Here is a 57,671-nt window from a genome sequence, read left to right as displayed (position 1 = left end):
ACGGCTGAGTCGTCGTCGGCACGACGCGATCCGGCGAATAGTAGAAGAAGCTGTCGCCCCAGCTGATCTCCGGGGAACCGTCGCCGGGCGCGGGGCGCAGAGTCAGGACGTCGCCCAGACCCTCCACGAAGTCGATGATGTCGTCTATGGTCATAGCCTCCAGCGTTGCATTGAAGTGCATGTGGAGACCTGAGAGGGCAAAAGCAGAGGACGTGCGGTGCGCAGTCTCCAATCGCAGAATTTGCGAACCGTGGATGTCGCGCGGCGTACCGGATGCTCCGTGCAGCACGTGCGCGACCTCGAACGCGACGGTGTGCTGCCGCCCGCCACGCGCACAGCCGCCGGGTACCGGATCTATGCGGAGGTGCACCTGCTGTCCGCGCTGGCGTATCGCGAACTCGCGGCCGGGGCCGGTCCGGTGGACGCCAAACGGATCGTGCGCAGCGCTCACACGTGCCCGGCGACTGCGGTCGCGCTCCTCGACGCCGCTCACGCCCGGCTCCACGCCGAGCGAACCGAACTCGCGCTGGCCCAGTCGGCCGCCGCCGCGATCTCCACCGAGCCGATCGACGACGTGCGGGCGTCGGACTCGATGGGGGTGGCCGAACTCGCCGCCGCGATCGGCGTACGGCCCTCCACGCTGCGGCACTGGGACAGCGAGGGACTGGTCGTCCCCGACCGGGACGGTCCGACGGGAACCCGCCGGTACTCGCCCACCCACGTCCGCGACGCCCGGATCGTCCACCAGCTCCGCAGGGCCGGCTACCGCATCGCACCTCTGCGCGCCGTCATGACGCAGGTGCGGCACATACCCGGATCAGGTGATGTCGCCGCCGCGCTCGCTGCCCGCGACGAGGCCATCACGGCCCGCTCCCGTGCGCTTCTCGCCGCAACCCCGGCCCTCGCCGCGCTTCTCGCGCTCCGCCCGATCAGTCCGCGCGGGAGAACACCGCCACCAGAAAGTCGGATTCCTCGGTGAACGGACGCAGATCCCACGTCGAGAGCAGCAGATCCACCGCCAGACCGCTGGCCTGGGCGTCCGCGAGGAACTGCGGGAACTCGTAGCCCCGGTCGGCGCCGAACCCGACGATCGCTCGACCGGTCGGGGCGAGGTGCGCCGCGAATCCGGCGAGCACCGACTCGCGTGTCGACGGCGCCAGGAACGTCATCACGTTGCCCGCACACACGATCAGGTCGAAATCGGCTGCGACCCCGAGGGCCGGCAGATCGAGTTCGGCGAGATCACCCACCAGCCACGTCGGACCGGGGTGGTCTTCCTCCGCCACCGCGACGAGCACAGGATCGACGTCGACACCCACCACGACGTGTCCGGCGTCGTGCAGGTAGCCGCCCAGCCGCCCCAGTCCGCACCCTGCGTCGAGAACGCGACCACTCCGGCCGAGCATCGCGTCGACCAGCCGCGCCTCGCCGACGATGTCCTGCCCCTGCGCTTCCATCGCACGGAACCGCTCGACGTACCACATCGAATGGGCCGGATTCGCCGCGGTGATCTCCTCCCACTGGCTGGGGGTGCGCTCACTCGGGGTACGTGCACTCATCGTCGACTCCTCCTCGATCCGGCCCGCCACGAGCCACTGCCACCGTATGCGACCCAGGTCGCTCGCCCGAATCCAGTCGAGTCGTGGCCGGGTCAGTTCCGGTCGCGGCACACCGCGGAGGCAGGGTCGGGTGCGCAGATCTGCTGCCACGTGTAGAAGCCGGAGTTGACGACGACGTCGAGGTTGTCGCGCGTGATGTTCTGCACGGGAAGGAACACCGTCGGCACGGCCATGTACTGGTTGTCGATCGTGCCGTTGATCATCTCCTCGGGGACGCCTTCACCGTGCAGGATCGACGTGGTCAGGTGCGCGGCGACCTTCGCCTGGTCGGACAGGTTCTTGAAGATCGTGTTGTCGAGGGTCCCCTGTGCGATCAGTTGCAGCGCAGCGAGGTTGGCGTCCTGTCCCCCGGTCACCGGTATCCGCCCGGCCAGCCCGCGGTCGGCCAGTGCCGCGACGATCCCGCCGGCCAGGTCGTCGTTCATGGTGACGAACAGTGCGACGTCGTTGTTCTCGCGGGTCAGGCACTGGTCCGCGAAGGCCTGGCCTTCGGCGGGGTCCCAGTCGTCGATCGCGGTCTCGCAGACCACCCGGATCTTGCCACTGTCGGCCAGCGGCTGCAGGAACTCGTCCTGGCCGAGCCGGAATTGACGGGTTCCGTATTCACCGAGGTTTCCCTCGACCCGGGCGATCTTCAGACCGTCGCCGGGCATGGCAGCAATCAGGTCGGCGGCGCGGCTCCCCTGCCGTCGGCCGACCTCCAGCGGATCGAAGATCACCTGGACGTCGGCCGGTCCGCCGACCGCGTCGTGGTCGTAGAGCACCACCGGAACATGAGCCCGGGCGGCGGCGGTCAGGGCGCCTCCCGAGAATCGCGCGTCCGCCGAGATCAGCACGAACACCGACGCGCCGTCCGAGATGGCCGACTCGACCTGGTCCTGCTGGCGGGCGGGATCGCCCTTGGCGTTGCGAACGGTCACGGTGGCCTCCGGCGCGAACAACTCCAGGAAGTCGGTGAACAACGGTTCGTCCCGCTCCGTGAACCGGGTGGTCGTGGTGTTCGGCAGGAAGAAGTAGACCTTCTTCGCGCCGTCGTCCGCCGACGGTGCCGGAGCCGCGCACGCCCCGAGCGCCGCCGCGGCAACCGAGACCGCGACGCAGAATGCGCGCAGCCCTGCCCTCATCACGTTGCCTTCATGACGTTGCCTTCATCGACGAAGGACCTCCGGCCGATCGTGTTCAGTCCGGGCATACCCGCGGGCGGGGCCGGCTACGCGGATCATCGCGGCTTTCGGTGCCGTTCATCCGGGATCGGCGCACACTGAGTGCAGGGACGAGGAGGAAAGCGTGTTCCACCAGGACCGCGGTGCCGTATCCGGCGGAGTTCGTGACACGGCGCGGGCCGACGAGCATCTCCTGGACGAGTCCCTGCTCGTCGAACCCGACGTCCGGCGACGACCGTGGCGCGAATTCCTCGGGTCGACGCCCGGACGCCTGTCGCTCCTCGCCGTCGCCCTCGTGACGGTCGCACTCACAGCCGGAATCGTGACCTCCGTCGTGATCGACGCGCGGCAGCAGCGAATGGAAACCCTTCGCGCGCACACCGAACCGCTGGCAGACGCCGCGCAGCACCTGTTCAGTTCGCTGTCGGTCGCCGACGCCGCGGCGACGTCGTCGTTCATCGCCGGCGCCATCGAACCGCTTGCGGTGCGCGACCGGTACAACCAGGCGATCGCCGACGCGTCGAACGCACTCGTCACCGCCTCCTACGGCGTCACCTCCGGTGACGTGGACACGCTGCGCCTGCTCACCGAGATGTCGCGGCACCTCGCCGTCTACACGGACCTGGTGGCGACCGCACGGTCCAACGATGCCGCCGGAAATCCGGTGGGCGTGGCATATCTGGGAACCGCGTCGGGTCTGATGCAGGACACCATCCTGCCGCTGGCCGAACGCCTCTACAATGAGCAGTCCGGCGCGGTGGCCGACACGCAGTCCCACACCGCACGGCTGCCGGTCACCGCCATCCTCGTCGCGTCGGCCGGCGTCGTCGTTCTCGCCGCCGCGCACACCTACGTCGCGCATCTCAGCCGCCGGCGCATCAATCCCGGACTGGCGTGCGCGGCGGTCCTGCTCGCGGCACTGGTCGTGTGGATCGTGGTCGCGGGACTGTTGTCGACGTCGGCGAGCGAGCGTGCACGCACCGACGGCGCCGAACCCCTCGCCGCGGTCACGAAGGCGCGAATCCTCGCCCAGCAGGCCCGCGCCGACGAGACACTCGGACTGCTCCGGCCCGGTTTCGATCCGGCCGGCGCCGACTACACCCGGCACACGGACGCGCTCACCGCGATTCTGAACTCGGATGCGTCGCGGAACGCCGTCGTCGCGCCGGCGATCGACGAGGCGTCGGCGGCGTTCGAGGGATGGCGGAGTGCGCACCGGGAACTGCAGCAGAAGCTCACCGACGGGAACTACCAGGGTGCGGCCGACATCGCGGTCGGTCCGGGATCGACGGCATCGACGGCCACGTTCCGAGCCCTCGACGAAGCGCTCGACGACGCCATCACCACCCTGCGCACCGAGGAACTCGACGCGATGCGCGAGTCGTACCGCACGATGGCGGCGCTCGCGGTGGCCGGCATCGTGCTCGCCGTGACCGCTGCGGTCGCCGTGATCGCGGGCATCGAGCCCAGAGTCGGTGAGTACCACTGATGATGCGCTTCCACCACCGGCGGGGACCGGGATCCGCCCGGCTGCTCGGCACCCTTGTGTTCGGGGCAGTCCTGCTCGCCGGCTGCGGGGCACCCGACGCTCCGACTCCGGCGTTCTCCGGGGATTTCACGGAGTTTCCGTTGTCGGTCGGTGCCCAGATCATCGCCCCGTCCGACACGCCGCCGGCGGAGCCGTCGACCTGCGAGCCGCAGCCCAGCCTCCGCCCGGGACCGCCGCCATCCGACGGCGCCCTCGGGAAGATCCGGGCCCGCGGCGCGGTGGTGGTCGCCGTCGACCAGAACACCAACCTGTTCAGCTTCCGTGACCCGACCACCGGCACCCTCACCGGCTACGCCGTCGATCTCGCCCGGGAAGTCGCCCGTGACCTCCTCGGCGATCCCGGCAAGGTCGAATTCCGGCCGCTCGGTGCCGACGACGGCGCCGCGCTGCTCTCGGACGGTGACGTGGACATGATCGTGCGCCCGACGGCACTCACCTGCGACGGCACTCGGGGCGTGGAGTTCTCGACGGTGTATCTCGACACGGCCCGACGGCTCGTGGTGCGCACCGGATCCGGCATCTCCGGTCCGGAAGACCTGGCCCGCCGGCGCGTCTGCACCCATCACGACCCGGCGGCGATCTCGGCGCTGATGCGGATCGCACCCAAGGCCACGATCCTTGCGGTCCCCGACTGGGACGACTGTCTCATGGCGATTCAGCAGCGGCAGGTCGACGCGGTCGCAGGCGCCGCCGTCCTCGCCGGACTCGTCGCGCAGGATCCGAATCTGCAGATCGTCGGTCCCGGGTCCGACTCCGCCCGGTACGCCATCGGCGTCGCGCCCGGGAACGACGATCTCGTCCGGTCCGTCAACGGCACACTCGAACGGCTGCGCGCGGACGGAACCTGGACGGCCCTCTACGACCGCTGGCTGTCGCCGCTCGGCCCGGCCCCCGCACCGCCCGTCGCGGAGTACCGGGACTGACCGGACGTGCTCAGCCTGCGCGGCCCGGATCGTCGTCGGCGACGGTCGCGGGCAGACCCGTCCCGAGCGGATCGAGCAGGGCCGTCGTGCGGGCACCCCACCGCTCATGCGCGGACTGCCGGGTCATCCCCGCAGCCTTGCCGATGGTCGCCCACGTCGCTCCCTGAAAGCGCAGGCCGAGAACGGTTTCGACGCCGTCGAGCCCGGCGGCGAGCTGGATGCGCAGACTCAGCAGATGCCAGGCCAGGGTGCGCTGCGCGGGAATGTCGGTGCCCTGCTCCGCCTCCCATTCCGGTGTGCCGGGAAGCGGCCCGGTGCCGATGATGCCGTCGGCGTACCGACTCGCTTCGGCCGCGGCAGCCGTGATCACGGCCCGGGCGGCCACGGCGACGTCCGCTCCGACGGCGCGTTCGACCAGTTCCATGAGATCCTCCCATCCTGTCAGGTACAGCCTGACGGAATTCGCGGGTCGTTGTCAAGGATTGCCTGACACGCCTGGGTCAGCTGAGCCCTTCCGATGCCGCCACGGAGGGCACCGGACCCCGGGTGTAGACGTCGAGACGAAAGTCCTCGTCGCGGTACGACCCGGCGCGGACCAGGCCGTCGGTCGCCGCGATCCCCTCGTGCACCGCGCGGCCCGTCTGCGGGTATTCCGGTACCGGGTGCTGCCAGTGCACCGCGACGAGGGTGCCGCCCTCCTCCAGGGATCCGACGGCCCGTTTCAGAGTGGAAGCCAGGTCGTCGGGGGTGAGGTAGTACAGCACCTCACTGAGCACCACGAGATCGAATGTCCCCGGCGGCCAGGGATCGAGGAGCGACACGAGGCCGAGTTCCACCCGGGCCGCCACACCCCGCTCTTCGAGGCGATGCCGGGCCCGCTCGAGTGCACGGGGAACCACGTCCGTCGCGACGACCCGGTCGCACCGATCCGCCAGCTGCGCCGTCAGCACCCCGATCGAGCACCCGGGTTCGAACGCCCGCCGATACCGCGGCCGCGGCAGCGCGGCGAGCGTGATCGCATACTTGCGGCGTTCGTACCAGCGTTCGCCGAAGCCCCACGGGTCCGCCGATTCCGCGTACATCGTCTCGAAGTAGGCGGGATCCATCGCGCTCACCAGAACACCCGTTCCGTCGTCCGCATCAGCCTCGCGAGCACCCACGGCGGCAGGATCGCGGCATCGCGTGGGTCTTCCGAGAGGGGGAGGATCTGGGTGCGGAATTCGTCGACGGCGCGGCGTTTGCGGGTCAGGGCATCGGGGGCCGGTGCGAGGATCCGCATCCGAAGCCAGGGCACCACGGCGTCGGCCGGCCGGGCCCAGTGCCACATCCAGACCGGATACTCCACCAACCGGTGGCCGGTGATCGAGCATGCTTGTGCCGCAGCCCTTCCCGCGGCTTCGTGGTCGGGGTGGCCGTCTCCCCGCCAGGTGGCGAGGACCCACACTCGTTCCCCCGGCAGGCAGGCCGCGGTGAGCACGTCGACGAGGCGAGCGGTGAGTTCCTGCTCGTGTGCGTCGATCCCGCCGTCGGGAAGTCCGAGGCGGACCGGTTCACCGACACCCAACAGTGCTGTCGCCCTGATTGATTCGGCGGTCCGCGCAGTGGTCAATGCGACGGGTGACAACGTGGGTGATCCCGGGTGGGAGGCCGCGCCGTCCGTCACCGCGACGACCGCGACGGGAATTCCGTGGCCGGCGGCGGTGGCCACGAGCGCGCCCACCCCGAGCACTTCGTCGTCGGGATGCGGGGCGACCACGACCATGCGGTCGCACTCCGTGAGCGGTATCGACGGAAAAGCGATGTCGCCCAGCCACAACTGCCACTCGCCCTCGGGTGTGCCCCGGCCGGCCACCGGCATGTCCCGGAATCGGGTGCCGTTGTCCATGCTCAGTCCTCCCCTGCGACGAGGTCGCCGAGTGCCGCGAGATCACGCTCGGCATGCGATTGCCGGATGTAGACGAGCAGGTCCGCGACATTGCGGGCATGCTCGGCGTTCATCGCGAGCGGTGCGGCGCCCAGCGCGCGGCCCACCCTGTCGATCACCTCGCTCGCCGTCCGCTCGATCAGGCAACGCACGCGGAACGCGCGAACCTGCGCCGACCTGTGATCGTCGGGACTCGCGTCCACCTCCCCGGCCGCCGATGCGAGCGACCAGCGGGCCGCGCTGACGGCGACGTCGACAGCGCCGAGATGCGCAAGCTGGTGGCTGTCGGCCCGGCCGTTCCGCGCCCGTGCCCGCAGCGGTTCCGCGACGGCGAGTGCGCCGCCGAACCAGCACGCCGCCACCCCGATCCCGCCGTGCCAGAATCCGGGACGTTCGAGATACGCCGTCGCCGCACCGACCGGCCGCGCGGGGACGTCGTCGAATGTCACGGACTCGGTGTCGGTCGCCGCCATGCCCGGGTTCCGCCAGCCGCCGGTCCCGGGCTCGACCCCCGGTTCGCGGAGGTAAACCGCGAACAGCCGGGGTTGCCCGGCGACCCGGGCCGTCACCAGCGCATGCGTGCACATCGACGCGCCCGAGCACCACGCCTTCGTTCCCCGGAGCCGCCACCCGACCGAATTTTCGGAGGCGTCCAGCACGGGATGCGGCGGTTCACTGGCCCACACCCCCCACATCTCGTCCCGGCCGGCGCGGGTCCCGTCGAGTTCGGCGAGGATCGCGTCCGCGTCGGCGTGGGCCTCGAGGAGCCGCCCCATCGACAGGTCGCGCCGGCACCATCGGGTCAGGTGCGCCCACCGGTCGGCCGTTGCGCCGGCCCCCGGCAGCGGCAGTTCCGCGTCCCCCGCCCGGATGATCGCCGTCACCGCCGCCGCAGTGGGACCGCTGCTCACCCCGGTACTCATCGGTCGTGCAGTGCTTCGAGGTAGGAGGCGAAACCGTGGGGTGCCCGGGCGTCGGCGCGGGCCGACGTCTCGACGGGGGCGTCGATGCTCCACACCACGTTCGCGCCCCGCCCGATCATCCGCTGCACGAGGTCGACGTCTTCGTGCGCGGGCAGTGCGGAGAATCCTCCGACGGTGCGGTACAGGTCCGCGGAGAATCCGAGGGACGCGCCGTGGACGTGCCCGTGCGCGGAACCCGACCGGTAGGCGCCTGCGTAGCGCGACCGCACCCGGTCGGGCCTTCCGGACCAGTCGGTGACGGTCACGGTGCCCGCCACCAACTGCGCGCCCCGCCTCGCGTGCTGCAGATGCGACGACAGCCAGTGCGCCGGAACGTGCGAGTCCGCGTCCGTCGTCGCGAACCATTCGTGCGGGCGCACGGGAACCGAGTCGAAACCCGCGCGCCGGGCCGCCCCGACGTTCCGTGCGTCCAGCACCACGACCTCGGCATTCGCTGCGCGGACCACGGTGTCGCTGCCGTCACCGCAGCGATCGAGCACCACCACCGTCCTGACCGGCACCGCCACGGCCCGCGCGGCCGCACTCAAACCCGACAGGCACCGCGGCAGCAGCGCTTCCTCGTCGTGGGCGGGCACGACCACCGTGATGTGCTCGACGCGCATGACGTCCCTCCTGATCGCTCGATGTCACGGGTTCAGCAAGTACCCAGTCCGTCTCCGGTGGAACCACGGCCCCGCCGCACGCCGGGGTGTGGTGTTGCATCGGAGCGATACCCTGGATTGGGTATAGGGATTGCGTATTGGGATTGGGGATCGGGCGACGGGGGATGTTGCGGAAAGGACACACTGTGGGGCATCAACGATTCCGGGACGCATCGCGCGTAGCGGGCGTGTGACCGTCCGGGGCTGCACTCCGAGCTGTCGATGCACGAGCCGGCCGATCCAGCCGATCCAGCCGAACGAACCCGCACAGCGCTGGCCGCCGTCGTGGCCCGGTTCTCAGCGGCGTGGGGGTCCGGGTCGCCACCTGACCTGACGTCGTACCTACCCCGTGAGCCTGCCGATCGGCGGGCGATCCTCATCGAACTGATCAAGATCGACCTCGAATACCGGTGGCTTCACTACCACTTCCCGAAACGACTCACCGAGTACCGCGCAGAATTCGCCGAGCTGCAGCAAGGGCCGCTACCCGCCGACCTGGTCTACGAGGAATTCCACGCGGTACGCCGCTGCACCCACACCGCCGAGGCCACCACCGACGTCGCCACCATCGCCGGTGGACCCGAACGCCCGGAATTTTCGAGCGACTACCGCAGCACCCTGATCGCCCGCCCGGAGGCCCAGGTCGTGCTCGACGCCATCGACGTCGGCGATCACGTCGACGACTTCGACCTCCTGATGAAGATCGGGGCCGGCGCCTTCGCCCAGGTATACCTCGCCCGGCAGCAATCGATGCAGCGATTGGTCGCGGTCAAGATCTCCCACAACCACGGCATCGAGCCGCAGACCCTCGCCCAGCTGGACCACGACTGCATCGTGCGCATCTACGACCAGCGGCTCATCGCCGACGGCGAGCTGAAGCTTCTCTACATGCAATACCTCCCGGGCGGAACGCTGCTCGACGTGGTGCGCCGGCTGCGCGCCACTCCTCCGGAGGACCGGAGTGGGCAACTGCTCCTCGACGCGGTCGACGGAGTGCTGGCCGACAAGGGCGAGGTTCGGCCTGCCGAATCAGCCGTTCGAACACGGACCGCCTCGCTGACGTGGCCGGAGACCGTCGCGTGGCTGGGCCGCCGACTCGCGGACGCGCTTCACCACGCGTCCGACCGTGGCGTGTTGCACCGTGACATCAAACCGGCGAACGTGCTGCTGAGCGCCGAGGGAATTCCGAAGCTGGCCGACTTCAACGTCAGCTCCAGCACACGCATCAAGGGCACCAGCCCCCTCGCCTACTTCGGCGGGTCATTGGCGTACATGTCGCCCGAGCAACTCGAGGCCTGCCACCCGGATCTGCCGGTGACCGCCGCCGACCTCGACACCCGGAGCGACATCTACGCCCTGGGGGTCCTGCTGTGGGAGTTGCTCACCGGACGCCGGCCGTTCGCGGACGACCCGCGTGCCGGCGAGTCGGAGACTTCGTTGGCCCGCATGCTCGAATTGCGGCGCAGACCCGTCGAGCCGCGGTTCCTGACGGAGCTTCCACCGGACTGTCCCATGGCGTTGCGCCGAGTGCTTCTCACGTGCCTGTCACCCGATCGCGAAGACCGGTACCCGAGCGGATCGGAGTTGGCCCAGCAGTTCGACCTGTGCCTCGAGGAGAGGGCCCGCGACCTCGTCTATCCGCCCCCGGCGAGCTGGCGCGCACGACTGTCGCGACTACCCACGCCCGTCCTGTGGTCGTCGTCGCTGGTCGGTATCGGCCTGGCCACGATCTACCTGACCGTGCACAGTCGGGCGCTGCTCGACGAGCGCCTGTCGGACGCCACCTACGCGCAGCTCTTCCGGGGCACCGTCCTGTTCAACCTGGTCGCGTGGCCGCTGGCCGTCGTCATCTACGCGTACATGTCACGGGATCTTCTCGCCGTTCCGCGCGGACTGCGGAAGGGCAGACGCTACGACGACGCCGTCCTCGCGCGGGTGCGGGCGCGGACACTGTTCTGGGGCGATCTGTGTGCGCTGAACACCTTCCTGTTCGCGGTCTGCGCCACCGTGGCGGGGGTGATGCTGCTTCGCTGGTTCACGGACCTGCCCTCCCGGCTGATGGTCCACGCGGGAACGACCGTGCTGGTGGCGGGCACCATCTCCGTTGCCTACACGTTCTTCCTGTCCACGTTCTACGTCGTGCGCTGCGTCTATCCCATCTATCTACGGCACGGCCGCACGACGCCGCACGATTCCGCCGTTCTCCGCGCGCTCCGCCGCAGAACCACCGTCTATCTCGCGGTGACGGCATCGGTGCCGCTGGTCGGGGTGCTCGCCGGATTCACCGCCCTGGAACCTGCGGAGCTTCCGCTCGTCCGCGATTCGGTCCTGGGGTTGTGCGCCGCGTCCGGGCTCGCGTTCGTCGCCGTCTACTGGTTGTTCCGGAAACTGGACGCAGACGTGCGCGCGCTGGAACGGGTCGTCGGATAATGGGCGGGTGAGCTCGCGCAGTTCCGCCGCAGAGTGGGCACTCGATCAGGTCCGCGCCGTGCGTGACGATCCGGCCGCCCGGCTCGCGTTGATCGCCCGGACCTATCACGGTCCCGTCGGCAACGCACCCCGGCACCTGCCGTTCCGCCGGGCGGCCCTGTCGTTCATGCGCTGGCAGCTCGGCCGGGGCGTGCTGGCTCCGCTCGATGCCGCGCCGCCCGGCAGCCCGTGGTGGCGCGCGGTCAACGAGCGGCTGCTGCGCGACGGCTGCGAGGCAGTCGCCCGGAGCGGGGGCCGGGGCGGGGCGCATTCGTCGCACACCATCGATCTGTGGATGAGCTTCGTCGCCGATCCCACCGCACGGACGTGGTACCGGGCTCACAATGCGAGCATCGCCTCCGCCTACCTGGACCATCGCGACCTCGCCGACGCCGAGAGCCGACCCGAGCGCTTCTTCCTCAACGTCGTGCTGCTCCGCGTCCTCTACGCCCACGCCCTGGTCGCTGCGCCGCGTCTGGCACTCGGGCGGCTCGCCGCGCTCGGCCCGCTGCTCGGTGATCCGCGCCTCTCGATGACCGGGATCTTCCTCTCCCTCTCCCGAGTTCTTCCCGACCGGTATCCCCTCGGGGACGACGTCGCGGCCTACGTCGCCGCGGAGCACAACCTCGGTGAGATGCTCGACTACGGCCTCATCGGACCGCGGCTGCAGCGACTCTACGAATGGTCGGCACGCGAACTCGACGAACCGCGCCTCCTCGACTGCATCCGCGACGGCAGTCCGACGTACTCCTGGTCGCACGCCGATCACGAGGTGTGGCACCCGGCGCGTCCCGCCGTCACGATTCGTGCGATCCGCCGCTTCCTGCCCGCGGACGGCTGATTCGCGGTCTCGAGGCGTGGGTAACCTCCCCGCATGAATGTCCCGGACAGCCCCACCGGTCCGCGGTACCGGAAGATACTTCTCACCGTGGACGGTGAGGAGCGCACCCTGGACGTGGACACCCGCACGACACTGCTTGACGCGCTACGCGACCACCTCGGGGTGACGGCACCGAAGAAGGGCTGCGACCACGGCCAGTGCGGTTCGTGCACCGTGATCCTCGACGGCAGGCGTGCCACCTCCTGCCTCACGTTCGCCGTCGCCCACGACGGTGACCGCGTCACCACCGCGCACGGGCTCGCCGACGGCGAGGTGCTGCATTCCGTCCAGCAGGCGTTCGTCGAGCAGGACGGGCTGCAGTGCGGCTACTGCACCCCCGGCCAAATCTGTTCGGCGATCGGCATGCTCGACGAATTCCTGTCGCTGCACCCGAGCGCCGTCACCGAGAATCTCAGCGCTCCACCGGTGCTGACCGACGACGAGATCCGCGAACGCATGAGCGGCAACCTGTGCCGGTGCGGCGCCTACACGAACATCCTCGCGGCGATCAGGCAGGCGGCGGAAGCGTGATTCCCTTCGACTACGAGCAGGCCACCGATGTGGACGATGCCGTGGCCACGGTCACGGCAGATCCGCGGGCGTGCTTCCTCGCCGGCGGCACCAACCTCGTCGACGACATGAAGCTCGGGGTGGCCGAGCCGCGGCTACTCGTGGACGTGAGCCGACTCCCCCTCGGCGGCGTCGACGCCCTCCCGGACGGCGGACTCCGGATCGGAGCCGCGGTCCGCAACAGCGACCTCGCCGCCCACGACGTGGTCCGGTCCCGGTACCCGATGTTGTCCCGCGCACTGCTCTCCGGTGCGTCCGGGCAGCTGCGTAACCTCGCGACCACCGCGGGAAACCTGCTGCAACGCACCCGGTGTGTGTACTTCCAGGACGTCACGACGCCGTGCAACAAACGGGAACCCGGCACCGGATGCTCCGCGATCGGCGGCTACGTCCGCTACCACGCCATTCTCGGCGCCTCCGAACACTGCGTCGCCGTGCACCCCTCGGACATGGCCGTCGCGATGACGGCGCTCGACGCTGTCGTCGTCGTCCGCGACGCCGACGGGGAGCGGCGCATCCCCCTGAGCGAGTTCTACCGGCTCCCCGGCGACCGCCCCGACCTCGACACCGTCCTCGCGCACGGTGATCTCGTCACCGCCGTGGAACTGCCCCCGCCGCCGGCCGGGAACCGGTCGGCCTACCGGAAGGTGCGCGACCGCGCGTCCTTCGCCTTCGCGGTGGTGTCCGTGGCCGCCGAACTGACGGTGGCGGACGGGTCGATCGGCTCGGCGCGGATCGCGCTCGGCGGTGTGGCACACCGGCCGTGGCGTGCGGCCCTCGCCGAGGGCGTGCTCGTCGGCGCGTCCCCGGGCGACGACGTGTTCGCCGAGGCCGCGGATGCCGAACTGGCAGCGGCCCGCCCCCTGCCGGGCAACGAGTTCAAGGTCGCCCTGACCCGGCGGGTGCTGGTGGCGGTACTCGGATCCCTCGCCGAGGAGGCGCACCGATGACTCTCGTCGAACCGCGGGTGATCGGAACGCCCGCCGAGCGCGTCGACGCCCACGACAAGGTGACCGGTGCGGCGCGGTACGCATTCGAACATGCGGTGGACGACCCGACGTACCTGTTCCCGGTGCTGTCGACGATCGGACGTGGCCGCGTCGCGGCGATGTACACCGCGGACGCGGCGGCCCTGGACGGGGTCGTCGCGGTCCTCACGGTGTTCGATGCGCCCCGCCTCGGCGACATCTCGGACGCCGAACTCGCGATCCTGCAGCACCCCGACGTCCACTTCCGCGGGCAATTCCTCGGCGCGGTGGTCGCGGATTCGCCGGAAGTCGCCCGCCATGCCGCCGGCCTGGTGCGCGTCGACTACGAGGCGGCACGCCACGACACCGACTTCGGTTCCGGCCGAGACGATCTGTATGCCCCGGAGGAAGTGAACGCCGGGTTCCCGACCGACACCGAGGACGGCGACGTGGACGGTGCACTCGCCGCCGCGGCCGTCACGGTCGATCAGGTGTACTCCACCGCGATGGAACACAACAATCCGATGGAACCGCACGCCACCATCGCCCGGTGGACCTCGGGCGGCGCCGGACCGGTTCTGACGCTGCACGATTCGACGCAGGGCGTGCATTCCGTCCGCGCCACACTGGCACCGCTGTTCGGACTCGAGGTCGAACAGGTGCGGGTGATCGCGCCGTACGTGGGCGGTGGGTTCGGTTCCAAGGGGCTGCCGCACGCGCACAACGTGCTCGCCGTGATGGCGGCGCAGCGGACGGCGGGTCGGCCGGTCAAGTTCGCGCTCACCCGGCAGCAGATGTTCGCGCTCTCCGCGTATCGCGCGCCGACCGTGCAGCACATCCGGCTCGGCGCGGACGCCGACGGGCGGCTGACCGCGCTGTCCCACGAGGTGATCACCCAGTCCGCGAAGATCAAGGAGTTCGCCGAGCAGGCGGCGGTCCCGTCGCGGATGATGTATTCCACCGCCGCCCGGTACACCACCCACCGTCTCGCGTCCCTCGACGTGCCCGCACCCTCCTGGATGCGGGCCCCCGGCGAGACCCCGGGCATGTTCGCGGCCGAGGTGGCGATGGACGAACTCGCCGACGCCTGCGGAATCGACCCGATCGAACTGAGGATCCGCAACGAACCCGAGGTGGACCCGAGCACGGGTCGCCCGTGGTCCGGTCGACGTCTCACCGACTGCCTGCGGGAGGGCGCCCGGATGTTCGGGTGGTCCGACCGGGACGCGCCCGCGCGGCCGGGCTCGGACCCGGAGTGGCTGGTGGGGACGGGGGTCGCGGCCGCCACGTATCCCGCCAACACGGCACCGGGATCGGTGGCCCGCATCGTGTATCAGTCCGACGGCAGGTACACCGTGCAGATCGGATCGGTGGACATCGGCACCGGCGCGTGGACCGCACTGACGCAGATCGCCGCCGACGCACTGGGCTGCCCCCTCGACGCGATCGACCTGCACATCGGGGACACCGATTACCCGTCGGCGACCGTGGCCGGCGGCTCCACCGGAACCAGCTCCTGGGGCGGCGCGATCGTCGCAGCGGCCCGCGCGTTCCGGGACGAGCACGGCACGTCCCCGCGGCCGGGAGCGGAGTCGAGCGCCGGGACCCCCGAGAATCCCGACGCCGGGACGGTCGCGTTGCATTCGTTCGGCGCCCACTTCGTGGAGGCCCACGTCCACCGTGTCACCTGCGAGATCCGCGTCGAGCGCATGCTCGGGGTGTTCTCGATCGGACGGGTGATCAATGCCCGCACCGTCCGGTCCCAACTGCTCGGCGGCATGACGATGGGCGTGTCGATGGCACTGCACGAGAGCAGCGTGAACGACCCCCGGTTCGGCCACGTCGTGACCCAGGATCTCGCCTCGTATCACGTCAGCACCCACGCCGACATCCGGTATCTGGAGGCGGTGTGCCTGGACGACGTCGACGGGCACGCCAACGCGATGGGGTCGAAGGGCGCCGGCGAGATCGGCATCGTCGGGGCGGCGGCCGCGGTGGCGAACGCCGTTCATCACGCCACCGGGATCCGGGTTCGGAAGGTGCCGATCCACCTGGACGATCTGCTGCCCGGCTGATCGGCCCTTCGTCAGCGCACTCCCCACGCCTCCGCGAGGGAGGTGCGGAGGTAACTCTTCATCGCCCGGAGCTTCTGGACGTCGGTGGGCTTCGGCTCGAGTCCGTCGAAGACGAGTTCCAGGAACCGCCGCCGGGTGACACCGAATCGCTCCAGCAGTTCCGCCGCGCCGGCCCCACCGAACGGTGCCCACTGGATGGCGAAGCTGATCATCCACCGCGCATCCGCGCTCACGGAATGCATCTGCGCGAGGAGATCGCATCGACGAAGCGCCAGGCGCAGCCATTCGGTGCCGAACGCTTCCTCCGGGTCGTCCGCGGTGCGGGTCTCCACGCTACTCACCGCGGCAGGGGTGCTCGGACCGAGAACACGGGCAACTGCTCCGCCGTCGACGCCGGCCGGAACTCCACGCGTACCGGGCAGTCGGAGGGGGCGGGAACCTCACCGTCGATCCAGGTGTAAACCCACGGGCCCTCGTCGAGTTCGACGATCGCGATCGTGCAGGGCACGAGGCCGCGGTCCCGGCCGGCCGCCTCGCGCTGCACCACCTTCGACGACACGATCGACCCGATGCCACAGGACGGGACCCGCTCGAGTTCCGAACCCTGGCAGGACGAGCACGTCGCCATCAACGGCGCGAGCAGGGTCGTGCAGTTCAGACACCGCTGGATCATCAGTTCACATTTTTGGGCCAGCCCCTGCAACCGCGTCACTCCCCCCGCGGTCACGACCCCACCTCCGGGGCGACCAGTGACCCTGTTCGGGGGTCGGGCTTTCGGTGGATTCGGGGTTCAGTGGACATCGGGGGCCTCGGTCTGGAGCCGGATGGGGGGACGTGTAGAAGCATCCCGTCCGCGGCGCGGAAACACAGCGGCTGAACGGCCCGGGGACATACCTGTTTCGCCCGGAGAGGTGCCCCGTCAGGGGTGCGGGTCCTGCGCATGTTCGACGATCCAGGCCGCGATCTGGGTGCGCGAGTTGAACCCCAGTTTCGCGAGAATGTGCTCGACGTGCCCCTGCGCGGTGCGCTGCGAGATGACCAGGCGGGCGGCGATCGCCTTGTTGGTCAGTCCGTCGGCGACGAGTTCGGCGACCTGCCATTCGCGCCGGGTCAGGTTGGTCGTGCCGTTCGCCGCCGCGGCCGCGTCGGGGCGTCGTTCATCGAGCGCGTAGGCGACCGCGTCGTCGAAGGACGTGTGCATCCCGTGGTGGAACGCGGCGTCGAAGGCGCGGTCCCCGATCACCGCACGGGCCTGCTGCTCGCATTCCGCGTGGTGGACGAGCAGGTTGGGATAGACCGTGCTCGGGTTGCCGACGGCCTGCGCGAGGGCCTCCGCCGCGCCCATCAGTTCGGCGGCGCGCTGCGGCCGATCGGCGCCGACGGCAACCCAGGCCAGTACCTCCAGCGCGCCGCAGGCGCTGATCTGGTCGTCGACGAGATGCGACAACCGCAGCCCCCGCTTCACGTAGTCGTCGGCGAGCGCGAGGTGCCCGCGTTGCCACGCCGCCATCCCCGCCGCCCACAGCGACCAGCCTCGGTAGACGGACTCGCCGTGCGCCTCGGTGAGCGCGAAGATCTCGGATCCGCACATCTTGGCCACGGCCCCGTCGCCCTGCATGCCGCTGACCAGGGCCACCCCGAGCAGACCCCACGTCAACTGCAGCAGGTTGCCCCGGACGCGGAACTCGGCGAGCGCCTCCTCGAAGCACACCCGGGCGCGCGGTAGGTCGCCGGCGAACATGGCGCAGCAGCCGGCGGCATGGACCACCAGGGCGCGCATCAGCGGGTCACCGTGCCGGTCGGCGAGGGCCGCCCCCTCGTCGACCAGCGCCTTCGCGGCCTCCCGGTCGCCGTGCATCCCGGCGAGCACACTGTCGACGTACAGTGCCTCGATCCTCTCCTTGCCGGCGCCGCCCTCGTGCCGCCCCAGGAGCTGGCCGAGCCAGCGGCGCCCCTCGCGGAGCTGCCCCCGCGCCCGCCAGTACGGGTACAGCGCCGCGGCGATCCGCAGTCCCTCCTCCGCCTCGCCCGGCTCGGTCAGACAGAAGTGGAGCGCGGCGCGCACGTTCAGCTTCTCCGCGTCGAGCCGGTTGATCCACATCACCTGCCGGGGGCCGATCCACTCGGCCTCGCACTGCACCACCAACCGCTCGTACCAGTCGCGGTGCCGACGGCGGAGCATCACGTACTCGCCGGTCTCCTGCAGTTTCTCGCGGCCGTAGTCCCGCACCGTCTCGAGCAGGTGGTACCGCACCGCCTGCCCCGACTCCTCCCGGACCAGGATCGACTTGTCGATCAGCGAAGCGACCACGTCGAGGACGTTCTCCACCGGCAGGTCGCCGGCGCAGATTCCCTCCACCGCGTCCAGTTCGAAGCCGCCTGCGAACACCGACAGCCTCGCCCACAGCTCCCGTTCCTCCTCGGTGCACAGCTCGTGACTCCAGTCGACGCACAACCGCAGGGTCTGCTGCCGGCTCGGCGCCCCCCGCGACCCGACCGTCAGTAACCGGTAGCGGTCCGTCAACCGGTGCAGGATCTGTTCGGCCGACATCACCCGCAGCCGCACCGCCGCCAACTCGATCGCCAACGGCAGCCCGTCCAGCTGCCGGCAGATCCGGGCGACGGCCAGATGGTTGTCCTCGGTGAGTTCGAACTCGGGCACCGCCGTGGCCGCCCGCTCGACGAACAATGTCACCGCCTCGTACTGCGGCAGGCCCTGCAGCGACGACCGGTCCGGTTCCGGCACCGTCAGCGGCGGCACCCGCAGGACCGCCTCACCGCCGATGCCCAGCGGTTCGCGGCTCGTCGCGAGGATCCGCAGTTCGGGGCAACTCCGCAACAACGTCTCCGACAGTGCGGCGGCCGCGGCGACCACGTGCTCGCAGTTGTCGAGCACCAGCAGCAGTTGCCGGGTGGCGAGGTACTCGGTCAGCAGCGCCTCCGGATCCCCCGTGCGCTGCTCGCGAAGTCGCAGTGCCGACGAGATCGCGTCGACGAGGGTGGTGTCGTCGTCCAACTCCCCCAGCTCGACCAGCCACACACCGTCGTCGAATGCGCGATTGGCGTCGGCCGCCACCCGCAACGCGAGTCGTGTCTTGCCCACGCCTCCGATGCCGGCGAGTGTCACCAGTCGTGCGACGGACAGGAGGCGTCGCGCCTCGGTCACCTCGCGGCGACGGCCGACGAAACTCGTCAATTCGTGGGGCAGGTTACCCACGGTGCCCTTGACTGCCGGCGGCATCACACCGTCACTCTCGACTCAACGGCCCCCCTGCGCACACGGTACTCCCGGTGCGCGACGGGAACGACGCTTTCGGCCGCGGGTCCGCGAGTGTCGGGACCCCAGACTGTCACCGCGTCCAGCGGGTGGGTGCCCAGCGGCCGGTGTAGGAGCGAATGCGGTTCGCGCGGCGGGGCGGCCGCCGGGTGCCGGCCTCGGTCAGGCTGTGCGGAATCATGGCGATCCTGGCGCCGTCGACCACGTAGGAGGCTCCGGTGACGAACATTCCGGCGGGCGCGGTCAGGTACGACGCGACGGCGGCGACCTCATGATCGTCGCGGCCGGGCGTGTCGAAGTCCGGTCCGGTCGCCGGAACCACGACCGAGTTGACCGTGATCGAATACCGCGCCAATTCGGCGGCCAGCAGACCGGTGAGGCCGCCGAGCCCGGAGGACGCGGTGGTGACGTTGACGATCCGGCCGCCCCCGCCGCTCGCGATCATGTAGCGCACGGCACGCTGGATGCACTCGACGGCGGTGCTGCCGGGACAACTGACCAGAACACCGATTCCGCCCAGTTCCCGGGCGAACTCGTCGACGGCCGCCGCGGAGTCGGGCAGTTCGGCCAGATCCATCCGCTGCACGGCCGCGCGGACCGATCTGGTCCGGATGTCGGCGGCGGTGGTTTCGGCGCTGTCCCGGTCCGTGGCATAGGCGAGGCCGACGTGAAAACCGTCGTCCGCGAGGGCCAGCGCGACGGCCCTGCCCATCGGTGAGTCCGATCCCGTCACGACTGCGGTGCGTGTACTGGGGTGCATGATTCCGGATACCCCCTGGTAGATCTGCTCAAACGCTCAACTTTTCGGACTGTGCACGGGCAGAACACAATCCGTCGGCCCCGATCAGCAGGTGGACGGCGCCGGCTCGCCCCGGAAGCGGGCGTCGAGATAGTCCAGGGCGGTCGGCAGTCCCAGCACGGCGGTGGTCAGGTGATCGGGACTCGGGAAGAGGTCGGACTGCACCTTCGCCCCGGCCGCGCAGTACCGGGCGATCGTCGCCTCGATCGAGTCGACCGGGATGAGGACGTCTGTCGGGCTGTGCCATTCGAAGATCGGTGCCGTCGGCACGCCCGGGTACAGCTCGACGCTGTTCTCGTTCAGCACCTCCCAGGCCTGCGGGCTGCTCATGAGATCGGTCGTCCGGGCGACCTCCGTGGCACTGTGGCCGGCGCCGGCCGCGAGGATTCCGTTGGTGCACGCGTTGGCCATCGCATTACGCATCGCCAGGCCGCGGTCGTTGAGTTGCTCGCTGATCGGCAGCCGGTCCGGGTATTCACGTTCGAGTCCGAGCGCCGCCGCCATCGCGAGACCGAACGCCGGGTGCGGTTGCATGCCCAGCCCGTTCGCCATTTTGCCGATGTTCATCGGCACTCCGCCCTCGGCGACGCCGACGATGTTCAGTTCGGGCGCGTACGTCGGCGCGAGGGCCGCGGCCCAGGCCGACGCCATCCCGCCGCCGGAGTACCCGGCCAGCGCGACCGGGCTCTCCGCCACGTTCAGCTCCGGCACCCGCTGCACGGCGCGGACGCCGTCGAGGGTGATGGTTCCCCCCAGCCTCGCGGCGCCGTACGCGCTGTTCGGGCCGAGGTGATCGGGTAGTGCGACCGTCCAGCCCCGCTGCAGCGCGAGGTTCAGCGCGGGCGCTTCCTTGATCTGGAGGTCGGGATCGTTCGAATACAGGGTCCGCGACGGTGCACATCGCGGCCCGAGTGCGTTGATGATGTGCTGATAGGACAGCAGCGGGCCGTTCGCGGTCCGGTTGCGGGGTACCAGCACGGTCGTCACCGACGAGATCGGGTGGTCCTCCGAATTGGTGGTGCGGTATTTCACCTGCCACACGTCGGTGTCGGGGAACGCGAGCAGCGGCGGCATCGGCCGGGTCGCGATCGGGTCGCCGTCCGCGAACCCGCTCAGATCCCGCGGCTGCATGTAGAACGGTTCGGTTTCGGACGCCGGGTAGATCGGGGCAGCGGCCGCGACGCCGGCGTCGGTGACCGCGGCGCAGGCGACGAATGCGACACACAGGGCACTCGCGGACAGACTCGTGATCCGAGTGCGCTTCATGCCGCCTCCTAGGTTGCGTAGAGATCGATTGTTACCGAGTTCGCAGGAGATATCGGGATCCGGGCCCGCCCGTTACGTCAATGAGATACGGGGCGGGCCCTCCGCAACCGGAAGGGGGTCAGTGCGTCCGCAGATAGTCCTCCAGAACCGGCCCCACCACGGCCAGGACCTCGGGTTCGATCATCTGATTGTGTTCGCATTCGATCTTGACTTCCCGGATGTCTCCGGTGACGGAACTCCGCCATTCCTCGGGTGAATGCTCGTCCGTGGACGCCGATCCGGCGGCGGTGAAGAACAGCAGATCGCCGTCGAACACCTGGGGCCTGAAGGTGCTCATGATCCGTGAGGAGTTCGTGAATCCGGCACTGATCCGCTCGAGGTGCTGCGGGGTCAGACCGGTCTTCTGCCCGAACGCGTCGTCCAGCAACTCGACGGCCCGCTCGTAGGTGAGTTCCTCGCCGGAGACGGACTCGAGGTCGAGCCCGAGACCGTGCAGCAGCTCCGGCACCGTGAGGGTGCCCGGTCCCTGGTCTGCCTCGTTCGCCACGTAGCTGTCCATGACGGCCAGCGTCGCCACGGTCTCGCCCTCGCGCCGCAGTTCGACGGCCATCGCATGCGCGATGACACCGCCGAGCGACCACCCCAGCAGGTGGTAGGGCCCGTGGCTCTGCACCTTGCGCATCTCCAGCACGTACCGGTGCGCGAGCTGCTCGATCGAGTCGAACGTCGGGCCGCCGCCGATGACCGGCAACTGCAGGCCGAACACCGGACGGTCCTGCGAGAGGTGCTGCAGCAGACCCGCATACCCCCACGACAGACCGATCCCGGGATGGATGCAGAACAGCGGCGGCTCGTCGCCCGTCGGTCGCAGCGGGATGACCGTGCCGAGCGCCTCGTCGACCGGCGACCCGGCCGCATCGTCCGCCTCCACCCGCAGAGCCAGGCCCGCGGGGGTCGGGTCCAGGAACATCGACTGCAACGGAATCTGCCGTCCGAGACGGTCCTGCAACACGGTGATCACCCGGGTGGCGACGATCGAGTTGCCGCCGAGGTCGAAGAAGCTGTCGGCGGTGCCGACCCGGTCGACGCCCAGTACCTCGGCGAAGGCCTCGACGATGATCCGCTCGGTCGCCGTGGTCGGAGCCCGGAACGCGGCGCCGGTGGTGCCGAACTCGGGCGCGGGCAACGCCTTGCGGTCGAGTTTGCCGACCGGCGTCATCGGGATCTGGTCGAGGATCACCACCGCGGACGGCACCATGTGGGCGGGCAGGCGGTCCGCCGCGTGGGTGCGCAGCTCGGCCGGCTCGAGATCGTGCCCGTCGGCTGCCCGCACGTAGGACGCGAGGAGCGTGTCGCCGGACGGCCCCGTGTGGCCGATGGTGGCCGCGAACGCGACCGCCGGATGGCGGGCGAGGACGGCGTCGATCTCACCGAGTTCGATGCGGAATCCGCGGACCTTCACCTGGAAGTCGGTGCGGCCGATGTACTCGATGGTGTGGTCGCCGCGCCAGCGCACTACGTCACCGGTGCGGTACATCCTGCGGCCGGGCTCCCCATATGGGCAGGCGACGAAGCGTTCCGACGTCAGCGCCGACCTGTTGTGGTACCCGCGTGCCAGTCCCGGTCCGGTGATGTAAAGCTCGCCGGGAACGCCGGCCGGGACAGGCTGCAGGCGCTCGTCGAGGACCAGCGAACCGAACCCCAGCGCGGGTGCGCCGATGTTCACGACCCCGCCCGGACGCATCGGGGCGCTGACGCTCGCCTGGATCGTCGTCTCCGTGGGCCCGTACCCGTTGTGCATGTTGCGGTGCGCACCCCAGATCTCCACCAGCTCCGGCGGGCAGGCCTCGCCGGCCACCGCGAGCACCCGGAGCGACTCGAGCCCCACGTCCTCGATCGACGACAGCGCGGTGGGTGTGATGAACGCGTGCGTGACCGCGTTGCGCCGGAACAGATCCGCCAGCTCGGTGCCACCGAAGACGGTGGGCGGCACGATCACGACCCGGGCCGATGCGCCGAACGCCATCATCAGCTCGAAGATCGACGCATCGAAACTGGGGGACGCGAGGTGCGACACCCGGGAGTCGTGCGTGACCTGGAACCGCTCGTGCTCCTCCGCGGTGAGGTTGGCCATGCCGCGGTGAGTGACGATGACGCCCTTCGGCTTTCCGGTCGATCCCGACGTGTAGATCAGGTACGCCGGGTGCGCGAGATGCAGCGGGGTGGTGCGGTCGGCGTCGGTGACCGGCGCCGAGGACACACCCGCGACCTGCTCGGCGAACGCGGGGTCGTCGAGCACCAGCCACGGCACCGTGTCGGGCAGGTTGTCGCGGCGGTCGGCGACGGTCAGACCCACCGATGCCCGGCAGTCGGTGAGCATGTAGTCGATGCGGTCCCGCGGGTAGGTGGGGTCGACGGGCACGAACGCGGCACCCGACTTGGCCACCGACCAGATCGACACCACTTCCTCGATGGACCGGGGCATGCCGATGGCCACGAAGGTTTCCGGTCCGACACCGTGGTCACACAGGACCCGCGCCAGCCGGTTGGACCACTCGTCGAGTTCGCGGTACGTGACCTGCCGCTCCTCGTACGACAGCGCCACCGAATCGGGGTCGAGGGCCGCGGCCGCCGTCAGCAGGTCCGGCCACACCTCGGGGCGCACGTCGGGCTTGCCGCGGGCGGGCACCATCTCGTCGATCTCCGCGTCGTCGAGCAGCGGGAGGGTGCCGATCGACCGGTCCGGGTCGGCGACGACGGCCGTGAGGATCCGGACGAAGCGGTCCGCGATGGAGCGGGCCGTGCCGGAGTCGAAGAGCGAGACCGCGAAGTCGAGTCCGCCGGCGATGCCCGCGGGCGCGCCGTCCTCGTCGAACCGCTCGGCCAGGATCACCTCCAGGTCTTCCTTCACCACCTTGGTTTCGAGGTCCACGTTCTCGACCCGCAGGTCGGGCAGTTCCAAAGTCGGGTTCTCGTTGTTCTGGAATTCGAGGGCCACCTGGAACAGCGGTGAATACGACGTGGACCGGGTGGGGTTGAGTTCCTCGACGAGCCGCTCGAACGGCAGGTCCGAGTGCGCGAACGCGGCGAGATCGGTCTCCCGGATCCGCTGGACCAGTTCGGTGAACGTCGTGGCCGGATCGATCCGGTTCCGCAGGACCAGCGTGTTGACGAACATGCCGACCATGTCGTCGAGTGCGGCCTCACCGCGCCCGGCAACGGGGGTGCCGATGACCACGTCGTCGGTGCTGCCGAGCCGTGCCAGCAACACGGCGAGCGCGGCGTGGACGGCCATGAACATGGTCGCGTTGTTGGCCCGGGCCAGCGCCGTCAGCCGCTGGTGGAGGTCGGCGTCGATCGCGAACTCGACCCGATCCCCCTCGAACGTCTGCTGGATGGGACGGGGCCGGTCGGTCGGCAGCTGGATGACGTCCGGCAACCCCGCAAGGGTCTCCGACCAGAACCGCAACTGCCGGTTGATCATCGACTCGGGATCGTTTTCCGAGCCGAGTCCGGCGTGCTGCCACAGCGTGTAGTCCGCGTACTGGACGTCCAGCGGATTCCACTGCGGGCCGTCGCCGCCGAGCCGGGACGTGTAGGCCACCATCACGTCGCGGGCGAGCGGCGCCAGGGAGAAACCGTCCGCGCAGATGTGGTGCACCACGATCGTCAGCACGTGATGGTCGGGCGCGGTCCGGAACAGGGCCGCCCGGACCGGGACGTCGGTGCTGACGTCGAATCCGCGCGACACCAGATCCATGATGTGCCGCGGCAGTTCGTCCGCTGCCACCGCGACCGTCTCGACGTCCGGTCGGGCGTCGGCGGCGGCCAGGATCCGCTGGGTCGGTTCGCCGTCGACCGTCGGGAAGACGGTGCGCAGCGTCTCGTGGCGCTCGAGGACGTCGGCCATGGCCAGCCGCAGGGCGTCCTCGTCCAGGGTTCCGGTCAACCGGACGGCCAACGGGATGTTGTAGGCGGGTGAGGACGTGTCGAACTGGTTGAGGAACCACATCCGCTTCTGCGCCAGCGACAGTGGAATCGCCTCGGGGCGCTCGACCGGTGCGAGTGCCGGGCGGGCGCCGCCCCTCACGCTGTCGCCGACCCGTTCTGCCAGCGACCGGACGTCGGGGGCTTCGAACAGGGCGCGGACACCGATGTCGGTGTCGAGCGCGTCCCGCAACCGTGCCGTGACGCGGGTGGCGACCAGCGAGTTGCCGCCGAGATCGAAGAAGTTGTCGTCGATGCCGATCCGCTCGATGCCGAGGACGTCCGCGAAGATCTCCACGATCGTGCGTTCGAGGTCGTTGGTCGGCGGCTGGAACTCCGTGGTGGTGACGTGGAATTCGGGTGCGGGCAGCGCCGACCGGTCCAGTTTGCCCACCGGAGTCAACGGGATCTCGTCCAGGAACATGATGCTCGTCGGCACCATGTGCGCCGGGAGCCGGGTCGACAGGTGCGCGGTCAACTCGCCGGCATCGACGCCGTCCGCCGGGTTGGGCAGCAGGTAGGTCACCAGGACCGTGTCGCCGGACGGGCCGGGAACACCGAGGGTCGCCGCGAAGCTGACCCCGGGGAACGCGGCGATCTCGTTGTCGATCTCGCCGAGTTCGATGCGGAACCCGCGGATCTTCACCTGGAAGTCGCTGCGGCCCACGTATTCGACGGTGTGATCGGTGCGCCACCGGACGATGTCACCGGTGCGGTACATCCGCTCCCCCGCCTCCCCGAACGGGTTGGCGACGAACCGCTGACTGCTCAGTTCCGGACGCCGGTGGTAGCCGCGGGCGAGACCCGCGCCGGTGATGTACAGCTCGCCGGGAACGCCGACGGGCACCGGCTGGAGCCGTGAATCGAGGACGAGTTCACCGACGCCGCGGATCGGGCCGCCGAGGGTGATGGGATCTCCCACCGTCATCGGGTCGCTGATGTTCGCCATCACCGTGGTCTCGGTGGGGCCGTACGCGTTCGACAGTTGCCGGCCGGGCGCCCAGCGGGTGACCAGTTCCGGCGGGCACGCCTCGCCGCCGAACACGACGTGCTGGAACTCGTCGAGCCCCGCCGGGTCCACCGTGGACAGCGCCGCGGTGGTGACGAACGCGTGGGTGACGTGCTCCGACCTGATCAGCTCTGCCAGTTCCGCCCCGCCGTACACGGTGGGCGGCGCGATCACCATGGTGGCGCCGACCCCGAACGCCTGCAGATACTCGAACACCGACCCGTCGAAGCTGGGCGTCGAGAAGTGCAGGGTGCGCGACGTCTGCGCGGCGGCGAACCGCTGGCGCTGGTCCTCGGCGAAGTTGTCGAGGCCCTCGTGGGTGACCACGACGCCCTTCGGCTTGCCCGTCGAACCCGACGTGTAGACGATGTAGGCGGCGTTGTCGAGGCTGATCGGCGACCGCCGATCCGAATCGGCCACCGGCAGAGCCGGTTTCGCCTGGCACGCCTTCTCGAACTTGGGTGAGTCGAGCTGCAGCCACGGCACCGAGTCGGGCAGCGACTTCTCGTACGCGGCCATGGTGAGCCCGATCGTGGCGCCCGAATCGGTGAGCATGTGCTCGATGCGGTCCATCGGGTAGTTCGGGTCCACGGGAACGAACGCGGCGCCCGTCTTGGCCACCGCCCACACGGCGAGAACCGACTCGATCGATCGCGGGATGCCGAGCGCGACGAACGTCTCCGGACCGGCGCCGCGAGAGATGAGAACCCGGGCGAGCTGGTTGGACCGCTCGTTGAGTTCCCGGTAGGACACGTTGCGGCCCTCGAACGTGAGCGCCGTGCGGTTGGGATCCAGCGCCGCGGCGTCCTCGAAGATCTGCGGCAGTGTGCGGACGGAGAACCCGGGGCGGCCGCGGACCGGGGCGAACTCGGCGAGTTCGGCCTCGGTGAGCAGCTGCATGTGGGCCAGCGGAATCTCGGGCCGGTCCGCGAGCGCGTCGAGCACCCGCTGCAGCCGATCCGCGATCTCGTCGATCTCGCTCACCTCGAACACCTCGGGAAGGTATTCGAACTTGAAGTTCAGCCGCGCGTCACCGGACGCGACGACGGCGAGGGGGTAGTGCGCGGAGTCCTTGCCGTCGATCCCGGTGACGAACATGCCGGCGATGTCCGTCTGCTCCGTCAGTCCCGCCTCGTCGACCGGGTACGACTCGAAGACGGTCAGCGTGTCGAAGGCGCCGCCGCCGCCGACCGCCGACTGGATGTCGGTGAGACCGACGTAGTGGTGATCGAGCAACGCCGCCTGCTCACCCTGCACCCGTTCGAGCAACTCCCCCAGCGTCTCCCAGGGGTCGAGGACCACGCGCACCGGCAGGGTGTTGATGAACAGACCCACCATCGACTCGATCCCCGCGATCTGCGGCGGCCGGCCCGACACCGTCCCACCGAATACCACGTCGGACCGGCCGACCAGGCCGCCCAGCACGATTCCCCACGCCGTCTGGACGACGGTGTTGAGGGTGAGGCCCCGTTCCCGGCTCAGGTCCCGCAGGCGGGTGGTCTGCTCCTCCGACAGGGTGAACGCGGTTTCCTCCGCGACGACGGAGTGCGCCTCGCCCCGCTCCAACGGGGCAAGCAGGGTCGGCTCCTCGGCGCCGTCGAGCGCGGTGCGCCAGGCGTCGAGGGAGTCGGTGGTGTCGTGCCGCTTCATCCACGACAGGTAGTCGCGGTAGGAGTGCACCCGGGGCAGCAGACTTGCGTCGGCGTCCGTGGCGTAGAGCGTCAGCAGGTCGCGGATCACGAGCGGAGTCGACCAGCCGTCGAGCAGGATGTGGTGGTTGGTCAGGACCAGCCGATAGTCCTGGTCGGTCAGCCGGACCAGGGCGAGGCGCAGCAGCGGCGCGTTCGCCATGTCGAATTTCACCGACCGGTCCCGCGCCATGACGGCGTCGTATTCGCGGGCGGTCGCGTCGGCGTCGAGGGCCGAGAGGTCGAACTCCGACCACGGCAGCGTGACGTGCTGCTGGATGATCTGGGCGGAAGCGCCGGCACTGTCGTGGACGAAGGCGGCCCGCAGGTTGGGGTGCCGGTCCAGCAGTGCCTGCCCGGCCCGGCGGAGCCGGTCGGGGTTCACGTCCCCGCGCAGCTTCAGCGCCAGCTGCACGAGATACGGGTCGACGGTGGCGTCGGAGAACTGGGCGTGGAACAGCAGCCCCGATTGCAGCGGGGACAGCGACCAGATGTCCGACAGCGCCGGGAACCGGGCCTCGAGCCGGTCGATCGCGTCCTGGTCGAGCGTGACCAGGTCCAGGTCGGACGGGGTGACACCGCCTGCGTCGGGCCGCGCGACGTGGGTGGTCAGCGCGGTGAGCGCCTGCACCCACAGGTCGGCGAGGGTGCGCACCTCGGACGGGGTGAGGACCCCGGTCGGGAATGCCCACGTGGCCCGCAGCCGGTTGCCGTCGGGTCCGGTCCCGGTGACGGCGTTGATGTCGAGCGCCGACGCCACCGGGATGTCGGAGGCGGGGATGTCGTCGAGTTTGGTGTCCGTCACCGGAACCCAGCCGTGACCATGGACGTCCGTGGACGTCGCGCCGCCCAGCCGGCCCAGGTAGTTGAACGTGACCTGCGGCTTCGCGAGCGCCCGCAGCTGATCGGCGCTGTCGGGGTCCAGGTAGCGGAGCATGCCGTAGCCGATGCCGTGGTCGGGGATGGCGAGCAGTTGTTCCTTGATCGCCTTGATCGCGGCACCGGCGGCCGCGCCCCCGGCGAACGCGTCGTCGAGGTCGACGCCGGACAGGTCCAGGCGCACCGGGAACATGGCCGTGAACCAGCCGACGGTGCGGCCCAGATCGGCGCCCGGCAGAACCTGGTCCTCCCGGCCGTGGCCCTCGAGGCTGACCAGCGACTCGCGGGTGAAGTCGCCGTGACCGCGCCGCCACTGCGCCAGCGCCAGCGCCAGCGCGGTGAGCAGGCCGTCGTTGACGCCGCCGTGGAACGCCTCGGGAACACGGGTCAGCAGCGAATCGGTGACCTCGGCGGGCACCTCGACGGTGATCTTCTCGACGGTCCCCGCCACGTCGATCTCGGTGTCGAGGGGCCGCGATCCGATGAGCGGGTCGTCGGCCTCGAGCACCCGCCGCCACAATTCGATCTCGCTGCCGCGCTCGCGGGTCGCGTCGACGAGTCCGTGCGACCAGCGCCGCATCGACGTGCCGACCGGCTCCAGCGTCGGTTCCTGACCGGCGGAGACCTGCGCCCAGGCGGTCGCCAGGTCGGGGACGAGGATCCGCCACGACACACCGTCGACCACCAGGTGGTGGGCCACGACCAGCAACCGGCCGCCCTCGACGCCGGCGTCGAACCACACCATCTGCACCATCACCCCGGCCTCGGGGTCCAGTCGCCCTGCGGCCGAATCGAGTTCGCGTGTGGCGGTCTCCGCGAACGCGGACCCCACCACCGACGGGACCTCGACCCGGTGCAGCACGTCGTCCACGGCGACCGCTCCGGGGGCCTGCACCTCGATCCGCCACTGCGGTGCGGCGCCGAGCAGGCGCGCCCGCAGCATGTCGTGGTGATCGACGACGGCCGCGATCGTGCGCTTCAGCAGGTCCTCGTCGGCCGCTGCGGGCAGGGAGAGCAGCGCGGTCTGGGTGTAGCGGCGGAAGTCGCCGCCGCGTTCGAGCAGCCACGCGGTGATCGGGGTGAGCGGCATCTCACCGATCCCGCCGCCGGGCAGTTCGTCGAGCACCACCACGTCGGCGGCACCGGCCCACGATGCGACCTCGGCGAGGGAGGCGACGGTCTTGGCCTCGAACACGTCCCGCGGGGTGAGGACCACCCCGGCCGCTTTCGCCCGGGCCACCAGCTGGATCGACATGATGCTGTCGCCGCCGAGCGCGAAGAACGAGTCCTCCACACCGACGGAGTCGAGTCCGAGGACCTCCGCGAACAGTCCGGCGAGGACGGTTTCCATCTCCGTGGCCGGGGCGCGTCCCGCCGAGACCCGGGCCCCGAAGTCGGGCTCCGGCAACGCGCGACGGTCCAGTTTGCCGTTGCTCGTCAGCGGCAGGGCGTCCAGCACCACGAGGGTCGCGGGCACCATGTACGAGGTGAGCTGGGTGCCCACGAATTCGAGGGCGGAGGAGACCTCGACGGTGGCACCGGATTCCGGAACCACGTACCCGATCAGCCGGTGCCCGCCGTGCCCGTCGTCGCGGGTGAGGACGACGGCCTGGGCGATGCCCCGGTAACGGAGCAACGCCGATTCGATCTCACCGAGTTCGATGCGGAAACCGCGGATCTTCACCTGGAAGTCGCTGCGGCCCAGGTACTCCAGCTGACCGTCGGTGTTCCACCGCGCGAGGTCGCCGGTGCGGTACATCCGGGCGCCCGGCCGGAGCGGGTCGGCCACGAACCGGGTGGAACTGAGCGCGGCCCGGCCGAGGTAGCCGCGGGTCACCTGATCACCGGAGACGTACATCTCCCCGATCGTGCCCGGGGGAACCGGGTGCAGGCGGCGGTCGAGGACGTGCACGTGCAGGCCCGCGATTCCGCGGCCGATCACGCTGGCCGAAGCGGATTCCGCGAAGGCGCGGTCCAGGGCGAGGTAGCTGACGTGGACCGTGGTCTCGGTGATGCCGTACATGTTCACGAGGGTCGGGGCGGTGTCGTCGTGCCGCGAGTACCACCGGCCGAGCTGACCGAGGTCGAGCGCCTCACCACCGAAGATCACGTACCGCAATGCCAGTGCCGCGGCGTTCACGTCGATCTCCGAGACGATGCGGTCGGTCTCGGCGAGCTGGTAGAACGCCGTCGGGGTCTGGTTGAGGACGGTGACCTGCTCGTTGCGGAGCAGTTCGTGGAACATCTCCGGCGACCGCGCCGTGTAGAAGTCGACGACGACGAGTCGCCCGCCGAACAGCAGGGGCCCCCACAGCTCCCACACGGAGAAGTCGAACGCGTACGAGTGGAACATCGTCCACACGTCGTTCTCCTCGAACCCGTAGAGCGGCTGGGTGTTCGCGAACAGCGTCAGCACGTTCCGGTGCGAGACGACCACACCCTTCGGGCGGCCCGTCGAACCGGAGGTGTAGATGACGTACGCCACCGAGGAAGCCTCGAGCGGGGCCACCCGGTCGGCGTCGGAGATCGCCGCCGGCGACTGCTGCGCCAGGTCCGCGGTGGTCTCGGGATCGTCGAGGAGCACCGCCGGGGTCTCCGAATCCGGCAGGGCGGAGACATCCCCCGTCGTGGTGATGACGCAGTTCGGTGCCGCGTCCTCGAACACGAACGCCAGCCGGTCCGCCGGGTACGTGATGTCGACGGGCAGGTAGCCGCCGCCGGACTTGATCACCGCGAGCAGGGCGATGATCAGGTCGCAGGTGCGTGGGAGTGCCACGGCCACCAGCGTTTCCGGGCCCACCCCCTGGGAGATGAGCAGGCGGGCCAGCCGGTTCGAGCGGGCGTCGAGTTCGGCGTAGGTCAGTGCCACGTCCTCCGACGTCACCGCGGTGGCGTCCGGGAACCGGGCCACGCTCTGCGCGAACCGGTCCGCGAGGGTGTCGCGGCCCGCGTCGACGCCGGCGGTGTTCCATTCGAGCGCCATCGCCGACCGCTCCGCGGCGTCGGTGATCACGATGTCGCCGACCGGAGCCTGCGGGTCGGCGGTGACGGCGCCGAGGATCCGCAGGAACCGGTCCGCGAACGTGCGGACGGTGCCGGCGTCGAACAGATCGGTGGCGAAGATGAACGACGCGGTGATGCCCGACGCCACCCCGTCCGCGTCGAACCCTTCCTCGACGCTGAGCTGCAGATCGAACTTGGCGACCTCGAGGTCGAAATCGACGGCGGCCGCGGTGAGTTCCGGAAGCTCCAGCCGCGGGGTCTCGTTGTTCCGGAACTCGAGCATCACCTGGAACAGCGGCGAGTGCGCGGTGGAACGCTCCGGCGCGAGGACGTCGACGAGCCGCTCGAACGGCAGGTCCGAGTGGTGGAACGCGGCGAGGTCCGTGGCCCGCACCTGATCGACGAGGGCGCCGAAACCCTCCGCAGGGTCGACGGCGCTACGCAGCACCAGGGTGTTGACGAACATGCCGACCATGTCGTCGAGGGCGGCGTCGCCGCGTCCCGCGATCGGGGTGCCGACCGCGATGTCCTCGGTGGACGTCAACGCCGACAGCAGCACCGACAGGGCGGCGTGCACGGCCATGAACATGGTGGAGTTGTGCTTGCGCGCCAGCGCCGACAGTGCCCGGTGCACGTCCGCGGGAACCGTGAAATCGACCTGAGCGCCGCGGAACGACTGCTGGACGGGCCGCGCCCGGTCCGCCGGCAACTGCAGCAGCTCGGGCAGATCCGCCAGCTGATCCGTCCAGTACCGGAGCTGCTGGGAGATCAGCGATTCGCCGTCGCTCTCGCTGCCCAGCGTTTCGAGCTGCCACAGGGTGTAATCGGCGTACTGCACCGACAGCGGGTTCCACTGCGGCGCACTGCCCGCGATGCGGGCCGCGTACGCCGTCATAACGTCGCGGGCCAGCGGGGTCAGCGAGAAGCCGTCGGCGCAGATGTGGTGGACCACGATGACCAGCACGTGGTCGTCGGGGGCGAGCGCGAACAGCGCCGACCGCATCGGCACGTCGGCCGTCACGTCGAAACCGGCGGTCGCGAGAGCGGCGATGTGTTCGCGCAGTTCGTCCTCGGACACCCCGGTGATCTCGAGGTTCGGTGTCCACTGCCCGGGCGAGAGCACCACCTGGGTCGGTTCCCCGTCGTGGGACGGGAACACCGTCCGCAGCGATTCGTGGCGGACGAACACGTCCGTCACCGCCGCGCGCAGCGATTCCACGTCCAGGTGTCCGGTGAGCCGCACGGCCAGGGGAATGTTGTAGGCCGCGGAGGAGGTGTCGAACTGGTTGAGGAACCACATCCGCTTCTGCGCCAGCGACACCGGGACGTGGTCGGGCCGCGGCATCGGTCCGAGCGGAATCCGCGCGTGGTCGCCGTCGTGGGCCGGGGCGAACGCCGTCGACTCGATCAGGCGCGCCAGGAGGTGGATCGTCGGCGCCTCGAACAGGGTGCGGACGCCGATGTCGGTGTCCAGTTCCGCGGTCAGGCGCGCGGCCACCCGGGTCGCGATGAGCGAGTTGCCGCCGATGTCGAAGAAGTTGTCGTCGATGCCGACGCGTTCGATGCCGAGGACGGTGGTGACGACGTCGGCGATGGTGTGTTCGAGCACCGTCGACGGCGGCCGGAAGTCGTCGGTCGTGGGCAGGAACTGCGGTTCGGGCAGCGCCGCCCGGTCGAGCTTGCCGACCGGGGTGAGCGGGATGTCGTCGAGGATCATGATGCTGGACGGCACCATGTGCGCGGGCAGCAGGTTCCCGGTCCACTCCTTGAGCTCCGGCGGCTCGAGCACCGTGCCCGACTCCGGCAGCACATACGACACGAGGACGGTGTCGCCGGCAGGCCCGGGGCGGCCGAGGGTGACGGCGAACGCGACGGCCGGGTGCCCGGCGAGCGCGCTGTCGATGTCGCCGAGTTCGATGCGGAACCCGCGGATCTTCACCTGGAAGTCGGTGCGGCCCAGGTACTCGACGGTGTGATCGGACCGCCACCGTGCCAGGTCGCCGGTGCGGTACATCCGGTCACCGGGCTCGCCGTACGGGTTGGCGACGAAACGTTCGCTGGTCAGGCCGAGGCGGGCGTGGTACCCGCGGGCCAGGCCCTCGCCGGTGATGTACAGCTCGCCGGCCACCCCGACGGACACCGGTTGCAGCCGGGCGTCGAGAATCACCTCGGCGACGCCGCGGACGGGGGCGCCGATGGTGACCGTCTCGCCCACCTCGAGGGGGTCGCTGATGTTGGCCATGATGGTGGTCTCGGTGGGACCGTAACCGTTGAACAGCTTGCGGCCCGGCGCCCACCGGGTCACGAGTTCCGGTGGGACGGCCTCGCCGCCGGCCACCACGTTCTGGAACACCTCGAGACCCTCGGGGTCGACGGAGGCCAGCGCCGCCGGGGTGATGAATCCGTGGGTGATGCCCTCGCTGCGGATCACGTCCGCGAGTTCCTCACCGCCGTACACGGTCGGCGGCACGATCACCATGGTCGCGCCGACGGCGAACGGCAGCAGGTAGTCGAGGATCGAGGCGTCGAAACTCGGCGACGAGAAGTGCATGGTCCGCGACGACGGCCCCGTGGAGTAGCGGGCGCGCTGCTCCTCCGCGAAGTTGTCGAGGCCGCGGTGGCTGACCACCACGCCCTTCGGGGTGCCGGTGGACCCGGACGTGTAGATGACGTACGCCGGGTGGGCGAACCGCAGCGGAACGACGCGCTCGTCGTCGGTGACCGGCACGGCCGGCAACTCCCGCGCGGCCGAGTCGGTCTCGGTGTCGTCGAGGGTCAGCCAGGTGACCGTCGCGGGCAGTCGGTCGCGATCGGCGCCGACCCGCACACCGAACGTGGCGCCGGAATCCGTGAGCATGTGCTCGACGCGCTCGCGCGGGTAGTTCGGGTCGACCGGAACGAACGCGGCGCCCGTCTTGGTGATCGACCAGACCGCGAGCACCGATTCGATGGACCGGGAAATACCCAGTGCCACGACGTCTTCCGGCCCGACTCCGCGGCCGATGAGCAGGCGCGCGAGCTGGTTCGAACGTTCGTCGAGTTCCCGGTACGACATCCGCTGGTCGCCGAACACGAGGGCGGTCGCGTCGCCCGCCGCGGCGGCGGTCTCGGTGAACATCTGCGGCAGTGTCCGCTCCGAGCGACCGGGCCTGCCCCGCACCGGGACGAGTTCGGTCTCCTCCTCGTCGGTGAGCAGCCGCAGTTGCGCGAGCCGCATCCCGGGCCGTTCGGCGAGCGCGATCAGCGCACGGACCATCCGGTCGCCGATGCGCTCGACGGCCGCCCGGTCGAACAGTTCCGGGAAGTACTCGAGCTTCAGCTGCAGATGCTCGTGTGCCGAGGCGATCAGCGCGAGGGGGTAGTGCGCGGCGTTGGCGCTGTCGTGTACGTCGAGGACGTGCATGCCGGCGATGTCGGTCTGCTCGGTCAGTCCCTCCCGGTCGACGGGGTAGGACTCGAAGACGGTCAGCGTGTCGAAGCCCGCGCCTGCGCCCGCCACCGACTGGATGTCGGTGAGACCGACGTAGTGGTGATCGAGCAACGCCGCCTGCTCACCCTGCACTCTTTCGAGCAGCTCCCCCAGCGTCTCTCGCGGATCGAGGGTGACCCGCACGGGCAGGGTGTTGATGAACAGACCCACCATCGACTCGATGCCCGCGATCTGCGGCGGCCGGCCCGACACCGTCCCGCCGAACACCACGTCGGACCGGCCGATCATGCCGCCCAGCACGATTCCCCACGCGGTGCGGATCAGGGTGCTGAGGGTCAGGCCGTGCTCGCGTGCGAGCACGCTCAGCTGATCGGTGCGGTCCACGTCGAGTTCGACGAGCAGTTCGCTCGCCTGCGCGTCGCTCGCGACCGCGGCGTCGGCCGGCGCGAGCAGCGTCGGCTCCTCCACCCCGGCGAGGGCCCGCTGCCAGACCCCGAGGGAGTCCTCGGTGCTGCGATGCGACATCCAGGCGAGGTAGTCCCGGTACGGGTGCACCCGCGGCAGCGCCGTGGCGTCGCCCTCCGTGGCGTACAGGGTCAGGAGGTCGCGGATGAGCAGCGGCATCGACCAGCCGTCGAGCAGGATGTGGTGATTCGTGACGATCAGCCGCTGCTCGTCCGCGCCGACGTGGATCAGCATGAACCGCAGCAGCGGCGGGGTGGCCATGTCGAATCCACGGAACCGGTCCGTGTCGACGAGTCGGGTGATCTCCGCCTCGCGGGCCTCCTCGTCGAGGTCGGACAGGTCGATCTCCGTCCACGGCAGTTCCGCGTACCGGTGGACAGCCTGGACCGGGGTGCCGCCCTCGTCGTAGACGAACGACGCCCTCAGGTTCGCGTGCCGGTCGAGGAGAGCCTGTCCGGCGACCCGCAGGCGGGACGCGACGGCGCCGCTCAGTTCGAGCGTCATCTGCACGGTGTACGAGTCGATCGACTCGTCCGCCAGCAGAGCGTGGAAGAGCAGTCCCGACTGCAGCGGCGACAGCGACCAGATGTCGGCCAGCGCCGGGAAGCGCGACTCGATGCGGTCGATGGCGTCCTGGTCCAGGGTCACCAGTTCGAGGTCGGACGGGGTCACACCGCCGGCGTCGGGGCGGGCCGCATAGGTCGTGAGCGCCGTCAGCGCCTGCACCCACAGTTCGGCGAGTTCCCGCACGTCGGCGACGGTGAGGACTCCCGCCGCGTAGGCCCAGGTGGCCCGGAGCTGGGGCCGGTCCTCCACCTCGGTGGTGACGGCGTTGACGTCGATGGCCGACGTCACCGGGGTGTCGAGGTCCTGGGCGCGGTCCATGTCGACCTCGCCGGTCGGCGTCCACCCCGCCCGGGTCGCCGCCTCCGACAGGTCGGCGGCGAAACGCCCGAGGTAGTTGAAACTGATCTGCGGCAGCGAACGGGCCGCGAGAAGCGGTGCCGTGTCCTCGTTGAGGTAGCGCAGCATGCCGTACCCCATGCCGTGGTCCGGGATCGCGAGCAACTGTTCCTTGATCGCCTTGATCGCGGAGCCGGCGGCCTTGCCGCCGTCGAAGGCATCGCCGAGATCGATGCCCGACAGGTCCAGACGCACCGGGAACATCGCCGTGAACCAGCCGACCGTGCGACCCAGATCGGCGCCGGGCACCACCTGGTCCTCACGACCGTGGCCTTCGAGGCTGACCAGCGTCCCGTCGACAGGCCTACCCTGCAGGGTGTGGCCGCGGGTGCGCCGCCACTGGGTGACCGCCATCGCGAGTGCGGTGAGCAGTCCGTCGTTCACGCTGCCGTGGATCGCCTCCGGCAGGGCCGTGAGCACGGCCTCGCTCACGTCCGCGGGGAGTTGCACGGTGACGCGGCCGACCGTGGCGTTCACGTCGACGTCGGGGTCGAGCGGGCGGCTGCCGACCAGCGGGTCCTCGCAGTCGAGGATGCGTTGCCACAGGTCGAGTTCGCCCGCCCGGTCCGCCGCCTCGTCGACCAGTCCGTGCGCCCACCGGCGCATGGACGTGCCGACCTGGTCGAGGACCGGTTCCTGGCCCGCCGAGATCTGCGCCCACGCGGTCGCGAGGTCGGGCACGAGGATGCGCCACGACACGCCGTCGACGACGAGGTGGTGCGCCACCACCAGCAGGCGGCCGCCGGCCTCCCCGGCGTCGAACCACACCACCTGCACCATCACCCCGGCGGCGGGATCGAGCCGGTCCAGCGCGGCGTCGAGGTCCGCGATGACGGCAGCCGCGAACGCGGGGGTTCCCGGGGCCGCGGACACCGCGACCCGGCGGATCCGGTCGTACGCCTCGACGGATCCGATCGGCCGGACCGCGAGATGCGATTCCTCCGCGGAGACCATCAACTGCGCGCGGAGCATGTCGTGCCGGTCGAGGACGGCCTGGAACGTGCCGATGAGCGGTTCGAGGTCGCGGAGGTTCGGCGGCGCCGTCAGCAGCGCCGACTGCGACATCCGGTTGAACTCGCCGCCGCGCTCGAGCAGCCACTTCGTGATCGGGGTGGTCGGCATGTCGCCGACCCCGCCGCCGGGCAGTTCGTCGAGCACCACGATGTCGGAGGCGCCCACCCAGGATGCGACCGCGGCGAGGCCGGCAACGGTCTTGGCCTCGAACACGTCCCGCGGGGTGAGCACCACCCCGGCGGCCTTCGCGCGGGCCACCAACTGGATCGACATGATGCTGTCGCCGCCGAGCGCGAAGAACGAGTCCTCCACCCCGGCGGATTCGAGTCCGAGGACCTCCGCGAACAGTCCGGCCAGCACCGCTTCCATCTCCGAGACCGGGGCGCGGCCCGTCGACACCCGGGCACCGAAATCGGGCTCGGGCAGCGCGCGGCGGTCCAGCTTGCCCGCCGGGGTCAGCGGCAACTCGTCGAGGACGATCAGAGCGGACGGCACCATGTACGGGGCGAGGAATCCGCCGACGAAGTCGAGGACCGCCTCCGGATCCAGTTCCGCACCTGCCGTGGGAACGAGGTAGCCGACGAGGCGGTTGGCGCCGGTGCTGCCCTGATGGGCCGACACCACCGACCGGGCGACGCCCGGATACCGGGTGAGGGCCGTCTCGATCTCGCCGAGCTCGATGCGGAAGCCGCGGATCTTCACCTGGAAGTCGCTGCGGCCCAGGTACTCCAGCTGGCCGGCGCCGTTCCACCGGGCCAGGTCACCGGTCCGGTACATGCGGGCGCCGAGGCCGCCGTACGGGTTGGCGACGAACCGCTCCGCGGTGGTGCCCGCCCGGTCCTTGTATCCGCGGGCCAGACCCGAGCCGGTGACGTACAGTTCGCCGGTCACCCCGCTCGGCACCGGATGCAGGCGGGAATCGAGCACCATCTCCCCGGTTCCCATCGGCGGGCGGCCGATGGTGACTCCCTCGCCGGGCAGCATCGGTCCCGTCACGCTCGACACCACGGTCGCCTCGGTGGGGCCGTAGGCGTTGAACATGCGCCTGCCGCCGGTCACCCACTGCGCCACCAGTTCCGGCGGGCACACGTCGCCGCCGGTGGCGACGCACTCGAGCAGGTCGAGGCCCGCGGGGTCCACGGACGCCATCGCGGCCGGGGTGATGAAGGCGTGCGTGACCCGGCCCTCGCGCAACACGTCGGCGAGTTCGGTGCCGCCGATGACGGACGCCGGGGCGATCACCATGGTCGCGCCGGACCCGACCGCGAGCAGCAGTTCGAGGATGGACGCGTCGAAGCTCGGTGACGAGAAGTGCAGCGTGCGCGACCGCGGGGTGACCCCGAACCGCACGCGTTCGTCGGTGGCGAAGTTCGCGAGACCGCGGTGCGTGACGACGACGCCCTTCGGGGTGCCGGTGGACCCGGACGTGTAAATCAGGTAGGCCGGGTTCTCCAGTGCGAGCGGGTGGGTGCGGTCCGCGTCGGTGACGACGGCGGCGGAGTGGGCGCTGACCTCTTCGTCGAAACCGGGTGCGTCGACCACCACGTAGGACGTGCATTCCGGCAGCGTGGGACGGAATTCGGCGACGGTGAGCGCGAGGGCGGCGCCGGAGTCGCTGAGCATGTGGACGATCCGGTCGGTCGGATAGTTCGGGTCGACCGGGACGAACGCGGCACCGGTCTTGGCCACCGCCCACAACGACAGCACCGACTCGGGCGAGCGTGCCATCGCCAGCGCGACCACCGACTCCGGGCCGATACCGCGCCCGATCAGCAGCCGGGCGAGACGGTTCGACCGCTCGTCGAGTTCCCGGTACTGCACTTCCCGGCCCTCGTACGACAGGGCCGCCGCCTTGGGATCGACGGACGCCGCGGCCGCGAGCAGTTCGGGCAGCGTCCGCGGTTCCGCGTCCGGCCCGTCCATCACCGGGGTGAGGGCCGCGCGTTCCGACGCCACCATCAGGTCGATGTCACCTACCGCCATTCCCGGTTCGGACGTGACCGCGTCGAAGATCCGCTGCAGGTAGTCGGCGAATCCGGCGATCGTGGACGCGTCGAACAGACTCGCCGCGTACGTGAAGGCCGCGGAAATACCCGCGGGCTCCCCCGACACCCCGAATTCCTCGGTGAGGGTGAGCTGCAGGTCGAAGTTCGAGATGTCCGTGGCCAGGTCGAGGCCGGTGACGGTCAGTCCGGGCAGCTCCAGCCGCGGCCGCTCGTTGTTGCGGAATTCGAGCACCACCTGGAACAGCGGCGAATGCGACGTGGCACGTTCGGGTGAGATCGCGTCGACCAGCCGCTCGAACGGCAGATCGGCGTGGTGGAAGGCGTTCAGGTCGGTGTCGCGGACCGTGGACAGCAGTTCGGTGAACGTGCCGGACGGTTCGACCGGGGTGCGCAGCACCAGGGTGTTGACGAACATGCCGACCATGTCGTCGAGTGCGGCGTCGCCGCGGCCGGCGATGGGTGTGCCCACCGCGACATCGTCGGTGTCGCCGAGCCGGGCCAGCAGCACGGCCAGCGCGGCGTGCACGGCCATGAACACGCTCGAATTGTGTTCGCGGGCAGTCGCGATCAGCCGGCTGTGGATCTGCGGGTCGATGCTGAACGAGTGGATCCCGCCGCGCATCGACTGCTGCGTCGGGCGGGGATGGTCCGTGGGCAGCGCCAAGAGTTCCGGAAGCCCGGCGAGGGTGTGCGTCCAGTAGTCGAGTTGGGCGGCGAGCAGGCTGTCCGGGTCGTCGGCATTGCCGAGCACCCGGTGCTGCCACAAGGCGAAGTCGGCGTACTGCACGGGCAGGGCCGTCCAGTCCGGGGCCTGTCCCCCGGTGCGGGCCGCGTAGGCGGTCATCACGTCCCGGGCGAGCGGGGCCATGGAGAAGCCGTCCGCGCTGATGTGGTGGACGACGATGACGAGCACGTGCTCGCCGGGATCGGTGCGGAACAGGGCGGCGCGCACCGGCACCGACACGGTGACGTCGAATCCGGCGCCCGCGAGACGCGAGATGTGCTCGGGCAGTTCCTCTTCCGTCGTATCGACCGGCGACAGGTCCGGCACCACGTCCTCGGTCGGCAGAATCACCTGGAGCGGTTCGCCCTCCACCATCGGGAACCGGGTGCGCAGCGACTCGTGCCGGTCCATCACGTCGGCGACGGCGTCCTGCATCGCGTCCTCGTCGAGGTCGCCGGTCAACCGCACCGCGAGCGCGATGTTGTAGGCCGGGGAATCGAGGTCGAACTGGTTGATGAACCACATCCGCTTCTGGGCCAGCGACACCGGCAGACGGTCGGGGCGGACCCCGGCGACCAGGGGCGGACGTTCCGCGTTGTGGACGGCCTCCGATTCGATCCGGGCCGCGAGTGCGGCGACGGTCGGGGCGTCGAAGATCTCGCGGACACCGATCCGGCTGCCCAGCGCGGCGTTGACCCGCGCCACCAGCCGGGTCGCCACCAGCGAGTTGCCGCCGAGGTCGAAGAAGCTGTCATACACGCCGATTCGGGGTGCGTCGAGCAGATCCGCGAAGATCGAGGCGAGAATCTCCTCGATCGGGTTGCGCGGGGTCACGAATTCCGCGGACGGGCTGAGGAACTCCGGCTCTGGCAGAGCGCCCCGGTCCAGCTTGCCGGTGGCGCCGAGCGGGAACCGGTCCAGCACGATGATGCGGGTCGGCACCATGTACGCGGGCAACGCCTCGGCCGCCGCGTCGCGCACGACGGCGGTGTCGATGTCGGCCCCGGCCACGGGGATCACGTACCCGACGAGGCTCTCGCCGGTGGCCTCGCTACGGTGCACCGTCACGACCGCCTGCGCCACCGACGGGTGCGCCAGCACCGCCGCCTCGACCTCGCCGAGTTCGATGCGCTGGCCGCGGAGCTTGACCTGGAAGTCGCGGCGGCCGATGTATTCGATGTTGCCGTCGGCGCGCCACCGGACGACGTCGCCGGTGCGGTACATCCGCTGTCCCGGTGCCCCGAACGGGTTCGCCACGAACCGGTCCGACGTCAGATCGCTGCGGCCCACGTAACCGCGGGCCAACTGCACACCGGCGAGATACAGCTCGCCGTGCACTCCGACCGGCACCGGGTGCAGGCGGGAGTCGAGGACGTAGACCTGGGTGTTCCACACGGGGGCGCCGATCGGCACCGAGGCCCGGTCGCCCTCGGTGCACTCCCAGTAGGTGACGTCGACCGCGGCCTCCGTCGGCCCGTACAGGTTGTGCAGTGCCGCGGAACCGAATTCCCGGAAACTGTCGGCGGTGGCGGGCGGGAGGGCCTCACCGCTGCAGAACACCTGGCGCAGCGAACCGCACAGGTCCGGTTCGGCGCCGGCCGTGAACACCGCCAGCATCGACGGCACGAAGTGCATGGTGGTGACCTGGTGATCGGCGATGATGTGGGACAGGTAGGTGGGGTCGCGGTGACCGTCCGGTGCGGCGAGGACGAGCCGCGCTCCGACCTCGAGGGGCCAGAACAGTTCCCACACCGAGACGTCGAACGTCACAGGCGTCTTCTGCAGCACCACGTCCGTGTGGTCCAGCCGGTACGTGTCCTGCATCCACAGCAACCGGTTCGCGATCGCCCGGTGGCTGACGGCGACGCCCTTCGGCCTGCCCGTCGATCCGGACGTGTAGATGACGTACGCGGTCGAGTCGGGGTGGATCCGACCGCCCCGCTCGGCGTCGGTGATCGGGGTGCTCGCGCGGCGCGACAGGTTGAGGGTGTCGATCTCGATCACCGGGGCGGCCGAACCGTCGACCCCCTCGCACCGGTCGCGGGAGGCGGTGAGAACGCACGCGGGTTCGGCACTCTCGATCACGTACGCGATCCGCGAGGCCGGGTGGTCGGGGTCGAGCGGAACGTACGCCGCTCCGGTCTTCTCCACCGCATAGATGGCGATCATCAATTCGAGCGAACGGCGCAGGGCCACGGCGACCCGGGATTCGGGCCCGACTCCCCGGGCGAGGAGTTCGCGTGCCAACCGGTTGGCGCGGGCATCGAATTCCGCGTACAGCAGTTCTTCCTCGGCGAACACGATGGCCACGGCATCGGGCGTCCGCGCCACCTGCGCCTCGAACAGGTCGACGAGGGTCGCCGACGCGGGAACCGCGACGTCGGTGTCGATCCACTGCTCGAGCATCCGCTGGGTCTCGGCCGCGCCGATCAGGTCGATGTCGCCGACCTTCACGTTCGACCGGGCGGTGATCGTCTCCAGCAGGGTGACGAACCGTTCGGCCAGGGCCGTCATCGTCGGCGGGTCGAACAACTCGGAGGCATAGGAGAACTGGACGTCGATGGCGCCCGGGGCCCCGGAGTCCTCGGTGTGCTCGGTGAGAATGACCTGCAGATCGAACTTGGCGGCGCCGGTCTCGAGCGCCTCGACCTCCACGTCCAGCCCGGGCAGTTCGAGCCGGGTGTTCGCGAACCCCTGCAGCACGAGCATCACCTGGAACAGCGGCGAATGCGCCTCGGAGCGAGTCGGTTTCAGTTCGTCGACGAGCCGCTCGTACGGGAGATCGGTGTTGCTGAACGCCTCGAGATCGACGGAACGGGTGTGCGAGAGGATCTCGGGGAAGCTGCGGTCCGGGTCGACGGTGGTGCGCAGCACCACCGTGTTGACGAACATTCCGACGACGTCGTCGAGTTGCCGTTCGCCGCGACCGGAGACCGGCGAGCCGATCGACACGTCGGACGATCCGCTCGACCGGGACAGCAGGACCGCGAGCGCCGCGTGCACCACCATGAACAGGCTGGCGTCGTGGGCGCCCGCGATCTCGAGCAGCGCGGCGTGGATGCGGGCCGGGATCGTGAAGTCGGCGGTGGCGCCGATCATCGACTGCCGGGCCGGGCGGGGACGGTCGGTCGGCAGGTCCATGACCTCCGGCGCGCCGTCGAGGGTGCGCGCCCAGAACGCCAGCTGCCGGGTGAGGAGGCTGGTGGGGTCGTCGGGGGAACCGAGCAGTTCACGCTGCCACACCGCGAAATCGGCGTACTGCACCTCGAGTGGCGCCCACTGCGGGGCGTCGCCGGCGGCGCGGGCGTGATAGGCCACCATCACGTCACGGGTCAGCGGGGTCATCGACAGACCGTCGGCGGCGATGTGGTGGACCACGAACACGAGCACGTGATCGTCGGTCGCGGTCCGGTAGAGCTCCGCCCGGATCGGCGGCTCGACGGTGACGTCGAAACCGGCGGCGGCGTCGGTGATCAGGCGGGACTCGAGCTCGTTCTCGGCGACCTCGATCGCGTCGAGCCGAGGGGTCACCTCGGCGACGGGCAGAACCACCTGGATGGGACCGTTGGGGGTGTTCGGGAACACCGTCCGCAGCGACTCGTGCCGAGTGAGGACGTCACTGACCGCGGTCCGCAACGCGTCCACGTCCAGCGTGCCGCGCAACCGGATGGCGACGGGAATGTTGTAGGCGGGCGACGCCGTGTCGAGCTGGTTGATGAACCACATGCGCTGCTGCGCGAGGGACACCTGCACCGGGCCGGAACCGGCCCGCGGTGCGAGGACGGGGCGGGCGGAGACGCGGGGACCGAGGGCGTCGACGCGGGCGCTGAGCAACGCGACGCTGGGCGCCTCGAACAGATCCAGCACCCCGATCTCCGTGCTCAAGGCAGTGTTGACCCGGGACACCACGCGGGTCGCGACGAGGGAGTCGCCGCCCAGGTCGAAGAAGCTGTCGTCGACGCCGATGCGCTCGACGCCCAGGAGGGTCGCGAACACCTCCGAGATCTGCATCTCGGTCGGGGTGACCGGCGCCCGGTAGACGGTGGACGTGGCCTCGAACTGAGGCTCCGGCAACGCCTTCCGGTCGAGCTTGCCCGCGGGGGTCAACGGGACCTCGAGGAGCACCATGACCCGGGCGGGCACCATGTGCGCGGGCAGCGCGGCCGCCGCGTGCTCGAGGATGTCACCGACGGCGATCTGCGCCCCGTTCTCCGGCAGCACGTATGTCACCAGGGCCGTGTCGCCGGACGGTGCGGTCCGTCCGATCGTGGTCGCGAACGCCACACTCGGGTGCGAGCGGACGACGGCGTCGATCTCACCGAGTTCGATGCGGAACCCGCGGATCTTCACCTGGAAGTCGGTGCGGCCCAGGTATTCCAGCTGACCGGCGGCGTTCCACCGGGCCAGGTCGCCGGTCCGGTACATCCGCTCGCCGGGCTCGCCGTGGGGGTCGGCGACGAATCGTTCCGCCGTCGGAATCGACCGGTTGTGGTACCCACGTGCCACACCGTCGCCGGTGATGTACAGCTCGCCCGGAACCCCGGTCGGGACGGGATGCAACCGTGAATCGAGCACCAGCAGACCACAACCGCGGGACGGGCGGCCGATCGTCACCGGCTCGCCGACCGTCAACGGTCCGGCGACGCTCGCGACGACGGTGGCCTCCGTCGGACCGTACGCGTTGAACATGACCCGACCGGGCGCCCATTGTTCCACCAGCGCAGGAGGACAGCTCTCGCCGCCGGTGACGACACACCGGATGTGGTCGAGTCCGGTGGGATCGACGGATGCCAGGGCGGCTGGGGTGACGAACGCATGGGTCACCCGTTCACGACGCAACAGGTCCGCGAGTTCGGTGCCGCCGTACACGGTCGACGGGGCCACGACCATTGTGGCGCCTGCCCCCACGGCGAGAAGCAGTTCCAGGATGGACGCGTCGAAACTGGGCGACGAGAAGTGCAGGGTGCGCGATCCCCTGGTGACGTCGAACCGCTGTCGCTCGTCCTCGGCGAAATTCGCGAGACCGACGTGGGTGACGACGACGCCCTTGGGGGTGCCGGTGGAACCGGAGGTGTAGATCAGGTACGCCGGATCCGCGGTCCGCAGCGGCCGGAGACGGTCGGCGTCGGTCAGGGCGCCGGGCGTGTGCTTCGCCAGATCCCGCCGGAACGACCTGTCGTCCATCACGAGCCACGGGGTGATGTCCGGCAGCGACGACCGATGGGCCGCGACGGTGAGACCGACGACGGAACCGGAGTCGGTGAGCATGTGCTCGATGCGGTCGGCCGGGTAGTTCGGGTCGACCGGCACGAACGCGGCACCGGATTTCGCGACCGCCCACGTGGCCAGCACCGACTCGATCGAACGGGCGATCGCCAGCGCCACAACCGAACCCGGCCCCACGCCGTGACCGATCAGCAGGCGGGCGAGACGGTCCGATTCCGCGTCGAGTTCCGGATAGGTCAGGGTGCGGCCCTCGAAGACGAGGGCGTCTCCGTCGCCGCCCGCCTCGACGGCCCGGCGGAGCAGGTCGGGAAGGGTGCGCGCCTCCACCGGGGGTTCGTCCCGGACCGGCGCGAGCGCCGCATATTCGGACTGCTCGAGGAGGTCGATGTCCCCGATAGGTGCGCCGGGATCCGCCGTCACCGACTGCAGGATGCGGACGAATCGTGCGGCGAGCGCCTCCGCGCTGTCACGGTCCCACACGTCCGTGGCGAATCGAAGCCGGCCGTTGATGCCACCCGTCTCCGATTCGGTGAGGGTGAAGACGAGATCGAGTCCCAGGGCGCGGTGTTCGCGCTGGATCGGGCTGACCGTGATGTTCCCGGACGAATCGTGCGGGTGCCCACCGTCGGTGAATTCGAGCATCACCTGGAACAGCGGTCCGTGCGACGGATCCGGTTCGGTGACGAGGGCGGCGACGAGATCGTCGAACGGCAGCGCCGCCCGCGCGAACGCGGCCCGGTCGGCGTCCCGGACCCGGCTCAGGTGATCGGTGAACGAGGACGCGCCCTCCACCTGCGACCGCAGGACCGCCTTGTTGAAGAAGGCGCCGGCGTCCGGGTCGTCGGAGTCGATCGGGTCGCGCCCGACGATCGGTGTTCCGATCACGACGTCGTCGGTGTCACCCAGCCGACCCAGCAGGATGGCCAGCGCGGCGTGCAGGGTGGTGAAGATCCCGGTGCCCGCATCCTCCGCCAGCAGTGCCGCGCGGCGTTGTACCTGCGCGTCGACGGCGAATCCGACCACCTCGCCGGTGCCGGCCCGCTCGGCGGGACGCGGCCGGTCCAGCGGCAGCGCCGTCACCTCCGGCAGGCCCGCGAGTTCCCGGGTCCAGAAGTCGAGCTGGGACTGACGCTCGAGGAACCGGGCGCCGAGGCGGGCGCTCTCGGGGTGGATGTCCGCGGTCCGCGTCTGCGGATCCGCGGTGACGAACTCCTCGATCAGCTCCACGAACCTGCGGTGGTGGGCGCGCAGCTCCTCGGACCCGTACCGATTGGGGTTGCCGCGGAAGTCGAGCAGGGTCTGGCCGTCACCGCCCTGATAGATGTTGACCAGCAGATCGTCGACCGGACCGGACGTGACGATGTGGTACTCGCCGGTGACGGAGCCCAGCGTGAACGCCTGGTGGAACAGCATCACGTTCACCATCGGCCCGGCAAGGCCCTCCGCGGTGCCGGCGAGTCCGGCGTCGCGGCGGATGTCCTCGAGGCTGCACCGTTGGTGGCGGAGCGCGCCCATCAGTTCCAGCTGCACTCGCTGCACGAGTTCGGCCACGGTGTCCTCGCGGCGGACCGTGATCCGCAGCGGGGCAACGTTGACGAGCATGCCGCCGGACCGCTGCAACGGCGCAGTGGTGCGGGCCGACACCGGCAGGTTGATGAGCACGTCCCGCCTGCCCGTCATCCGGGACAGGTAGCAGGCGAAGCCGGCGACGAGGACGGCCGCCGACGTGGCGCCGACCCGCTGGTCCGATTCGCCGAGGAAGGCCAGGGCGTCGTCCGAGATCCTGGCGCTCTCGAGCCGGCTCTGCGCCGCCGCGGGCGCGTCGTGGGTGGCCAGCGTCGATCCGCGCTCGATACCGACAATGCGCTCCGCCCAGTACTTCCGGTCGTTCTCGAAGCGGCTCGACGCCCGGTACCGCTGGTCCAGTTCGTACAGCTCGCGCAGATCCAGCGCGCGATTGGGATCGGGTTCGGTGCCCTCGACCGCCGCCGTGTACAGCGCCGCGATCCGATTCACCATGGTCATGCCGCTGTACCCGTCGAGCGCGACGTGATGAATCCTGGTGTACCACAAGTAGTGCTGCTCACCGACCTGCAGGACGTTCATCTCGACGAGACGGTCGCGGGTCAGCCGGAGCGGTGTCGCGTAGTCCTCGTCGATCCACGCCTGCGCCGCCACCATCGGTTCCGGTTCGTCGCGGAAGTCGAGGAACCCGATCGACGGGTCGATCGTGAAATCGACAGCCTGGTACGGCTCCCCGTCGACGTCGAGCAATCGCAGGAACGGCGACTGGAATTCCTGCCCGGCCCGCACTGCCGCCTCGCTCAACAGGTCCAGGTCGATCTCGCCACGCAACTCGACGTACTGCGCGATGAACTTGGGAACCGTGGGGCTCAACTGCTGCGCGAACCACATGCTCCGTTGCACCGAGGAGAGCGGGAAGGCTCCTTCGGGAACGCTCACACCGTCGGCGCCGTCATTCGGCTGCGGCGAATTCACACTCGTCATCTCGTTCCCCCAGCGGGTAGAAGACCTTGGATGCGCAAGTCTTGCGCGTGAGACGGACCAACCGACGCCGGTCTCCCACGCTGTACTGATCGTGCTGTACGTGTGGGCTCGGCGTGCGTCGATTCGTGATGTTCGTTTCGGAATCACCGTCGATCCGCGACGGCAGCCCGGTCCGGACCGGTCGAGCAGTGTGCGCCCTCCGCTCCCCCGCCTCGGTGCGAGGCTCAGCGGAAGCGTTCGGCCTCACGTGCGAGGTGCACGAGGTCTGCGCACAGGGACTCCACCTCATGGGCCGCCGCACCTTCGGCAACGGCTGTCGCCACGTCCTCGGCGGCACATCGAACCTGGAAGATTCGGTCGACCATGGCGGACGCTTCCTCCGAGGTGAGGACCACCGCGTCGGCGGGGATGCTCGTGCCCTTGACCTGGCTGCGCTGCTCGTACGCGCGCTGCCGGCAGGACTGGCGGCAATATCGGCGGCGCCGCCCCATCCCCGACTCCGCCACTTCCCGCCCGCACCACACACAGGAATCGGGTCTGCGGGAAGCGCCGGTCATGGTCGACCACCTTACTGCGCGGCGACCCGACGCCCGCCCGGTAAGATGTCGAGGTTGCATCTGCGCGGCGTGCGGGAACCAATCGGGAGGCCGTGGCGTTGTAGATGAGTGTGAACGCTTGGTGCTGGTCCAGGCGTGCTCGCGCGGAGACGATCGAGGAGAGGACACAACCATGGCAGATCGCGTACTTCGAGGGAGTCGACTCGGAGCGGTGAGCTACGAGACCGACCGTGACCACGACCTCGCGCCCCGGCGGATGGCCAAGTACCGGTGCGACAACGGTGAGATCTTCGACATCCCGTTCGCCGACGACGCCGAGATCCCCGGCACGTGGCTGTGCCGGAACGGCCTGGAGGGAACCCTGGTCGAGGGCACCGCGCCCGAGGCCAAGAAGGTCAAGCCGCCGCGCACCCACTGGGACATGCTGCTGGAGCGTCGTTCCAAGGAGGAACTGGAAGAACTGCTGAAGGAGCGCCTCGACCTGCTGAAGGCGAAGCGCCGCGGAGCCTGACACAGGCCACCGAACCGTACGAACGCCGTCTCGGCTCTGCCGGGGCGGCGTTCGCCGCATCCGGGGCAAGCCGGCGTTGCCCGCCCCTCCGCAGATCTCCGGGGTGGTCACCGTCTCGACAGGACTCATACACGTACTCCGATCTGCTGAACGCGGGAGCGTTACATTCCGAGCACACCAAGCACCGCACACCAAGCACCGAGCGTCACGCCCCGAACACGCAGTCGAAGAAACCACGTATGACCGACCTCTCGGGCTTCCACACCGTATGAGAGGTAGGTCACATGACCGCTCTCAATCTACTATTCGGTACGGCGGAGTCAAGGGTTTGGTCTTCTCTTCCACCAAATCTCACACCTGGGGTATGAAATCGGCACCCTGAACCCTCGCCCGGTAGGACGTCCACGACATTCCGGGTGATCAACCGCCCATTTTCACTACAACCGCTCCCTGGACGTGGTATTCCCCCAACAGACCCCAAACCAAACCTCCCGGTCTGTGAAGCGGCGGAGGAGTCGGTCAACGCACCGAATGCGGCCGGTTCTCGCTGCCGTCGGGATCGATGTCCGGGGCGGCATGCCGCGGACGACGGCTCGCCGTCTCCAGATGCGGCGCGATCGCGGCGAGCGCGTCCGGTGTCGTCATCGTCCAGTGCGTTGCATCGACCGGATGTTCGACAACGGTCCCGCGCACGAACCGACCCCAGCAGGTGACCGGGTCGACGTGGAATCCGTCGTCCAGGGCGGCGGTGAAGAACACCAGGTCGCCGTCGAACTCCCGCGGTCGGTGGGCGTCGATCAGATCGGGGGCGCGGAGTGCGCTGCCGTAGATCCGGTCGAGTTGCGGCGCGGTCAGGGCGGCCAGCGGGCCTCCCACGACACGCAGCAACGCCACTGCCCGCTCGGCGTCGAACCGTCCGCCCGGCGCGAGTTCGTCGAGAACCCCCGGGTCCGGGAGGTCGAGGCCCATACCGCCGAGGAGATCCGCGGTAGTCGCGGCGTTCTCCACGTTCCGGTCGAGTCCGACGTAACTGTCGAGCAGACCGAGTAGGCGGACCTCTTCGCCGGCGCCCTGCAACTGCACCGCCATCTCGTGGGCGATGACGCCGCCCAGCGACCAGCCCAGCAGGTGGTACGGGCCGTGCGGCTGGATGGAACGGATCTCCCGCACGTAGCGGGCCGCGAAGTCGGCGATCGTCTCGAGACTCGGACCGTCCTCGGTGAGTGCGGGCGACTGCAGACCGTACATCGGCCGATCCTGGGTCAGCTCGCGGCTCAAACCGGCGTAACTCCAGGCGAGCCCGATGAACGGATGCACGCAGAACAGCGGTTCGGCGGTCCCTCGCGTGCGGATCGGGAGAAGCACGTCGAGCGACCCGTTCGCATCCCGCGCACCGTCGGGTGCGCCCTGCTGGACGCGTTGTCCCAGCGACCGCGGAGTCGGGTCGGTGAACATCCACTGCAGCGGGAAGTCGGTGCCGAATTCGACGCCGAGCGCGGACGCGACCCGGATGGCGATCAGCGAGTTGCCGCCGAGGTCGAAGAAGCTGTCGTCCACTCCGACGCGGTCGACACCGAGGACATCTTGGAAGACCGTGACCACGGCACGCTCGGCCGCCGTTCGCGGGGCCTGGTAGTCGGCAGCCGAGGACCGGACGGGCGCGGGCAGCGCCGTGCGGTCGAGTTTGCCGTTCACCGACAGCGGCAGGGCGTCCAGGTGCACGACGTGCGCCGGGATCATGTACGACGGAACACGGGCCGACAGGTGCGCCCGCACAGCTGACCAGTCGGCCGGGCGGCGTCCCACCAGATACGCCACCAGGGCCTCCTCGCCGCGGTCGTCGCGGTGCACCGTCACCACCGCCTGCGACACCCCCGGATGCGTCTCCAGCGCCGCCTCGATCTCCCCCAACTCGATCCGCTGCCCCCGCACCTTCACCTGGAAATCCGTACGCCCCACATACTCCAGAGCCCCATCCCCACGACGCCGCACCAGGTCCCCCGTCCGGTACATCCGCCCACCCGCGACAAACGGATTCGCCACGAACCGGTCCGCCGACAGCTCCGCCCGATTCAGATAGCCGCGCGCCAACTGATCGCCCGCAAGGTACAACTCGCCCGCCACCCCGTTCGGCACCGCATGCAACCGCCCGTCGAGCACATGCACCTGCGTGTTCCACACCGGACGACCGATCGGCACCGACAGTGTGTCCGACTCACCGGTCTCCCAGAACGTCACATCGACCGCAGCCTCCGTCGGACCATACAAATTGTGCAACCGAGCACCACAGACCGCCCGGAACCGCGACACCTGCTCCGGCGTCAGCGCCTCCCCCGAACAGAACACCAACCGCAACGAATCACACACCGCCACAGCCGGTTCCGACACGAACACCGACAACATCGACGGCACGAAATGCATGGTCGTCACGTGACGTTCCTGTACCAGCCCCGCCAGGTACCGCGGATCGCGGTGACCGTCCGGCGCGGCGATCACCAGCGACGCCCCCACCTGCAGCGGCCAGAACAACTCCCACACCGACACGTCGAACGTCACCGGCGTCTTCTGCAACACCACGTCCTCGCCGGTCAGCGCGTATTCGTGCTGCATCCACAGCAGGCGGTTCACGATCGCACCATGGCTGACCGCGACCCCCTTCGGCCTTCCCGTCGAACCGGACGTGAAGATCACGTACGCCGTGTTCGCGGCGGTCAGCGGCCACAACCGGTCCATGTCGGTGACGGGTGCGCCGTCGTAGCCGGACAGATCCTCGGCGGCGACGTCGATGACCGGGATCGTGTCCGTGCCGGGGCGGGTGTCGCCGCTGACCAGCACGCACGCCGGTCGCGCGGTGTCGAGCACGTACGCGGTGCGGTCGGCGGGATGATCGGGGTCGACCGGGAGGTAGGCGCCGCCGGCCTTCACGACCGCATAGATCGACACCAGCAGATCGACGGACCGGCGCATCGCCACCGCTACCACCGACTCGGGACCAACGCCCTGCTCGATCAGGCGGCGCGCCAGCCTGTTGACGCGGTCGTCGAATTCGGTGTACGTCAGCTCGTCCGTGTCGAACACCACCGCGATCCGGTCGGGATCCGCGGCGACCCTCGTGTCGAACAGCGAGGCCAGGGTGCCGGACAGTACGTCGTGCGAGGTGGCGTTGGTGCCGGCGATCTGCTTCTGCTCGCCGCTGACGAGGATGTCGATGTCGCCGACCGCGGCGTCCGGGCTGTCGGTGGCCGCCCGCAGAACCTGCAGGAACCGTTGGCCGAACACGCGCATGGACGACTCGTCGTACAGGTCGGAGGCATATGTGAGGCGGGCCGCGATCCCGTCCGGCCGACCGTCGGAATCGAACTGCTCCATCAAGGTCAGTTGCAGATCGAACTTGGCGATGTCGGCGTCGAAGTCGACGCCGCTCACCGACAGGTCGCCCAGTTCCAGGGTGGACTGGTCCAGGTTCTGGAAGGCGAGCATCACCTGGAACAGCGGGTGCCGCCCGGTGGACCGCTCCGGGTTGATCACCTCCACCAGACGCTCGAACGGCACGTCCGCATGGGAGAAGGCGGCCAGGTCCGTTTCCCGAACGTCGGCGACGAGTTCGGCGAAGGTCCGGTCGCCGTCGACCTGCTGTCGCAGCACCAGCGTGTTGACGAACATGCCGATCAGGTCGTCGAGTGAGCGTTCACCGCGTCCCGCGACCGGGGTGCCGACGGCGATGTCACCGGTTCCGGCGAGTCGGCTCAGCAGTACCGCCAGCGCGGAGTGCACGACCATGAACAGGGAGGCGTTCGCGTCCCGCGCCGCGCCGAGCAGGCGGCTGTGCAGATCGGTCGGCACGGTGAAGTCGACGGTGCCCCCTCGATACGACGCGACCGCGGGACGCGGCCGGTCGGCCGGCAGGTCCAGTTGACCCGGCATGCCCGTGAGGGTGCGCGTCCAGAACCCGAGTTGCCGTGCCGCCACGGATTCGGGATCGGCCTCGTCCCCGAGCAGTTCCCGCTGCCACAGTGCGTAGTCGGCGTACTGCACCGGCAGCGGCGCCCAGCCCGGAGCGGCACCCGCAGCGCGTGCGGCGTACGCGGTCATCACGTCGCGGACCATCGGCGCCATCGACCAGCCGTCGCCGGAGATGTGGTGCACCACCAGGACCAGCACGTGTTCGGTCGCCGACAGCCGGTAGATCCGCACCCGCACCGGAACTTCCGTGGTGACGTCGAAACCGGCGGTCACGAGGCCGGCGATCTGGGCGGGCAGCGCCGCTTCGTCGGTCGTCACCACCGACAGGTCGGCCCCGCTCCGGCCGACGGGCAGGATCACCTGTTGCGGGCCGTCGGGAGAGTCCGGGTACACGGTGCGCAGCGACTCGTGCCTGCCGACGACGTCGGTGAGCGCGTGCTCGAGTGCGTCGACGTCCAGGGCGCCCGACAGTCGCACGGCCACCGGGATGTTGTGGACGGCGGAGTCCGGGTCGAACCTGTTGAGGAACCACATCCGGTGCTGCGCCGACGACAGCGGAATGTGTTCGGGGCGCACCGCCGGCGCGAGTGCCGGCCGCGCGGCGGTCGCGTCGAGCGAATCCAGCAGTGCCGACAGTGCGGAAACGGTGGGGGCCTCGAACAGCGAGCGGATCTCCACACGGCGGCCGAGCCGCTCCGACAACCGGGCGACCACCCGGGTGGCGACGAGGGAGTTGCCGCCCAGGTCGAAGAAATTCGCGGCGGCCCCGACCTGTTCGACGCCGAGCACGTCGGCGAGCACCGCGGCGACAGCCTCCTCGGTGGCCGTCGAGGGAGCACGGTATTCGACTGTCGCCGAGACGAAGTCGGGGGCGGGCAGGGCCTTGCGGTCCAGTTTGCCGTTGGGTGTCAGCGGCAGTGCCTCGAGCACGACGAGGGCAGCGGGCACCATGTAGCTCGGCACGATGCCGCCCACCTCTGCCAGCACCACGGCCGGGTCGACCGTGGCGCCGTCGTCGGGGACGACGTACCCGATCAGGGCGGTCCCGGTGTGCGGATCCTGGTGGGCGATCACCACGGCCTGTGCGACAGCCCGGCTCGCCACGAGTGCGGACTCGATTTCGCCGAGTTCGATGCGGAAGCCCCGGACCTTCACCTGGAAGTCGGAGCGTTCGAGGTAGTCGAGGGCACCCTTCCCGTCCCGGACGTTCCAGCGGACCACGTCGCCGGTGCGGTACAGCCGCGCGCCGGGCGGACCGAAGGGGTGGGCGACGAAGCGCTCGGCGGTCAGGTCGGTGCGACCGACGTAGCCGCGGGCCAGTTGGTCGCCGGCCAGGTACAGCTCGCCCGCCACCCCGACTGGAACCGGGTTCAGCCGGGCATCCAGCACGAACACCTGGGTGTTCCATTCGGGGCCGCCGATCGGAATGCTGTCGGTCTCGGTGCCGGTGTGCGTCCAGGCGGTCACCGAGACGGCGGCCTCGGTGGGCCCGTACAGGTTGTGCAGCGCGACCCCGCCGAACAGTCGGCCGAAGCGGGTGGCGGTGTCGGCGGGCAGCGCCTCGCCGATGCACAACACGCGGCGCAGTGCCGGCTGCTCCCCCGCGCCCGGAGTCGCCATGAAGGCGTCCAGCAGCGACGGCACGAAATGTGCTGTCGTGACGCGCTGCTCACGCATGAGGTCGGCCAGGTACGCCGGGTCGCGGTGGCCGTCCGGCCGGGCGATGACGAGGCGGGCTCCGGCGGTGAGCGGCCAGAACAGTTCCCACACCGACAGATCGAACGTGGCCGGCGTCTTCTGCACCACAGCATCGGTCGTGTCGAGCGCGTATTCGTGTTGTTTCCAGCGCAATTGGTTCGCGGCGGCGGCGTGCGACACCGCGACACCCTTGGGCTTGCCGGTGGAACCGGACGTGAAGATCAGGTACGCCGTGTTCTCCGGCCGCAGCGGCGCGAGCCGGTGCGCGTCTGTCACCGGTCCGTGCGGGCGGCCGGTGAGATCGAGGGTGTCGATGTCGATCACCCGGACACCTTCAGCGGCGAAGGCGTCCGCGGACGTCGTCAGGACGCACACCGGTCGCGCCGCGTCCAGGACGTACGCGAGGCGCTCCGCCGGATGGGCGAGGTCGATCGGCAGATACGCGCCGCCGGCCCGCAGCACCGCGTACATCCCCAGCAGCAGTTCGATCGACCGGCTCATCGCCAGACCCACCACGGATTCCGGACCCACCCCGAGATCGATCAACCGGTGCGCGAGCGCATCGACGCGGCGGTCGAACTGCGTGTAGGTCAGTTCGAGACCGTCGAACGAGACCGCCACCGCATCGGGGGTGCGCGCCGCCTGGGCGGAGAACAGTTCGGCGAGCGTCGTCGGCGGCAGGTCGACGGCGGTGTCGTTGAACCCGTGGAGTACGGCGTGCCGCTCGCTGCCGTCGAGGAGGTCAATGGCACCGACCGCGGCGTCCGGATTCTGCACGACCGATTCGAGAATGCGGACGAAGCGTGCCGCGAACGTGCGGACGGTCGATTCGTCGAAGAGATCGGTGGCGTAGGTGAACTGGGCCTCGATCACGTCCGGGGTTCCGTCGACGTCGTGCTTCTCCGACAGCGTCAGATGCAGATCGAAGTTGGAGATCGAGTTCGGCACGTCGAGCCCTTCGACGTGCAGCCCCGGTAGCGCGAGGGTGGTGGCGGCGAGATTCTGGAACGAGAACGCCACCTGGAACAGCGGGTGGTGCGCGCGGGAGCGCACCGGGTTCAGTACGTCGACGAGGCGCTCGAACGGAATGTCGGAGTGCGCGAACGCGTTCAGGTCGGTCGAGCGGGCAACGGTCAGGCTGTCCACGAACGAACTCGCGAGATCGACGTGGGTGCGCAGGACCAGCGTGTTGACGAACATGCCGACGAGTTCGTCGAGGGACTCCTCGCCGCGGCCCGCGATGGGAGCGCCGACGGCGATGTCGGATTCGTTGCTCAGTCGTGCGAGCAGCACCGCGAGCGCGGTGTGCATCACCATGAACAGCGACGCGTTCCGGCTCCGCGCCAGCGCCAGCAGGGCCCTGTGGGTGTCGGCATCGACCGTGAACGGCACGTGCCCGCCGCGGTGGGACGCGACCGCGGGCCGCGGCCGGTCGGCCGGCAGCGCGAGCCGATCCGGTAGACCGTCCAGGGTGCGGGTCCAGTACGCGATCTGGGCGGTGGCCACCGAATCGGGGTCGGCCTCGTCGCCGAGCAGGTCGCGCTGCCACAGGGCGTAGTCGGCGTACTGCACCGGCAACGGTGTCCAGCGGGGAACGTGTCCCTCGGCGCGGGCGGTGTAGGCGAGCATGACGTCGCGCGCCAGCGGGGCGAGCGACCAGCCGTCGCCGGAGATGTGGTGGGCGACCATCACGAGGACGTAGTCGTCGGCGCCGACGCGGTACATCCGCGCGCGCAGCGGCACGTCCGCGGTGACGTCGAAGCCGGTCGTCACGAGTGCCGTCACCCGTTCGAGGATGTCGTCGGGGTGTGCCGGGACCGGGGTCAGGTCGGGCACCGCGTCACCCGCGGGCACGATCACCTGGTGCGGCCCGTCGGCGGAATCGGGGTAGACGGTCCGCAGCGCCTCGTGCCTGCCGACGAGGTCGGCGATGGCGATCTGCATGGCGCGCACGTCCACCGCACCCGACAGCCGGAGCGCGACGGGCAGGTTGTAGGCGGGCGAGGCGGTGTCGAACTGGTTGATGAACCACATGCGCTGCTGCGCCGGCGACAGCGGAATGTGCTCGGGCCGGGGCCGCGCCGCCAGCGCCGGGCGGTGCACCCCGTGGGTGGTGGTTTCGGTGACCCGGGCCGCGAGGGCGGCGACGGTCGGCGATTCGAACACCTCGCGCACACCGACGTGGACGTCGACGGCGGCGTTGATCCGGGACACCACCTGGGTGGCGAGCAGCGAGTTGCCGCCGAGGTCGAAGAAGCTGTCGTGGATGCCGATTTCGGGCAACGCGAGGATGTCCGAGAAGATGCCGGCGACGATCAGCTCCATCGGGTTCCGCGGCGCCTCGAAGACCCGCGCTGCCGCCGCGAAGACCGGTTCGGGCAGCGCCGTCCGGTCGAGCTTGCCCGCCGGGGTGAGGGGCAGCACGTCGATGAGGGTGACCGATGCGGGAACCATGTAGGCGGGCAGGGCGCGGCCGACGAAGTTCGCGACCTCCACCCGGTCCACGTTCTCGCCGGTGAACGGCAGCACGTACGCGACGAGGGACGTCTCCCCGTTCGGGTGCTCGTAGCCGATCGTGGTGGCGTACTCGATCTGCGGGTGCGCGGTGAGCGCGGCGTCGATCTCGCCGAGTTCGATCCGGAACCCGCGGATCTTCACCTGGTGGTCGGTGCGGCCGACGAAGTCGAGGACGCGGTTCTCCCGCCACCGCACGAGGTCGCCGGTGCGGTACAGGAGGTCGCCGGGCTCCCCGTACGGGTCGGCGACGAATCGTTCGGCGGTCAGTCCCGGCCTGCCGAGGTATCCGCGGGCGAGACTCGGTCCCCCGACGTACAGTTCGCCCGGCACACCCACCGGCACCGGACGCAGCCGCCCGTCCAGCACGAGTGCCCGCACTCCGCGGCTCGGGCCGCCGATCGTGACGGGTTCATCGGC

Annotated in this window: 25 protein-coding genes (2 of these 25 running past the window's edge); 9 read left to right on the top strand and 16 right to left on the bottom strand. The window is 69.9% G+C overall.

Going from position 1 to position 57,671, the window contains the following annotated elements:
- Nucleotides 1-154, bottom strand: the 5' end (the start) of a protein-coding gene (locus ACFTWF_RS16405; protein ID WP_378462255.1) for a DUF6194 family protein. 320 nt of this gene lie to the left of the window's left edge; 154 of the gene's 474 nt are visible here — the first part of the coding sequence; it begins with the start codon at nucleotides 152-154; its stop codon lies off the left edge, out of view.
- 63 nt (nucleotides 155-217) lie between these two features.
- Here ACFTWF_RS16405 and ACFTWF_RS16400 point away from each other — a divergent pair, with 63 nt between their 5' ends.
- Nucleotides 218-979: a MerR family transcriptional regulator gene (locus ACFTWF_RS16400; protein ID WP_378462254.1), complete on the top strand. Its 762-nt coding sequence runs from the start codon at nucleotides 218-220 to the stop codon at nucleotides 977-979.
- On the opposite strand, the gene ACFTWF_RS16395 is transcribed toward ACFTWF_RS16400, so the two are convergent.
- Together ACFTWF_RS16395 and ACFTWF_RS16390 are read right to left on the bottom strand one after the other, a co-directional pair.
- A complete protein-coding gene (locus ACFTWF_RS16395; protein WP_378462253.1) occupies nucleotides 930-1,559 on the bottom strand; it encodes a class I SAM-dependent methyltransferase in 630 nt (209 codons plus the stop codon). The genes ACFTWF_RS16400 and ACFTWF_RS16395 overlap by 50 nt on opposite strands.
- Before the next feature lie 92 nt (nucleotides 1,560-1,651).
- A complete protein-coding gene (locus ACFTWF_RS16390) occupies nucleotides 1,652-2,743 on the bottom strand; it encodes a substrate-binding domain-containing protein (RefSeq protein WP_378462252.1) in 1,092 nt (363 codons plus the stop codon).
- Nucleotides 2,744-2,906: 163 nt separating this feature from the next.
- Here ACFTWF_RS16390 and ACFTWF_RS16385 point away from each other — a divergent pair, with 163 nt between their 5' ends.
- Nucleotides 2,907-4,271, top strand: a complete 1,365-nt coding sequence (locus ACFTWF_RS16385; RefSeq protein ID WP_378462251.1) for a hypothetical protein — start codon at nucleotides 2,907-2,909, stop codon at nucleotides 4,269-4,271.
- Complete coding sequence (locus tag ACFTWF_RS16380) at nucleotides 4,271-5,254, top strand: glutamate ABC transporter substrate-binding protein (protein ID WP_378462250.1); 984 nt, start codon at nucleotides 4,271-4,273, stop codon at nucleotides 5,252-5,254. Before ACFTWF_RS16385 ends, ACFTWF_RS16380 begins: the two co-directional genes overlap by 1 nt.
- Nucleotides 5,255-5,264: 10 nt before the next feature.
- On the opposite strand, the gene ACFTWF_RS16375 is transcribed toward ACFTWF_RS16380, so the two are convergent.
- The 5 genes from ACFTWF_RS16375 to ACFTWF_RS16355 form a co-directional block, all read right to left on the bottom strand.
- Nucleotides 5,265-5,678: a hypothetical protein gene (locus ACFTWF_RS16375; protein WP_378462249.1), complete on the bottom strand. Its 414-nt coding sequence runs from the start codon at nucleotides 5,676-5,678 to the stop codon at nucleotides 5,265-5,267.
- 76 nt (nucleotides 5,679-5,754) lie between these two features.
- Entirely contained in the window at nucleotides 5,755-6,372 is a 618-nt protein-coding gene (locus ACFTWF_RS16370) for a class I SAM-dependent DNA methyltransferase (protein WP_378462367.1), read from the bottom strand.
- The gene (locus ACFTWF_RS16365) at nucleotides 6,366-7,139 is read right to left on the bottom strand and encodes a PIG-L deacetylase family protein (protein ID WP_378462248.1); all 774 of its coding nucleotides are present in this window, start codon (nucleotides 7,137-7,139) and stop codon (nucleotides 6,366-6,368) included. Before ACFTWF_RS16365 ends, ACFTWF_RS16370 begins: the two co-directional genes overlap by 7 nt.
- A gap of 2 nt (nucleotides 7,140-7,141) precedes the next feature.
- On the bottom strand, nucleotides 7,142-8,101 hold the full coding sequence (locus ACFTWF_RS16360) for an acyl-CoA dehydrogenase family protein (RefSeq protein ID WP_378462247.1): 960 nt from the start codon (nucleotides 8,099-8,101) through the stop codon (nucleotides 7,142-7,144).
- Nucleotides 8,098-8,763: a glycosyltransferase gene (locus ACFTWF_RS16355; protein WP_378462246.1), complete on the bottom strand. Its 666-nt coding sequence runs from the start codon at nucleotides 8,761-8,763 to the stop codon at nucleotides 8,098-8,100. The genes ACFTWF_RS16360 and ACFTWF_RS16355 overlap by 4 nt, the downstream gene beginning before the upstream one ends.
- 261 nt (nucleotides 8,764-9,024) lie before the next feature.
- Between ACFTWF_RS16355 and ACFTWF_RS16350 the strand changes: the two genes are divergently transcribed.
- The 5 genes from ACFTWF_RS16350 to ACFTWF_RS16330 are packed head-to-tail and all read left to right on the top strand — an operon-like array spanning nucleotide 9,025 to nucleotide 15,764.
- Complete coding sequence (locus tag ACFTWF_RS16350; RefSeq protein ID WP_378462245.1) at nucleotides 9,025-11,232, top strand: serine/threonine-protein kinase; 2,208 nt, start codon at nucleotides 9,025-9,027, stop codon at nucleotides 11,230-11,232.
- Nucleotides 11,233-11,239: 7 nt separating this feature from the next.
- On the top strand, nucleotides 11,240-12,112 hold the full coding sequence (locus tag ACFTWF_RS16345; RefSeq protein WP_378462244.1) for a hypothetical protein: 873 nt from the start codon (nucleotides 11,240-11,242) through the stop codon (nucleotides 12,110-12,112).
- A 33-nt stretch (nucleotides 12,113-12,145) separates the two neighbouring features.
- Nucleotides 12,146-12,682: a 2Fe-2S iron-sulfur cluster-binding protein gene (locus ACFTWF_RS16340; RefSeq protein WP_378462243.1), complete on the top strand. Its 537-nt coding sequence runs from the start codon at nucleotides 12,146-12,148 to the stop codon at nucleotides 12,680-12,682.
- Nucleotides 12,679-13,671: an FAD binding domain-containing protein gene (locus tag ACFTWF_RS16335; protein WP_378462242.1), complete on the top strand. Its 993-nt coding sequence runs from the start codon at nucleotides 12,679-12,681 to the stop codon at nucleotides 13,669-13,671. Before ACFTWF_RS16340 ends, ACFTWF_RS16335 begins: the two co-directional genes overlap by 4 nt.
- Nucleotides 13,668-15,764 carry a xanthine dehydrogenase family protein molybdopterin-binding subunit gene (locus ACFTWF_RS16330; RefSeq protein WP_378462241.1) on the top strand — a complete coding sequence of 699 codons (2,097 nt, stop codon included), beginning with the start codon at nucleotides 13,668-13,670 and terminating at the stop codon, nucleotides 15,762-15,764. The genes ACFTWF_RS16335 and ACFTWF_RS16330 overlap by 4 nt, the downstream gene beginning before the upstream one ends.
- 11 nt (nucleotides 15,765-15,775) lie before the next feature.
- On the opposite strand, the gene ACFTWF_RS16325 is transcribed toward ACFTWF_RS16330, so the two are convergent.
- The 7 genes from ACFTWF_RS16325 to ACFTWF_RS16295 all read right to left on the bottom strand — a co-directional run bounded on the left by ACFTWF_RS16325 (nucleotide 15,776) and on the right by ACFTWF_RS16295 (nucleotide 48,565).
- Nucleotides 15,776-16,096: a hypothetical protein gene (locus ACFTWF_RS16325; protein ID WP_378462240.1), complete on the bottom strand. Its 321-nt coding sequence runs from the start codon at nucleotides 16,094-16,096 to the stop codon at nucleotides 15,776-15,778.
- A gap of 5 nt (nucleotides 16,097-16,101) precedes the next feature.
- Nucleotides 16,102-16,491, bottom strand: coding sequence for a Zn-ribbon domain-containing OB-fold protein (locus ACFTWF_RS16320; protein ID WP_378462239.1), 390 nt, complete (start codon nucleotides 16,489-16,491; stop codon nucleotides 16,102-16,104).
- A gap of 192 nt (nucleotides 16,492-16,683) precedes the next feature.
- Nucleotides 16,684-19,005: an ATP-binding protein gene (locus ACFTWF_RS16315; protein ID WP_378462238.1), complete on the bottom strand. Its 2,322-nt coding sequence runs from the start codon at nucleotides 19,003-19,005 to the stop codon at nucleotides 16,684-16,686.
- 109 nt (nucleotides 19,006-19,114) lie between these two features.
- Nucleotides 19,115-19,801, bottom strand: coding sequence for an SDR family NAD(P)-dependent oxidoreductase (locus ACFTWF_RS16310; RefSeq protein ID WP_378462237.1), 687 nt, complete (start codon nucleotides 19,799-19,801; stop codon nucleotides 19,115-19,117).
- A gap of 84 nt (nucleotides 19,802-19,885) precedes the next feature.
- Nucleotides 19,886-21,106 carry a lipase family protein gene (locus ACFTWF_RS16305; RefSeq protein ID WP_378462236.1) on the bottom strand — a complete coding sequence of 407 codons (1,221 nt, stop codon included), beginning with the start codon at nucleotides 21,104-21,106 and terminating at the stop codon, nucleotides 19,886-19,888.
- A gap of 118 nt (nucleotides 21,107-21,224) precedes the next feature.
- A complete protein-coding gene (locus tag ACFTWF_RS16300; protein ID WP_378462235.1) occupies nucleotides 21,225-48,008 on the bottom strand; it encodes a non-ribosomal peptide synthase/polyketide synthase in 26,784 nt (8,927 codons plus the stop codon).
- A gap of 224 nt (nucleotides 48,009-48,232) precedes the next feature.
- Complete coding sequence (locus ACFTWF_RS16295) at nucleotides 48,233-48,565, bottom strand: hypothetical protein (protein WP_378462234.1); 333 nt, start codon at nucleotides 48,563-48,565, stop codon at nucleotides 48,233-48,235.
- A 172-nt stretch (nucleotides 48,566-48,737) separates the two neighbouring features.
- Here ACFTWF_RS16295 and ACFTWF_RS16290 point away from each other — a divergent pair, with 172 nt between their 5' ends.
- Nucleotides 48,738-49,076 (top strand): RNA polymerase-binding protein RbpA, encoded by a 339-nt coding sequence (locus ACFTWF_RS16290; protein ID WP_124393463.1) that lies wholly within the window; start codon nucleotides 48,738-48,740, stop codon nucleotides 49,074-49,076.
- A 519-nt stretch (nucleotides 49,077-49,595) separates the two neighbouring features.
- Here ACFTWF_RS16290 and ACFTWF_RS16285 read toward each other — a convergent pair.
- Nucleotides 49,596-57,671: the final stretch of a non-ribosomal peptide synthase/polyketide synthase gene (locus ACFTWF_RS16285; RefSeq protein WP_378462233.1), read on the bottom strand. It continues 22,947 nt past the right edge of the window; only the last 8,076 of its 31,023 coding nucleotides appear in the window; the start codon falls outside the window, past its right edge; the stop codon is at nucleotides 49,596-49,598.

The organism is Rhodococcus sp. NPDC056960 (assembly GCF_042674125.1).
Classification (GTDB): Bacteria; Actinomycetota; Actinomycetes; order Mycobacteriales; family Mycobacteriaceae; genus Rhodococcus_F.
Note: the sequence above shows the minus strand (reverse complement) of the source record. Positions and strands in the feature narration are given on the sequence as shown.

Bases quoted from the DNA above. Each gene is read 5' to 3' on its own strand.
- ACFTWF_RS16395 (WP_378462253.1), bottom strand. From the start codon at position 1,559: ATGAGTGCACGTACCCCGAGTGAGCGCACCCCCAGCCAGTGGGAGGAG.
- ACFTWF_RS16390 (WP_378462252.1), bottom strand. From the start codon at position 2,743: ATGAGGGCAGGGCTGCGCGCATTCTGCGTCGCGGTCTCGGTTGCCGCG.
- ACFTWF_RS16380 (WP_378462250.1), top strand. From the start codon at position 4,271: ATGATGCGCTTCCACCACCGGCGGGGACCGGGATCCGCCCGGCTGCTC.
- ACFTWF_RS16375 (WP_378462249.1), bottom strand. From the start codon at position 5,678: ATGGAACTGGTCGAACGCGCCGTCGGAGCGGACGTCGCCGTGGCCGCC.
- ACFTWF_RS16365 (WP_378462248.1), bottom strand. From the start codon at position 7,139: ATGGACAACGGCACCCGATTCCGGGACATGCCGGTGGCCGGCCGGGGC.
- ACFTWF_RS16360 (WP_378462247.1), bottom strand. From the start codon at position 8,101: ATGAGTACCGGGGTGAGCAGCGGTCCCACTGCGGCGGCGGTGACGGCG.
- ACFTWF_RS16355 (WP_378462246.1), bottom strand. From the start codon at position 8,763: ATGCGCGTCGAGCACATCACGGTGGTCGTGCCCGCCCACGACGAGGAA.
- ACFTWF_RS16350 (WP_378462245.1), top strand. From the start codon at position 9,025: ATGCACGAGCCGGCCGATCCAGCCGATCCAGCCGAACGAACCCGCACA.
- ACFTWF_RS16340 (WP_378462243.1), top strand. From the start codon at position 12,146: ATGAATGTCCCGGACAGCCCCACCGGTCCGCGGTACCGGAAGATACTT.
- ACFTWF_RS16330 (WP_378462241.1), top strand. From the start codon at position 13,668: ATGACTCTCGTCGAACCGCGGGTGATCGGAACGCCCGCCGAGCGCGTC.
- ACFTWF_RS16315 (WP_378462238.1), bottom strand. From the start codon at position 19,005: ATGCCGCCGGCAGTCAAGGGCACCGTGGGTAACCTGCCCCACGAATTG.
- ACFTWF_RS16310 (WP_378462237.1), bottom strand. From the start codon at position 19,801: ATGCACCCCAGTACACGCACCGCAGTCGTGACGGGATCGGACTCACCG.
- ACFTWF_RS16305 (WP_378462236.1), bottom strand. From the start codon at position 21,106: ATGAAGCGCACTCGGATCACGAGTCTGTCCGCGAGTGCCCTGTGTGTC.
- ACFTWF_RS16300 (WP_378462235.1), bottom strand. From the start codon at position 48,008: ATGACGAGTGTGAATTCGCCGCAGCCGAATGACGGCGCCGACGGTGTG.
- ACFTWF_RS16295 (WP_378462234.1), bottom strand. From the start codon at position 48,565: ATGACCGGCGCTTCCCGCAGACCCGATTCCTGTGTGTGGTGCGGGCGG.
- ACFTWF_RS16290 (WP_124393463.1), top strand. From the start codon at position 48,738: ATGGCAGATCGCGTACTTCGAGGGAGTCGACTCGGAGCGGTGAGCTAC.